The organism is Methanobacterium spitsbergense (assembly GCF_019931065.1).
GTDB lineage: Archaea > Methanobacteriota > Methanobacteria > Methanobacteriales > Methanobacteriaceae > Methanobacterium_B > Methanobacterium_B spitsbergense.
The window spans coordinates 121623-178968 of the sequence record NZ_JAIOUQ010000007.1 but is presented as its reverse complement, the minus strand read 5'-3'; the positions used below and the strand labels follow the sequence as shown (position 1 = coordinate 178968).

66 protein-coding genes are annotated in these 57346 nt (G+C 33.4%); 22 read left to right on the top strand and 44 right to left on the bottom strand.

The annotated features are described in order from the left end of the window. Positions 1 to 118: 118 nt before the first annotated feature. Entirely contained in the window at positions 119 to 529 is a 411-nt protein-coding gene (locus K8N75_RS06550; RefSeq protein WP_223791285.1) for a DUF371 domain-containing protein, read from the bottom strand. A 151-nt stretch (positions 530 to 680) separates the two neighbouring features. Between K8N75_RS06550 and K8N75_RS06545 the strand changes: the two genes are divergently transcribed. Together K8N75_RS06545 and K8N75_RS06540 are read left to right on the top strand one after the other, a co-directional pair. Continuing rightward, positions 681 to 1517, top strand: a complete 837-nt coding sequence (locus K8N75_RS06545; RefSeq protein WP_223791284.1) for an MBL fold metallo-hydrolase — start codon at positions 681 to 683, stop codon at positions 1515 to 1517. An 80-nt stretch (positions 1518 to 1597) separates the two neighbouring features. Beyond that, positions 1598 to 2056, top strand: a complete 459-nt coding sequence (locus K8N75_RS06540; protein WP_223791283.1) for a GIY-YIG nuclease family protein — start codon at positions 1598 to 1600, stop codon at positions 2054 to 2056. Between the two features lie 27 nt (positions 2057 to 2083). Here the strand turns inward: K8N75_RS06540 and cfbC are convergent, their stop codons facing one another. From cfbC to K8N75_RS06505, 7 genes are all read right to left on the bottom strand, one after another. Then, positions 2084 to 2881: a Ni-sirohydrochlorin a,c-diamide reductive cyclase ATP-dependent reductase subunit gene (gene cfbC, locus K8N75_RS06535; protein WP_223791282.1), complete on the bottom strand. Its 798-nt coding sequence runs from the start codon at positions 2879 to 2881 to the stop codon at positions 2084 to 2086. Continuing rightward, positions 2874 to 3353 carry a CBS domain-containing protein gene (locus tag K8N75_RS06530; RefSeq protein ID WP_048190010.1) on the bottom strand — a complete coding sequence of 160 codons (480 nt, stop codon included), beginning with the start codon at positions 3351 to 3353 and terminating at the stop codon, positions 2874 to 2876. Before K8N75_RS06530 ends, cfbC begins: the two co-directional genes overlap by 8 nt. A 285-nt stretch (positions 3354 to 3638) precedes the next feature. After that, positions 3639 to 4916, bottom strand: coding sequence for a U32 family peptidase (locus tag K8N75_RS06525; RefSeq protein ID WP_338038033.1), 1278 nt, complete (start codon positions 4914 to 4916; stop codon positions 3639 to 3641). 50 nt (positions 4917 to 4966) lie between these two features. Beyond that, positions 4967 to 6367, bottom strand: coding sequence for an amidophosphoribosyltransferase (gene purF, locus K8N75_RS06520; protein WP_223791281.1), 1401 nt, complete (start codon positions 6365 to 6367; stop codon positions 4967 to 4969). A 112-nt stretch (positions 6368 to 6479) separates the two neighbouring features. Continuing rightward, on the bottom strand, positions 6480 to 7370 hold the full coding sequence (locus tag K8N75_RS06515; RefSeq protein WP_223791280.1) for a toprim domain-containing protein: 891 nt from the start codon (positions 7368 to 7370) through the stop codon (positions 6480 to 6482). Beyond that, positions 7371 to 7553: a 50S ribosomal protein L37e gene (locus K8N75_RS06510; RefSeq protein ID WP_048190007.1), complete on the bottom strand. Its 183-nt coding sequence runs from the start codon at positions 7551 to 7553 to the stop codon at positions 7371 to 7373. 60 nt (positions 7554 to 7613) lie between these two features. Continuing rightward, on the bottom strand, positions 7614 to 7856 hold the full coding sequence (locus K8N75_RS06505; RefSeq protein ID WP_156095884.1) for an LSm family protein: 243 nt from the start codon (positions 7854 to 7856) through the stop codon (positions 7614 to 7616). Between the two features lie 141 nt (positions 7857 to 7997). On the opposite strand from K8N75_RS06505, the gene K8N75_RS06500 reads away from it, so the two are divergent. Next, on the top strand, positions 7998 to 8474 hold the full coding sequence (locus tag K8N75_RS06500) for a DUF1947 domain-containing protein (protein ID WP_223791279.1): 477 nt from the start codon (positions 7998 to 8000) through the stop codon (positions 8472 to 8474). 66 nt (positions 8475 to 8540) lie between these two features. Beyond that, complete coding sequence (gene arfB / locus K8N75_RS06495) at positions 8541 to 9239, top strand: 2-amino-5-formylamino-6-ribosylaminopyrimidin-4(3H)-one 5'-monophosphate deformylase (protein ID WP_223791481.1); 699 nt, start codon at positions 8541 to 8543, stop codon at positions 9237 to 9239. Positions 9240 to 9257: 18 nt separating this feature from the next. Here arfB and K8N75_RS06490 read toward each other — a convergent pair whose 3' ends face one another. The 10 genes from K8N75_RS06490 to K8N75_RS06445 form a co-directional block, all read right to left on the bottom strand. Next, positions 9258 to 11765 (bottom strand): DUF5814 domain-containing protein, encoded by a 2508-nt coding sequence (locus K8N75_RS06490; RefSeq protein WP_223791278.1) that lies wholly within the window; start codon positions 11763 to 11765, stop codon positions 9258 to 9260. 146 nt (positions 11766 to 11911) lie between these two features. Continuing rightward, a complete protein-coding gene (locus tag K8N75_RS06485; RefSeq protein WP_223791277.1) occupies positions 11912 to 13573 on the bottom strand; it encodes an AMP-binding protein in 1662 nt (553 codons plus the stop codon). 44 nt (positions 13574 to 13617) lie between these two features. Then, complete coding sequence (locus K8N75_RS06480) at positions 13618 to 14049, bottom strand: acyl-CoA thioesterase (protein ID WP_223791276.1); 432 nt, start codon at positions 14047 to 14049, stop codon at positions 13618 to 13620. A gap of 72 nt (positions 14050 to 14121) precedes the next feature. Next, the gene (locus K8N75_RS06475) at positions 14122 to 14694 is read right to left on the bottom strand and encodes a helix-turn-helix domain-containing protein (RefSeq protein ID WP_223791275.1); all 573 of its coding nucleotides are present in this window, start codon (positions 14692 to 14694) and stop codon (positions 14122 to 14124) included. 194 nt (positions 14695 to 14888) lie between these two features. Then, a complete protein-coding gene (locus K8N75_RS06470; RefSeq protein WP_223791274.1) occupies positions 14889 to 15188 on the bottom strand; it encodes a hypothetical protein in 300 nt (99 codons plus the stop codon). 264 nt (positions 15189 to 15452) lie between these two features. Next, the gene (glmS, locus tag K8N75_RS06465) at positions 15453 to 17228 is read right to left on the bottom strand and encodes a glutamine--fructose-6-phosphate transaminase (isomerizing) (RefSeq protein ID WP_223791273.1); all 1776 of its coding nucleotides are present in this window, start codon (positions 17226 to 17228) and stop codon (positions 15453 to 15455) included. A 358-nt stretch (positions 17229 to 17586) separates the two neighbouring features. Beyond that, the gene (locus K8N75_RS06460) at positions 17587 to 18840 is read right to left on the bottom strand and encodes an alpha-hydroxy-acid oxidizing protein (protein ID WP_223791272.1); all 1254 of its coding nucleotides are present in this window, start codon (positions 18838 to 18840) and stop codon (positions 17587 to 17589) included. A 30-nt stretch (positions 18841 to 18870) separates the two neighbouring features. Continuing rightward, positions 18871 to 20262 carry an aspartate ammonia-lyase gene (locus K8N75_RS06455; RefSeq protein WP_223791271.1) on the bottom strand — a complete coding sequence of 464 codons (1392 nt, stop codon included), beginning with the start codon at positions 20260 to 20262 and terminating at the stop codon, positions 18871 to 18873. A gap of 2 nt (positions 20263 to 20264) precedes the next feature. After that, the gene (locus K8N75_RS06450) at positions 20265 to 21041 is read right to left on the bottom strand and encodes a succinate dehydrogenase/fumarate reductase iron-sulfur subunit (protein ID WP_223791270.1); all 777 of its coding nucleotides are present in this window, start codon (positions 21039 to 21041) and stop codon (positions 20265 to 20267) included. After that, complete coding sequence (locus K8N75_RS06445) at positions 21041 to 22825, bottom strand: FAD-dependent oxidoreductase (protein ID WP_223791269.1); 1785 nt, start codon at positions 22823 to 22825, stop codon at positions 21041 to 21043. Before K8N75_RS06445 ends, K8N75_RS06450 begins: the two co-directional genes overlap by 1 nt. Before the next feature lie 642 nt (positions 22826 to 23467). Between K8N75_RS06445 and purC the strand changes: the two genes are divergently transcribed. From purC to K8N75_RS06405, 8 genes are all read left to right on the top strand, one after another. Then, positions 23468 to 24214, top strand: a complete 747-nt coding sequence (gene purC, locus K8N75_RS06440; protein WP_223791268.1) for a phosphoribosylaminoimidazolesuccinocarboxamide synthase — start codon at positions 23468 to 23470, stop codon at positions 24212 to 24214. Positions 24215 to 24338: 124 nt separating this feature from the next. Then, positions 24339 to 24593 (top strand): phosphoribosylformylglycinamidine synthase subunit PurS, encoded by a 255-nt coding sequence (gene purS, locus K8N75_RS06435; protein WP_223791267.1) that lies wholly within the window; start codon positions 24339 to 24341, stop codon positions 24591 to 24593. Between the two features lie 3 nt (positions 24594 to 24596). Continuing rightward, complete coding sequence (gene purQ / locus K8N75_RS06430; protein WP_223791266.1) at positions 24597 to 25247, top strand: phosphoribosylformylglycinamidine synthase subunit PurQ; 651 nt, start codon at positions 24597 to 24599, stop codon at positions 25245 to 25247. A gap of 142 nt (positions 25248 to 25389) precedes the next feature. Next, positions 25390 to 26127 (top strand): uroporphyrinogen-III C-methyltransferase, encoded by a 738-nt coding sequence (gene cobA / locus K8N75_RS06425; RefSeq protein WP_223791265.1) that lies wholly within the window; start codon positions 25390 to 25392, stop codon positions 26125 to 26127. Further along, entirely contained in the window at positions 26124 to 26912 is a 789-nt protein-coding gene (locus tag K8N75_RS06420; protein ID WP_223791264.1) for a uroporphyrinogen-III synthase, read from the top strand. Before cobA ends, K8N75_RS06420 begins: the two co-directional genes overlap by 4 nt. A gap of 50 nt (positions 26913 to 26962) precedes the next feature. Next, positions 26963 to 27238: a signal recognition particle subunit SRP19/SEC65 family protein gene (locus K8N75_RS06415; protein WP_223791263.1), complete on the top strand. Its 276-nt coding sequence runs from the start codon at positions 26963 to 26965 to the stop codon at positions 27236 to 27238. 42 nt (positions 27239 to 27280) lie between these two features. Continuing rightward, positions 27281 to 28681, top strand: a complete 1401-nt coding sequence (gene recJ / locus K8N75_RS06410; protein ID WP_223791262.1) for a single-stranded-DNA-specific exonuclease RecJ — start codon at positions 27281 to 27283, stop codon at positions 28679 to 28681. Positions 28682 to 28699: 18 nt separating this feature from the next. Next, entirely contained in the window at positions 28700 to 29500 is an 801-nt protein-coding gene (locus K8N75_RS06405; protein ID WP_223791261.1) for a DUF7839 domain-containing protein, read from the top strand. A gap of 5 nt (positions 29501 to 29505) precedes the next feature. On the opposite strand, the gene K8N75_RS06400 is transcribed toward K8N75_RS06405, so the two are convergent. Continuing rightward, positions 29506 to 30399, bottom strand: a complete 894-nt coding sequence (locus K8N75_RS06400; RefSeq protein ID WP_223791260.1) for a pantoate kinase — start codon at positions 30397 to 30399, stop codon at positions 29506 to 29508. 568 nt (positions 30400 to 30967) lie between these two features. Between K8N75_RS06400 and K8N75_RS06395 the strand changes: the two genes are divergently transcribed. Together K8N75_RS06395 and K8N75_RS06390 are read left to right on the top strand one after the other, a co-directional pair. Then, the gene (locus K8N75_RS06395) at positions 30968 to 31636 is read left to right on the top strand and encodes a histidinol phosphate phosphatase domain-containing protein (protein WP_223791480.1); all 669 of its coding nucleotides are present in this window, start codon (positions 30968 to 30970) and stop codon (positions 31634 to 31636) included. Positions 31637 to 31663: 27 nt separating this feature from the next. Then, entirely contained in the window at positions 31664 to 31831 is a 168-nt protein-coding gene (locus K8N75_RS06390) for a hypothetical protein (protein WP_223791259.1), read from the top strand. Positions 31832 to 31840: 9 nt separating this feature from the next. Here the strand turns inward: K8N75_RS06390 and K8N75_RS06385 are convergent, their stop codons facing one another. The 5 genes from K8N75_RS06385 to K8N75_RS06365 all read right to left on the bottom strand — a co-directional run bounded on the left by K8N75_RS06385 (position 31841) and on the right by K8N75_RS06365 (position 36704). Then, the gene (locus tag K8N75_RS06385) at positions 31841 to 32512 is read right to left on the bottom strand and encodes a 2,5-diamino-6-(ribosylamino)-4(3H)-pyrimidinone 5'-phosphate reductase (RefSeq protein WP_223791258.1); all 672 of its coding nucleotides are present in this window, start codon (positions 32510 to 32512) and stop codon (positions 31841 to 31843) included. Positions 32513 to 32781: 269 nt separating this feature from the next. Next, the gene (gene dapB / locus K8N75_RS06380; protein ID WP_223791257.1) at positions 32782 to 33603 is read right to left on the bottom strand and encodes a 4-hydroxy-tetrahydrodipicolinate reductase; all 822 of its coding nucleotides are present in this window, start codon (positions 33601 to 33603) and stop codon (positions 32782 to 32784) included. Between the two features lie 123 nt (positions 33604 to 33726). Next, the gene (locus K8N75_RS06375) at positions 33727 to 35199 is read right to left on the bottom strand and encodes an MDR family MFS transporter (protein WP_223791256.1); all 1473 of its coding nucleotides are present in this window, start codon (positions 35197 to 35199) and stop codon (positions 33727 to 33729) included. Positions 35200 to 35322: 123 nt separating this feature from the next. Continuing rightward, the gene (locus tag K8N75_RS06370) at positions 35323 to 36009 is read right to left on the bottom strand and encodes a DUF169 domain-containing protein (protein ID WP_223791255.1); all 687 of its coding nucleotides are present in this window, start codon (positions 36007 to 36009) and stop codon (positions 35323 to 35325) included. A gap of 41 nt (positions 36010 to 36050) precedes the next feature. Continuing rightward, a complete protein-coding gene (locus K8N75_RS06365; RefSeq protein ID WP_223791254.1) occupies positions 36051 to 36704 on the bottom strand; it encodes a TetR/AcrR family transcriptional regulator in 654 nt (217 codons plus the stop codon). 413 nt (positions 36705 to 37117) lie between these two features. On the opposite strand from K8N75_RS06365, the gene K8N75_RS06360 reads away from it, so the two are divergent. Further along, complete coding sequence (locus K8N75_RS06360; protein WP_338038034.1) at positions 37118 to 37495, top strand: carboxymuconolactone decarboxylase family protein; 378 nt, start codon at positions 37118 to 37120, stop codon at positions 37493 to 37495. A 33-nt stretch (positions 37496 to 37528) separates the two neighbouring features. On the opposite strand, the gene K8N75_RS06355 is transcribed toward K8N75_RS06360, so the two are convergent. From K8N75_RS06355 to K8N75_RS06330, 6 genes are all read right to left on the bottom strand, one after another. Continuing rightward, positions 37529 to 38287, bottom strand: coding sequence for a YchF/TatD family DNA exonuclease (locus K8N75_RS06355; RefSeq protein WP_223791252.1), 759 nt, complete (start codon positions 38285 to 38287; stop codon positions 37529 to 37531). 87 nt (positions 38288 to 38374) lie between these two features. Next, entirely contained in the window at positions 38375 to 39142 is a 768-nt protein-coding gene (gene uppS, locus K8N75_RS06350) for a polyprenyl diphosphate synthase (protein ID WP_223791251.1), read from the bottom strand. A gap of 190 nt (positions 39143 to 39332) precedes the next feature. Further along, the gene (gene mtxX, locus K8N75_RS06345) at positions 39333 to 40040 is read right to left on the bottom strand and encodes a methanogenesis marker protein Mmp4/MtxX (RefSeq protein WP_223791250.1); all 708 of its coding nucleotides are present in this window, start codon (positions 40038 to 40040) and stop codon (positions 39333 to 39335) included. A 407-nt stretch (positions 40041 to 40447) separates the two neighbouring features. Continuing rightward, positions 40448 to 40900: a hypothetical protein gene (locus K8N75_RS06340; RefSeq protein WP_223791249.1), complete on the bottom strand. Its 453-nt coding sequence runs from the start codon at positions 40898 to 40900 to the stop codon at positions 40448 to 40450. Positions 40901 to 41116: 216 nt separating this feature from the next. Continuing rightward, positions 41117 to 42382: a glutamate-1-semialdehyde 2,1-aminomutase gene (gene hemL, locus K8N75_RS06335; protein ID WP_223791248.1), complete on the bottom strand. Its 1266-nt coding sequence runs from the start codon at positions 42380 to 42382 to the stop codon at positions 41117 to 41119. Positions 42383 to 42386: 4 nt separating this feature from the next. Then, complete coding sequence (locus K8N75_RS06330; RefSeq protein ID WP_223791247.1) at positions 42387 to 43037, bottom strand: cobalt-precorrin-8 methylmutase; 651 nt, start codon at positions 43035 to 43037, stop codon at positions 42387 to 42389. Positions 43038 to 43217: 180 nt separating this feature from the next. Here K8N75_RS06330 and K8N75_RS06325 point away from each other — a divergent pair, with 180 nt between their 5' ends. After that, positions 43218 to 43883 (top strand): FtsX-like permease family protein, encoded by a 666-nt coding sequence (locus tag K8N75_RS06325; protein WP_223791246.1) that lies wholly within the window; start codon positions 43218 to 43220, stop codon positions 43881 to 43883. After that, positions 43876 to 44535 (top strand): ABC transporter ATP-binding protein, encoded by a 660-nt coding sequence (locus K8N75_RS06320; RefSeq protein WP_223791245.1) that lies wholly within the window; start codon positions 43876 to 43878, stop codon positions 44533 to 44535. The genes K8N75_RS06325 and K8N75_RS06320 overlap by 8 nt, the downstream gene beginning before the upstream one ends. 83 nt (positions 44536 to 44618) lie before the next feature. Here K8N75_RS06320 and K8N75_RS06315 read toward each other — a convergent pair whose 3' ends face one another. The 3 genes from K8N75_RS06315 to K8N75_RS06305 all read right to left on the bottom strand — a co-directional run bounded on the left by K8N75_RS06315 (position 44619) and on the right by K8N75_RS06305 (position 46870). Continuing rightward, a complete protein-coding gene (locus tag K8N75_RS06315) occupies positions 44619 to 45029 on the bottom strand; it encodes an RDD family protein (RefSeq protein WP_223791244.1) in 411 nt (136 codons plus the stop codon). A gap of 178 nt (positions 45030 to 45207) precedes the next feature. After that, on the bottom strand, positions 45208 to 46218 hold the full coding sequence (gene hypE, locus K8N75_RS06310) for a hydrogenase expression/formation protein HypE (protein WP_223791243.1): 1011 nt from the start codon (positions 46216 to 46218) through the stop codon (positions 45208 to 45210). Between the two features lie 322 nt (positions 46219 to 46540). Beyond that, positions 46541 to 46870, bottom strand: a complete 330-nt coding sequence (locus tag K8N75_RS06305) for a hypothetical protein (protein ID WP_223791242.1) — start codon at positions 46868 to 46870, stop codon at positions 46541 to 46543. 423 nt (positions 46871 to 47293) lie between these two features. On the opposite strand from K8N75_RS06305, the gene K8N75_RS06300 reads away from it, so the two are divergent. The 5 genes from K8N75_RS06300 (at position 47294) to K8N75_RS06280 (ending at position 51166) form a co-directional block, all read left to right on the top strand. Then, positions 47294 to 47674 (top strand): 30S ribosomal protein S8e, encoded by a 381-nt coding sequence (locus K8N75_RS06300; protein ID WP_223791241.1) that lies wholly within the window; start codon positions 47294 to 47296, stop codon positions 47672 to 47674. Beyond that, positions 47655 to 48314 (top strand): DNA polymerase domain-containing protein, encoded by a 660-nt coding sequence (locus K8N75_RS06295; protein WP_223791240.1) that lies wholly within the window; start codon positions 47655 to 47657, stop codon positions 48312 to 48314. The genes K8N75_RS06300 and K8N75_RS06295 overlap by 20 nt, the downstream gene beginning before the upstream one ends. Positions 48315 to 48512: 198 nt before the next feature. Beyond that, positions 48513 to 49193: a TIGR02253 family HAD-type hydrolase gene (locus K8N75_RS06290; protein WP_223791239.1), complete on the top strand. Its 681-nt coding sequence runs from the start codon at positions 48513 to 48515 to the stop codon at positions 49191 to 49193. Positions 49194 to 49285: 92 nt separating this feature from the next. Then, entirely contained in the window at positions 49286 to 50860 is a 1575-nt protein-coding gene (locus K8N75_RS06285) for an ATP-binding protein (protein ID WP_223791238.1), read from the top strand. Positions 50861 to 50983: 123 nt separating this feature from the next. After that, a complete protein-coding gene (locus tag K8N75_RS06280) occupies positions 50984 to 51166 on the top strand; it encodes a hypothetical protein (RefSeq protein ID WP_048189968.1) in 183 nt (60 codons plus the stop codon). Positions 51167 to 51308: 142 nt separating this feature from the next. Here the strand turns inward: K8N75_RS06280 and K8N75_RS06275 are convergent, their stop codons facing one another. The 11 genes from K8N75_RS06275 to rrp41 form a co-directional block, all read right to left on the bottom strand. Next, positions 51309 to 51728 (bottom strand): hypothetical protein, encoded by a 420-nt coding sequence (locus tag K8N75_RS06275; RefSeq protein WP_223791237.1) that lies wholly within the window; start codon positions 51726 to 51728, stop codon positions 51309 to 51311. A 143-nt stretch (positions 51729 to 51871) separates the two neighbouring features. Further along, positions 51872 to 52756 (bottom strand): PfkB family carbohydrate kinase, encoded by an 885-nt coding sequence (locus tag K8N75_RS06270; protein ID WP_223791236.1) that lies wholly within the window; start codon positions 52754 to 52756, stop codon positions 51872 to 51874. 91 nt (positions 52757 to 52847) lie between these two features. Continuing rightward, positions 52848 to 53528, bottom strand: a complete 681-nt coding sequence (locus K8N75_RS06265) for a HisA/HisF family protein (protein WP_223791235.1) — start codon at positions 53526 to 53528, stop codon at positions 52848 to 52850. An 81-nt stretch (positions 53529 to 53609) separates the two neighbouring features. Further along, positions 53610 to 53873, bottom strand: coding sequence for a DUF3194 domain-containing protein (locus K8N75_RS06260; RefSeq protein ID WP_223791234.1), 264 nt, complete (start codon positions 53871 to 53873; stop codon positions 53610 to 53612). Then, positions 53870 to 54235 (bottom strand): prefoldin subunit beta, encoded by a 366-nt coding sequence (locus tag K8N75_RS06255; protein ID WP_223791233.1) that lies wholly within the window; start codon positions 54233 to 54235, stop codon positions 53870 to 53872. The genes K8N75_RS06260 and K8N75_RS06255 overlap by 4 nt, the downstream gene beginning before the upstream one ends. A 78-nt stretch (positions 54236 to 54313) precedes the next feature. Further along, the gene (locus tag K8N75_RS06250) at positions 54314 to 54598 is read right to left on the bottom strand and encodes a KEOPS complex subunit Pcc1 (RefSeq protein ID WP_223791232.1); all 285 of its coding nucleotides are present in this window, start codon (positions 54596 to 54598) and stop codon (positions 54314 to 54316) included. Between the two features lies 1 nt (position 54599). Continuing rightward, the gene (locus tag K8N75_RS06245; protein ID WP_223791231.1) at positions 54600 to 55094 is read right to left on the bottom strand and encodes a Brix domain-containing protein; all 495 of its coding nucleotides are present in this window, start codon (positions 55092 to 55094) and stop codon (positions 54600 to 54602) included. A gap of 11 nt (positions 55095 to 55105) precedes the next feature. After that, the gene (locus K8N75_RS06240; RefSeq protein WP_081882563.1) at positions 55106 to 55237 is read right to left on the bottom strand and encodes an Rpo12/RPC10 RNA polymerase subunit family protein; all 132 of its coding nucleotides are present in this window, start codon (positions 55235 to 55237) and stop codon (positions 55106 to 55108) included. 1 nt (position 55238) lies between these two features. Continuing rightward, positions 55239 to 55508 (bottom strand): 50S ribosomal protein L37Ae, encoded by a 270-nt coding sequence (gene rpl37A, locus K8N75_RS06235; RefSeq protein ID WP_048189961.1) that lies wholly within the window; start codon positions 55506 to 55508, stop codon positions 55239 to 55241. Positions 55509 to 55640: 132 nt separating this feature from the next. After that, a complete protein-coding gene (gene rrp42 / locus K8N75_RS06230; protein WP_223791230.1) occupies positions 55641 to 56432 on the bottom strand; it encodes an exosome complex protein Rrp42 in 792 nt (263 codons plus the stop codon). A 1-nt stretch (position 56433) separates the two neighbouring features. After that, positions 56434 to 57150, bottom strand: a complete 717-nt coding sequence (rrp41, locus tag K8N75_RS06225; protein ID WP_223791479.1) for an exosome complex exonuclease Rrp41 — start codon at positions 57148 to 57150, stop codon at positions 56434 to 56436. Between the last annotated feature and the right edge of the window lie 196 nt (positions 57151 to 57346).

Sequence of the window (57346 nt, the reverse complement as noted above, 5' to 3'; positions counted from 1 at the left end):
CTTAAAATATTTTAATATTTTTTTGAATCTATTCAGATAACAACTATTTTAAGGCTATTTTTAACAATAAAAAATATTCTTCATGTAACTAATACAAATACAATACTTTAATAAAAAATTAAACAATAATTGTAACTTTTAAAGGTTTAGATTTCTTTAAATCATCAATTAATTCGTTATTAAGATCACATGCAGCTTTATCTGCATTTATCATAAGCGTTCTGCTACATTTAAAACTACTTTTTCTTGTAACTATGTCTGTTGGATGATCTAGGGTTAACTCAGGATGTCCATAACCTTTTATCTCATCAATAGCATTTTCGGTTTCAAGACGTAAAATTATAAGAGTATCTTCATTCTTAATTGCATCTAATATTTTTTTGGGAATATCCCCCATTGATACTTTAGATTTAACCCCTATTATACAATCAGCTGTTTTTCCTATTTCAGTATCCTTTGTTACCTCTAGTGTTGTTTTATGTTTTGATGTTACATTAGGATGTCCTGTTACAATAAATGTGTATTCCATTTTTTTAACCTTCTAAACTTAATTACTACAAATTTCTTTCAATATGTGTCTTTCATAAATATTATTAATAATAAAATATGAACTGATTAAACTTATTTTAACTATCTAAATAGATAATATATCTACACTTAATTTTCATGGAGAAACAAAAATGAAATTAATTTGTGTCAATGATAATACAGCAAAATTTTCGTCTGAATTTTATGCAGAGCACGGTCTCTCAATTCTAATTGAAAATGGAGATTCTAAAGTTCTTTTTGATACTGGAAAAACTCCAGAAGTTCTGAAACATAATATGGAACAATTAAATGGTTTTAAAAATTTGAAACACGTTGTTTTAAGTCATGGCCATGAAGATCATACAGGAGGATTGTCTCAAGTTCTAAATAACAGTTCACCAAATATTTATTTACATAAAAGAGCCATTTTACCCAAATATATCATGAGAAATGATAATATGGAGTTTATTGGAATATCTAAGATCTCTTATGCCGATACAAAGGATAAAGAAAAAAAATTACAACCTAAATTGAAATTAATTTCTAAAACAATAGAAATTGAACCAAATATTTTTATATTTGCTGAAATTTCATTTTTCAATGATTTTGAAGAGTTAGACCCTTCATTTTTTATTGAGAAGAATGATAATTTCTTACACGACAACTTTGAAGATGAACTTGTTCTTGTAATAAAAACTCAAGAAGGACTTGTGATTTTATCTGGATGTGGGCATAAGGGTATTGTAAATACAGTATCTTCTGTTGCAAAATATTTTAATGAAAATGTTTACGCTGTGATTGGTGGCACACATCTAATAACTGCTAATGAAGATCGTATTGAAAGTACAATATCTGAACTTGTAAAGTTTGATCCTAAATATTTGATATTTGGTCATTGCACTGGTTTTGATGCATTGTGCAAATTTAAAAATAGATTTAAAAATAAATTTCAAATACTTGAATCGGGTAAAGAAATTATTCTACCTTAATTTTCTATATTATCCCCTTATTTTTAACTGTTTAAAACTATTAATCTCCAAATAAAAATAAAAAAATAAAGTAGGTATAAATGACAAAAAAAATTATATTAAAAGGTACTTATTGCATTATAATCCAATTAAGAGATGATACAGTTATTGAAGTTGGTAAAAAAGGTCCTATTAATTTCAAAATGGGTTATTATGTGTATGTTGGTTCGGCTCTGAACTCACTTGAAACACGTTTAAAAAGACATTTAAGCAACAAAAAAAAACTTTTTTGGCATGTAGATTATCTCTTAAACAGCTCTAGTTCTGAGATAAAGGAGATAGTCTTTGCAGTCAATGAAAATAAATGGGAGTGTATGCTTGCTTCAAAAATATCATGTCATGGTACTGAAATCCACGGTTTCGGTTGTTCTGACTGTAAATGTGATTCACATCTTTTCAGATTTGATGAAATTGAATTATCCGTAAAAACATGCCGTGATGCATTTAAAACACTTGAACTTGACCCAAAAATGTTAGATGATTTAATAAATAAAAATTGAAATTATACTATATAAATCAGATTTTACTCATTGAAATTTCCTGAAAAATTCATCAAATACCTCAACATCGATTGGTTCCGGAATAACAAAGTCATTATTCAAATTTATTGAATTTGCAAGTTTTCTGTAAATTTCTGCTTGTTTTGAATCAGGAAATTTTTCTAAAACTGTTTTTGCATCTATTTCACTTTTCTGTACAATTTCATTTCTAGGTACTACTCCAATAACCCTGCTATTAACCCTTTCAGCGAATTCTTGTACAATTTCAAGTTCATTATCAATACCTCGACAGTTACATATAATGCCGCCAAATTTACCATTTAGTTTTTTAATACCTTTACATATGTTGTTGGCTGCATAAAGGGCCATATATTCTCCAGATGTGACAATGTAAACTTCATCTGCAAAATTCTCACGCAGTGGAACTGCAAAACCTCCACATACAACATCACCTAATACATCATAGATAATTAAATCCAGATTCTCAGAAAAAATTCCCAGACGTTCGAGCAGATTCATTGCAACAATAACTCCCCTACCTGCACAACCTACTCCTGGTTCAGGCCCTCCAGATTCAACACAACTAACATCGTTATATCCCATATAAAGTATATCCTCTGTAACTGCATTTTTTTTGATTTTTAAAGTATCTAATACCGTAGGTATTCTCTCACCCACTAGTGTACGTGTTGTATCTGCTTTAGGATCGCAACCAATTACAAGTACTTCTTTATCCTTTGAATTTGCTGCTGCAATGTTCGAGACAATGGTGGATTTTCCTATTCCTCCCTTTCCATAAATTGCAATTTTTTTAGTTTTACTCATCCCCTCTCACCATTGCCCCTATGATATCCCCCCTAGTAATTATACCTATTAATTTACCTTCATTGTCAACTACTGGAAGTCTTTTAACCTTATGAGAATCCATTAACTCTGCAGCATCCGATATTGAAGCATCTGGCCCTATCTTTATGATCTTTCTAGTCATGATCTGATCTATAACAGTTGACCCTGCTTTCTCCATGTCTTCTGCAATTTCATTCAATTCATGCTTCATTCTTATAGGTAGTTCAATTAAATCTAATGGAGCGGGAAGTATGAGATTTATTTTTGGTGAGTGGACTTCAATAAGCCTCATTATATCACCTTCACTGATAACTCCAACTACCTTGTTTTCATCATCAACAACAGGAGCTCCGCTTATTTTATTTTCTCTGAAACTCTGTGCAACATCAACTATTTTATCCAGTTCATGGAATTTTATAACATCTTTCTGCATAGCATCTTCAATATTCATTAAAATCGACTCCTTTTTATTGATATTTAACATCCAAAAAATGTCTTAATACAAAGTGATATCTTTTAATAGTAAAATTTTAGTTTAAGTTTAGTTTTACTACTACTTTTAGTTTTGTTGTTTGAAATTTTATTAACAAGAAAATATGGTTCATTTTTTAATAATTAATTTTAATCTGGAAACTCCAGAAAACTAGATTCTTGAGATTAAAAATGATTCCAAAACTTTTTTTAAATTTCTTAACCCTTTTATTTTTAAAAATCTAAAAAAACTTGGTTATACGAATTATTCATCCTTTTTAAGTCTTTTATAAACGTTATCGTTTGGACGAACTTTTTCTTCAACAAAGATAGCTACATTTTGGCCTTTAGATGCTTTAAGAATATTTTCACCGTTCACTTGCATAGAACCAACTTTCAATGTGATCGAACCTGTTGTTTTACCTTGAATTATTATTTCATCCCCAACTTCAAGATCTTCCCACAATCTGATCTCTGCTGCATTAACTTTCTGATAGTAATTAACAACCATTCCTGAATCTTTTTTGATACATGTTGCTTGGTTGGAGCTACTGGTTTCATTTGGGATCTTAAAGAAAAATCCTGTATCAAATCCTCTATTGAAAACTTTTTTAAGCTCTAATTTCCATTTATGAGTTTTTATTTGCCGTTCTTCAGAGTTCCAATTTCCAGATTCATTTATATTAATTGCATCCTTGTAAACCCTTGTTACTGTGCTAACGTAATCAGCAGGTTTGGCTCTTCCTTCTATCTTAAAAGCTTCCACTCCTGCATCAATAAGTTCGGGTATGTGATCCACCATGCATAGATCCTTAGTACTTAATATATGGGTTTTTTCATTTTTAAAATCTTCAGAAGTATGTTCGTATTCGGATTTCTGTTCTTGAAAATTGGATTCGAGCTCATTACCAATTATAAATTCTTCCCCATCTTCAGAAACTATTTTCCAGTCCTTTCTGCATGGCTGAAGACATTCTCCACAATTTGCACTTTTATTGTAGAGATGAGAACTTAAAAAACATCTACCTGAAATTGCAACGCACATTGATCCGTGCACAAAGACTTCTATATCCATTTTTGTGTTATCTGCAATTTCTTTAATCTCTTTAAGGGTCATTTCCCTTGAAAGTACAACACGCGATACACCTAGTTCTTGAAGCACATTTAATGCTTCGCTGTTTGACAGATTTGCCTGTACACTCATGTGGACATTTAAATTATTTTCTCTTGCAATATTCAAAGCACCCAGATCTGATACTATCACTGCATCTACACCTGAAGATTTAATTAATGGCATTAAATTTCTCAGTTCTATTAAATCCCTTTCTTTCATGATTGTGTTGGTACATACATAGAGTTTAACTCCAGAATCATGGCATTGTTTTACAGCATATTTCAGATCTTGAATTGAAAAGTTTGACACTGTAGCTCTCATATTGTATCCTTGGATACCTATGTAAACAGAGTCTGCCCCATTTTTAATTGCAGAATTCAATGCGGTTATGTCTCCTGCAGGTGAGAGTAGTTCAACGATTTTTATCACCAGTATTAATCAATAAAAAAAAATAATGAATTTTACGGCATAAATTTAATTTAACAGCGATTTGCCTCATACTCTGCTATATCCTCAGGCAGAGAAGTTGGATATTCTCCATTAAGACATCCTACACATAAGTTGCCATTTTCTATCCCAATACACTCAATAAGAGACTCCAAACTGAGATAACCTAATGAATCAACACCTAATATTTTTCTTATCTCTTCAACTTCTTTATCCGAAGCTATGAGCTCTTTTTTTGTTGCCATTGCTATTCCATAATAACATGGAGACATAATTGGAGGACAACCCACACGCAGATGTATTTTTTTAGCACCCGCTTCTCTTAACACTTTAACAAGAGATTTTGAGGTTGTTCCCCTAACTATACTATCATCAACGAGTACTATACTTTTACCTTCAAGTTCAGACTTTATAGGATTCATTTTAAGTCTAACAGAAGTTTCACGTTCTTCCTGGGTCGGCATGATAAATGTTCTTCCAACATAACGGTTTTTAATAAGTCCTTCACCGTAACCAAGTCCTGATTCTCGAGAGTAACCAATTGCAGCAGTTATTGCAGAGTCAGGTACAGGCATTACAACATCTGCATCAGCAGGGAACTCACGTGAAAGTGCCTTTCCAATATTTAATCTAACGTTATAAACAGATCTTCCGTCCAATATGCTGTCAGGACGTGCAAAATAAACATATTCAAACATACAGTGCGCCCTTCGAGGTTTCTGATCATCAGGCAACTTATAACTTTTTAATTCTTCACCAATATGAAGTATTTCACCAGGTTCAATATCACGAACATATTTGGCTCCTACAACATCAAAAGCAACAGTTTCTGAAGCAACCAAAGTTAAATCTTCTATCTTACCCATGGAAAGAGGTTTTATACCGCTTGGATCTCTAACAACAAACAGATCATTATTTACAAGTATTACAAGAGAATAAGAACCAATAAGAATTTTTGTAACGTTTCGTATCGCCTCAACCATTTCAGAAGTTTTAGAATACTCCTCTGTTAAGAGATGACATATTACTTCAGAATCTGTTGATGATTCAAAATCATATCCCAATTTTTCCAATTCACCTTTCAGTTTCATTGAATTGATTATATCCCCATTGTGGGCAATTGCAATTGTTCCTGAATCAAATTCAGTGAAAAACGGTTGAGAATTTTCTATTTTTGATTTACCCGTAGTTGAATATCTAACATGTCCTATACCAACATGACCATCTATTCCTTCCATGTTTCCATTGTTGAAAACATCACATACCAAGCCCATTCCACGAAATGTGGATATTTCCTCGCCATTATAAGTAGATATACCTGCTGATTCTTGTCCCCTATGCTGCAAAGCATAAAGTCCATAATATATCTGGCGTGAAACATTAACAGACGGTTTACAAGAATATACCCCTACAATACCACATTTATCCCTCAATTGAAAATCTCCCTGATATTATAAGATAATAATTTCTAAGATATCTTAATAAATCATTTATAAATATTTTTAAGCTGAAAATCAGATTTATAGACATTTCTTTAATATTTATTTATTCCTTTAGCAAGTTTGGATTAAATTTTTCATCTGTGAATTCTTCTTTAAGATCTTCGATCTTAGAATCGTAAAAAATTAGAACCGCCCTTATTATCTTTAACCATTCTTTAGCATCCTCTTTAGTAGCGGCTGCTATGTAATCTTGACCTATAATTATATTTTCAGGTTTAAATTCATTAGAAATAAAATAAATTTGTTCTTTATCATTAAGTTCCTCATCAAACGATTCTTTCCAAAGTTCACTAAGTGAAAATCTTTCAAATAGCTGTTTGGACTTTATGAACTGATATTTGTTTTTAATATCAGCATGCCTATTTTTGGCATTTCTTAAATCATCTTGAACTATGTTAAGTTTATCAGACAGCTTTTCATTTGAATCTGATAATTCTTTATTTAAGGAGCTTAGATTCTGGTTTTCAATTTCCAGATCCTTTTTTTCCTTGGTTAATTCTACTAAATTCTCCCTTGATTCTACTAATTGATCCTCAAGTTCTCTGAATTTATGTATATTGGCTATTGATGTGAGACCTGTCCTGATGATGGCGTTTTTTATTTCCTTCCTTATGATTGAAGGATCCATGTACTCCACATCATGACCAAAGGGAAATTTCATACGTTCAACATGTCCCACTTGATCTTTGAGACATTTTTTGAACTTTTCTGCTAATTCCCTTCCTGGTGCATCAACATCAGTAGCAATTAATACAATATCCGCTCCCTGAACTGCCTTTTTTGCTATTTCAGGGTTGGTTGTTGGAATTATGGATGAGATGGTGATATGGTATTCAGCACCAAGGGCTATGTTCTGCATTGCCCTGGAAACTATCTCCACATCTGAAGCACCTTCCACAATTATCCTAACATCAATGGGATTTATCGCATCCATTTATGTCAACCTTAAACCGTTAAGCTTCTTATTCTGCCAGTTGTAAGTTCTGATCTTAGCAGATCTTCCGAATCCACATGCTGCGCAGTATTTTTTACGTGCGTTGTATGAGTTTTTACCACAACGCCTGCATCTAATATGGGTTTTTTTGTTACGCTTACCAAATGATGGTGTTCCTTTCATTATCTGTATCCTCCGTGATCTTAAAAATATTTCAGTCGAGTTGTAGTAGGATTAGTTATTCTATACTGGAGATATATAAACTATATTGTCCCCTCTTATGAGGACGATTCCTAACCTTTTTGATGTCTCTCCACCTTCTAATTCTTCGGCTTCGTTCAATACTAAATTCATATGCATGTCAAAACTTTTTAAAAGTCCCCTGAACTCTCTTCCACCTTTGAGTTCTATCAATACTTGGGAGTTTAATGATTTACCCAATACATCTAAGGGTCTTGAAGTATTCAAATTCTTCTGTACAGTCACAATATCACCTTTCCTATAACTTCATTGTTGGTTCAGTTTATATTTAAATGTATCCGTTTTTAAATAATATAATATTAATATTGCTATTAATGTTTGAATTAAAGATTAAAAAAGATTACCTAGAGTAAGGTGTGTTGTAAATTGAAGATAAGGAAAAGATACCATCTTAAAAAGAAAATGCTTAAAGAAGTAAAAATAACGCTTGGGGAGTATTCAACCATATTAAAACCCAAAAGCAAAGTTGAGATCATTGAAACAGATATGGATGACATCATATTGATAGATGGAAATCCCATGATCATGATGATAGATGGAGAACCTTTCCCAACACTCAAGGGTGCTTTGGAACTTGATATCAAGTCAAGGTACGTTGTGGTAGATATGGGAGCTGTTAAATTTGTTATAAAGGGGGCAGATATTATGTCTCCCGGAATTACAGATGCAGATCCAAATATAAAAGAAGGAGACTTGGTTATTATAATAGAAGAAACACACAGAAAACCTCTTGCAACTGGTAGAAGTATTATATCTGGTCCTGAAATGGTTGAAAATACCTCTGGCAAAGCCGTGAAAAGTATACACCATATAGGAGATGAAATATGGGATTTAACAATTTAAAACCCAGATTTTCCATAATCTTTTATTGTACATGATTTAAATAAAAAAAAATTTTGAGGTGTTAAAATAGCAGAACTAAGGTACGAATCAGGAAACGTAAAATCCCCATATGTTCACAGGGTGGGGATTCTTGCAATAGGATCTCATCTTGAAAATCATGGCGCTGCCCTTCCCATCGATACAGACTCCAAAATAGCCTCTTATATTGCACTCCAGGCTTCATTAATCACAGGTGCTAAGTTCCTAGGTGTTCTATACGCTGCCACAGAATATCCATTCATTGATCATGGAAAGCATTTAGAACCAGAGGTATTGGTGGAAAAACAACTTATACCAACACTTAAATCCGCAAAAAAATGTCTTGATCTGGATTGGGTTGTTCTCGTAAATGGTCATGGCGGTAACAATCCAGTTAAAGAATTTATTGAAACTATTCAAGAAAAATCACAGCTTAAAATTGTTTTCAATAACAAGATCGTTGAAATTGAAGGTCCACATGCAGGAACTGGTGAAATTTCTATTGCAGCCCTTCTAGGATTTTTAAATGCATCAAAACTTGATGAACACTGTGAATTCGATAAATATCCTGAAGTGGGAATGGTTGGCCTAGAAGAAGCTAGAAAAATAGATAGTGGTATTGATAAAGGTGCCCGAGAGGTTGAAAATTTAGGTGTATGTGTTGATATGAATCTAGGTGAATCAATGCTTGAAACTGCAATAGTGGATGTAATCCATGATATTGAAAAAATTGTGGGAGACAAATAAAGTATTCCCCATATTAAATTAATTTTCTATCTTTTTAATCAATTGATTACATTCATTAATCAATTTAACCTTATTAAAAGAATTTGAAATTCTTCTAACCGACTCAAGAGCTCTTATTACTGAATCCAACCATGAGAATATATCACCAGCATATGCATGTATTCCATAATCCTTTAAAAGTTTTTTACTGATATCGGCAGGATCATACTTCAACATTCTATACTTCAACATCTTCGTTGACAATTCTTCCTGGAAACAGTTGCAAAAAGGCCTGTCCTTGCATCTGCAAGACATAAATTCCATTTGTAAATTGATTAACAATTCCTGAAATTTAGGTTCAAGCTTTGAAATTGCATCTCCCGAACTCAGTATATCCAGTGTTGAGTCTGCAAATAACCTTGAAGATATATTTGCTTTTAATGCCTGTGCAAGTTTTTGGCTAACACGTGAAGATAAATAAGCATTTTCAAACGGTTGTAAACCCATTGCAATATCGAGTGGCCTAGTAGGCTTTGCAGATGTTATGCTTTTTTTGATATAATCTGCATCGTTGTAATTCAAAAAGGACATTGAAACTGCACATCCATATTTAGTAGGTAGTATACTGCCCTTTTTTTCCACTGCCAATCCATATTCCAATAACAGATTACAAGTCTGATCTATATCCATTGGAATATCCTCATTTTTGTACGATATTTTGAGAGTGTTAATGTTTCTTGCAGTTCCAGAACATAGATCAGAAAGAACTTGTTCCACAACCGCATCTTCTGTGTAATGGACATTTATAGGTTCAACATCACTTTCTAATAGTGCAACTGCACGCATATCCTCTGTTTCATCATCATACTTCAATCCTATCTCAGGGATCAGATAAACTTTACCCAAGTCGTGATAAGATGGCCTACCTGCTCTACCAAGCATCTGTGAAAACTCATTAGGTGTTAACCATTTATTTCCCATGGTTAATGTTTCAAATATAACCTGAGATGCTGGAAAATCAACCCCTGCAGCAAGTGCGGCCGTTGTCACCACAGTTGACATTTCTTGCTTCAAAAAATCCTTTTCAATTCTATTTTTCTTGGCATAAGATAATCCTGCATGATATGCTGCCGCTTTAACCCCTCTTTTTACCAGATAATCTGATATTGAATGTGTTTTTCTCCGGGAATTTGTGAATATAATGGTCTGACCCTTAAACCCCTTTGCAGATATATTCTTGTATTCCTGTCTTGCAAGTTTTGACATGAGATCCTCCTTATCATGCTCAGATCTTGCGAAGATAAGGTGCCTCTCAAGCGGTACAGGACGCCTATCATATTCAACCAGTTTCATTTTGAATTCATCTGCTATTTCACGCTGATTTTTAATTGTTGCAGACAATCCTATTATTTGCAAATCTGGAAAAAGTGTCTGTAACCTTTTAATCAAACCCTTTAATCTAGGTCCCCTTTCCTCATCATCAAGCATATGTATTTCGTCAACAACAACTGTGCCAAGTTTTCCAAGTTCAGATGATTTTCCTGATCTCAAAAGGAAATCAAGACCTTCATAGGTTCCCACTACAATTTCTGCATCATTAACACGCTCATCATGTATTGAAAGTTCTTCTTTAGCATTTATCCTGCTCATTCCTACCCTTATGGATACTTTCAGGCCGAGTTTTTTGTATTTCTTCTTAAAATCCCTGTATTTCTGGTTTGCAAGTGCCACAAGAGGTGTTAGGAATATAAATTTTTCACCATTCATTGCCTTTGGTACTCCTGCAAGCTCCCCAATCAAAGTTTTTCCACTGGCTGTTGCAGATACAACCAGGAGATTTTCACCTTCAAGAAGTCCATTATCCAAGGTAAGCGCCTGAACTGGTAATAAATATTTTCCATGACCTTTTAATATTTTTTTAAGCTCTGTAGGTATTTTAAGGTCGTCCATATTCACCTTAGGAATATCTTTATTATCTCCTGTGCTGATTCTATCGTACAGTGTTAAATTAGGATTTTTTACTGGGTTAAATCTTGGATCGAACATGGTTAAAACCAATTTAAGATCACCAGTTTCATCCAAGATTCTTTTGAAATTCTTAAATGTACTCATGTCAAAAGAACGGGATTTCATTTCTCTTTTAATCTCTTCTTCGGCACATTTTCTACATATGTACTCGTTATGATAATGATATGAAGAATCTCTTCGTATTAATGTTATAAAACCTTCAAAAGTGCAGTGTCTACACATAAGAGTTCTTTTAAATGGTATATCCAGAGAATCTAACATTTCCTCGGTTTCAGGATCCTCCCCAATAATATAGACATTCTGTTTTCTTAAAATTTTAATTGCTTCGCTAGGTGGAAGTAGTGTTTCATTTTCAGAATCCTTTTTTACAATGAATTTATATGGTCTTACCTTATCTCCTGTTCTTTTGAGCTTTAGATAACCATAGAATAAAGGCTGTCTCCTGGTGTTAATAGCACCTTTGGCACTGCCAATTGGAAACATTTCCAATATCTTCTTGTTTTTCCTTAAAATTATCATCTTTTTATCTGTATCCCTATATATTCTTTAAATAAAATTAGTTTAGAACTAATATGATCAATCAAATAAAAGTCTTTAGTTAAAAAATGAAAAAAAATATTGATAAATTTAAGGATGGAATTAATCCCGATTTATTCCTTATTTATTCATAAAACATTATCTTCGGTTTCATTTCCCATTTTTATTAACTCAACTGCCTGATCCCTTAATTTAAACTTTTGAATCTTACCACTTGCAGTGAGTGGGAACTCATCTACGAAGAAAATATGTTTAGGTACCTTGTAACGTGCAATTTTGTTTACAGCATAATCTCTGATATCTTCTGCAGTTAACTGTGCCTCCTTTTCTTTTATTACAAATGCACCAATGATTTCCCCATACTTTTCATCGGGTATGCCCACTACTTGTACATCCATTACCCCATCAATTGTGTGAATGAACTCCTCTATTTCACGAGGGTATATGTTTTCCCCACCTCTGATGATCATGTCTTTGATCCGTCCAACAATAGAGTAATATCCTTCATCGTCGCAAGTGGCCAGATCTCCACTGTGAAGCCATCCATCTTCATCAATAACTTCTTTAGTTTTTTCTGGCATTTTGTAGTATCCTTTCATTACATTGTAACCTTTACAACATATTTCACCCGTCATGTTTGGTCTAAGTGTTTCACCTGTTTCAGGGTCTACAATTTTAACCTCACAGTTGGGCAGTGGTTTTCCCACTGTTTCCACACGTTTCTCCAGAGGATCATCTACACTGGTCTGAGTAAAACCAGGTGAACCTTCTGTTAGTCCGTAAACACTAGTTATCTGTGTCATATTCATATCTTTAACAACTTTCTTCATTGCTTCGATTGGACATGGTGAACCTGCCATGATCCCTGTACGCAGTGAAGAAAGGTCAAACATATCGAACATTGGGTGGCTGAATTCTGCAATAAACATGGTTGGTACTCCATACAGGGCTGTGCATTTTTCCTTTTGCACTGCGGCAAGTACCATTAACGGGTCAAAGAGTTCAATCATTACCACAGTAGCCCCATGGGTTATTATAGCCATGACTGCTAATACAATACCAAAACAATGGAATAATGGCACCGTGATACATAATCTGTCTTCTCCTTTGAATTTTTGTCTTTCACCAATATAATATCCATTGTTGAGGATATTTCTGTGGGTCAACATTACACCCTTAGGGAATCCAGTGGTACCCGAAGTGTACTGCATATTCACTGCATCGTTATTGCTCACTGTTTTTTTAACCTTTAGAAGTTCAGAATCATCTGTATGCTTACCCAAAAGCATTAATTCATTTGTGTTATACATACCTCTATGTTTTTCCTGGCCGATATAGATTACATGTTCTAAAAATGGAAATTTTTTGCTTTTAAGACTTCCTCTCTCCTGAGTTTTGAGTTCTGGAACTAATTCGTTCATAATATTAATGTAATCAACATCCTGATATCCATCTATAATTGCCAGAGCTTTCATATCCGACTGTTCAAGTACATATTCAAGTTCATGACCTTTGTATGCTGTGTTAACAGTAACAAGAACAACTCCTATCTTGGCTGTTGCAAACATAAAAGTGAGCCAGTCTGGCACGTTTTTAGCCCATATGCCTACATGATCTCCTTTAGTTATGCCTAATGACAAAAGGCCCTTGGCAAACATGTTGACACGTTCATCAAAATCCTTATATGTAAATCTAAGATCCCTATCAGGATAAATTATAAAATCTCTATCAGGATGATTTTTAACCTCTTTTTCAAACAGATCGCCAATGGTATCTTCTGTAAAAAGCATGTCTCCAACCCCCAAATCATTAATAATTATTGTAAATATCTGATTTATTTATTATCATCAAATATTTTACATGCATCTTCTATCATCAAATGTTCATTTAACTGTGACCTGATCGAATCTGGGATAGGTACACTTTTTTTCTCTATAAAATCGAAATGTACTAACACTGCTTCTCCCTTGACCCTGAGCTTTCCATTTTGCCAGGCTTCGTGTCCCATTGTAAATGAACTATTTCCTATTTTTAGGATGTATGTCCTTATCTCCACATCTTCCCCATAATACATTTCACTTAGAAAATCGAATTCTGTTCTCACCATTATGAGTTTCCAGTTCTCGTAGCTCAGATCCAAATCGGGTGTAAACATTCTGAATATTGGATTTCTGGCTTGTTCAAACCATATTGCAAGTACTGTATTATTAACATGACGAAGTCCATCAATATCACCAAATCTTGGTGTAACAACTGTCTTATACATTTAAAGCCTCTTAAATATTTTATTATTTTTATATTTCTGTTAAAGTCAGATTCATTTGATTACTGTTTATTCTTAAATAGGAGTGTATACAACAGCCAAAATTTTAGCGTCACCGCCATGTGCATGTAAATCATGTGGCACAACAGAATCGTAGTAAATACTATCCCCTTCAGAAACCAGGTAGGTCTCTTTACCATAAAGAACTTCTATTTCACCGTTCATAACAAAAATAAACTCTTCACCTTCGTGTGATGATAATTGATAATCTTCTGTTTCTGGTGGGTGTACATCAATTAAGAATGGTTCCATATGTCTGTCGGTTTTTCCAGATGCAAGTGAGTAAAAATCCAGTGTACTGTCCTTAAGATTACTATTTTTACCAGAAAATCTTGTTACATTTTCTGATTTACCTGATTTAACAACAACCGGACCTGTTTGTGGGGCGTCGTCTAAAAATGTGCCTAAACGCACATCCAAAACCTTCGCAATCTTTAATAATGGGGATAGTGATGGTATTACTGCATTACCTTCAAGTCTTTCAACCAGATCTACACTGATTTGACTTTTCTCTGCAAGTTCTTCGATTGAAATATTTTTACTCTCTCTTAACTGACGTATTTTTTCTCCTACTTGATTATCTGGCATTAAATCACCTTTTTAACATCCACGTTTATAATGTATTATAATTATAAATACTTAAATTATGTTTCAAATCTTTTTATTTGTATATTCTTAATATCTTTTTTTATTTTAAACATTCTTAGATATTTATAAAACTGAGTTTTGAAAATATCATAGAAAAAAAAGAGTTGTATCCAGTCTAGTGTTAATATAATAGATTAATTACCGGAATTTGTTGATAAAGTACTATTATTTGTATTATTTATAGGAGTTACAGGAGTTTCATTGGTTATATTGTATACAATCCTCTTTGTAACATAAACAGGTTCAAATGAAGGATCTCCAATAGCTGTGATCTGCTCTTGTCCGCCCAAACTGGTCAAACTCAAATTTGATATGGTTAAACCATCAAATAAGTTAGTTCCCACATTTGCCACATTCGCAGCTGAAGCAGTTCCAAATGCAATTAGTGCTATCATCAACACTATAAACAAAGTTCCTGATTTCTTTGGATTCATTTTAATCTACCATAAAATTTAATTTAAATACTATTTTTTAATATTTTTGATTTTAATTAACAAATTTTGGTTAAAATTATTTTTGGACAACCTAAGTAATCCGTGACTGATCTTCATATTGGTTATATTATTCAAAACATTTATATCCTTACTAATCTGTATGCAACTAGGCAGAATATGAAATAATACTGAAAAAACTTATTTCCCAATCCAATAAATGAAAAGAATATAAAAAAATATATTTAAAGTAATTAGATCCAAGTTTTACTCTACTGTTACACATTTAGCAAGGTTTTTTGGTTTATCTGGATCTATTCCCCTTTCAACACTGATATAGTAGGATAGGAGTTGCAATGGCACTACATAGGGTATTGGAGATAACATTTCACTTATATCTCCATCAAATCCCATGATGTCATGTGATTCAGATTTTAATACCTCATCCTTTGAAGAACCAACAGCAATTACCTTGGCACCTCTTGCTTTTACTTCTTCTATATTGCTTAGAGTTTTATCGTGGCTTTCACCAGGAGGTACAACTGCTAAAACAGGCACATTATCATCTATAAGTGCTAATGGCCCATGTTTAAGCTCACCTGCAGCATAACCTTCACCATGTATATATGTTATTTCTTTAAGTTTTAATGCACCTTCCAGTGCAGTAGGATAGGAAAATCCCCTTCCAATGAAAAAGAAATCATTTGCATCTTTATATTTCTTAGCTATCTCAATAATATGGTCTTCATTTTCAAGTGCCTGTTTCATATGGTCTGGAACCTTTTGAAGCTCTGCTAAAAGTTTATCATTACCACTCATAGCACTAACAAGCATATAAATTGAAACTAATTGACATACATATGTTTTAGTGGCAGCAACACCTATTTCTGGTCCGGCTCTAGTATAAATAACATGATCAGCTTCTCTTGTAGCTGTGCTCCCAAGAACATTGACTATTGCAAGGGTTTCTGATTTTTTATTTGCTATTTTCAGAGCTTTCAATGTGTCTGCAGTTTCTCCAGATTGGGTTATTAATATCACCAGTGTATCTTTGTCAAGGGCTCCTTCTGAGAATAAAAATTCCGATGATAACAAAACATCTGTAGGAATTCCCAATAATGTTTCAAATAAATATTTTCCAACAAGGGATGCGTGGAATGATGTTCCACAAGCAACAAAACATATTCTTTTGAATTTAGAAAACTTACCAACAACTTTCTCAATCTCTGAAAATTCCATAAGCGTATTTTTAACAACATCCGGCTGTTCGTGTATTTCTTTCAGCATGAAATGTTTGAATCCCCCTTTTTCTGCCATGTCAGAAGACCAATCAATTATATTTACTTTATTATCAAGGATATTTCCATCCATATCCTTTATTACAACACCATCAGGGCGCAATATAACCATTTCGTTATCATTTAGGTAAATAACATTTTTAGTGTGTTCCAATATTGCAGGAACATCTGATGCTATAAAGGATTCTTTTTCTCCCACACCCACTATTAACGGACTTTCTTTTCTAACGCCTATTATTTTGTTTGGTTCATCAGCAGAAATTACTGCAATTGCATAAGATCCTTTAATATCCTTTGTTGCTAATCTAGTTGCAACTTCCAAACCATTTCCCATTTCCATGTACTTTTCTATTAAATGTGATAAAACTTCAGTATCTGTTTCTGAAGCGAATATATGGCCTTCATCTTCAAGATTAGCCTTCAATTCTTTATAATTTTCAATTATCCCATTATGAACTACCGCTATCCTTTTTTTACAATCTGTTTGTGGATGGGCATTTATTCCTGTGGGAAGTCCATGAGTTGCCCACCTAACATGAGCTATTCCCATATTACCCGGAATATCTGTTAAATCCAACCTTTTCTGGACATCATCTATTTTACCTTCGCCTTTTTTGATATATATATCTCCAGAAAGCGTTGCTAGCCCAACAGAATCATATCCTCTGTATTCTAACCTTCGAACGCACTCTAAAAGTACTGGCGCTGCTTCGTCATTAATTATACATGCTACAATTCCGCACATGATTTCACCGATAGTTCTTTCCAAAAAATTTATTGATCAATTTTAATAATTAAATATTATATTCCATCTGAAATTATTTAGTATATGATAAAATTTAAACGTAAATTTGAATTCTCTTTTTTTATAATAATAGTATTTACTACTATGAACCTTCAACATCTATATAAAATTATCATATCCAATTTATGCCTAAAAGGAATCTTTAAAAAATTTCAGTTAATAATATCAGAAAGAATTGTAAATGCAATATTTTGATAAGTTTTTCTAAATAAAGATATTTTAAATAATTGAACAATTCCTGTTATTATTTTAAATTAAATCATACATGATGTATGAAATTTTATTTGTATTATGGTAATTAATGAGATCTTGTTATAATACTCATATTTGCATCTTTAAGGTCATTACATCCAGTTAATATCATTGCCCGTCGAAGATCATCTTTAACATATTTATAATACATTTTCACAGCTACCTCTCCTCCTGCTAGCGATAACCTTGCTATAGGCCTACCTATCAGTGCAACATCAGCACCTAATGCCAGAACTTTGAGAACATCATATCCCGTTCTAACAGCCCCATCAGCCAGTATTGGGATCTTTCCAGAAATTTCATTTGCAATCTCTGGAAGCACTTCCGCCATTCCCTGGCCACCATCGAGTACTCTACCTCCATGATTGGATACATAACATGCACCAGCACCCGAATCTAGAACTTTGACTGCATCTTCCTTACTCATTATCCCCTTGAATATTACAGGTTTTTCAGTTGAATCAACCAGTTCTATGAGATCATTTTCACTTTTTCTGTAAACAGGTTTTTTGGAACTATTCCATATTGTGGAACCTGCACCTTCAAGATCAACACCTACAGCAATTACATTCAGTTTTTCAGCTAAATGCATTAGCTGGATGAGTCGTTCCTGTGATTGTGGTTTGAATATTGGTATGCCCCATCCTTTATTTTCACCAACAATATTAACTCCCAGGTCATCAGGACTGTGTGGTGTATTTCCAACCAAACCTATTGAACCTGAAGACATCGCACCCTTTAAAAGACCCCTGTAAAATGCATCTTCGGGTACAACATCATTCATACTACTTTTAACTCCAGAAAGACTGGCACTCATAACAGGTAGAGTTATTTTCTTCCCAAATATTGGAACTGACATTTCTGGTTCATGATGTGCTTTGATAACACACATTTTAAGTTTGTAATCCTGAAGAGTATTGTAATTTGCTTCAAAAGTCTTTCCTTGGCCAGCACCTCCAAAACCTATGGGTGCTCCAAATTTCTGTCCAGTACATATTCTATCGGGCTGTCCATCACATACTGAGAATTCACCACAGATACCTATAAGCATTTTACGGGCTATGGAACGGTAATAATTCAGATCTTTTGATTCATGTTGTGTTTCGTTGTATGCGGTCATTTTAAGCGAAAAAATATCATCTCGCACTTCTTGCAAGTATTCTTTGGGCATTCCACATACAGGACACAGCCATGAATCAGGGAATTCATCCAAACTAGTACCTGGTTCAAGATTTGTTTCAGGATCTCCCTTATCCTCATCATATGCATAAATGTTACAATAAGTGCAGATATATTTCATTTTTAACTAACCTCTATCTTAATTGAGTGTTCATTCTTTGGTGTATAAATTTTTTGAGATGGTTTTTAAATCTAAAAGTTCGTCTGCTTCCTCTTCTGAAAGAATTCCTCTAATCACCACAATGTCTCTGATAGATTTTTTACTGCCCATAGCTTGCTTAACAAGTTCTGCTGCCTTAATATATCCAATCTTTGGCGAAAGAACAGTTGCAAAACTTGGATTCATTTCAGCAATAGTTTTTAATCTATCGTTATTAGCAGTAATTCCTTCAACGCACTTTGTCTGGAATATAGGTAGATAATTATTTAGAAATGAAATTGAATCCAAAATATTGGAAGTCATTATAGGAGTCATTACGTTCAATTCAAACTGTCCTGCCTGTGCAGCTAAAGATACTGTCGTATCATTTCCTATAATCTGAAATGAAATCATATTGAGACATTCTGCCATTACTGGGTTGAACTTTCCAGGCATTATAGACGATCCGGGTTGAACTGGAGGTAAATTTATCTCAGCAAATCCTGAAGTTGGTCCTGATCCCATTAACCGCAGATCATTCGATATTCTAATTAAATCGTGTGCAAGTTCTCTTAGAGCTCCAGATAAATTCGAAATCTGCGATCTACTTTGTAAAGCTTCTAGACTGTCTTTGGCAGGGATCAGATCGAGTGATGTTAGTTCAGCAAGTTTCTTAACCACATTATCCCTATAAAAAACAGGTGTGTTAACCCCAGTTCCTGTAGCAGTACCTCCTATTGCTACTTCAAGCAGATTATTCCTCTTTTCATGTATTTCCTTTGCTGCACGAATAATTGCATTGCCATAGGCTATGAATTCATCACCTAATGTTACAGGCATAGCATCCATAAGATGAGTGCGTCCTGATTTAGGAGTATCTGAAAGTTGTTTACCTTTCGATTTAAATGAACCACCCAAATTGATGAGGGTCTTGTAAAGTTTGTCAGATTCTTTTATAATTGCAATATGAGACGCTGTGGGAAATGTATCGTTACTCGATTGGGATGCATTTACATGATCGTTGGGGCTTAAATAATCATATTCACCTTTATTTCTGTTTAAAATTTCTAATGCCCTGTTGGCAAGTACTTCGTTTATATTCATATTGAATGAAGTGCCAGCTCCTGATTGGTAAAGATCAACAGGAAATTGATCTGCTAATTTACCATGAAGTACATCATCTGCAGCTTTTAAAATCGCCTCTCCCCTTTCATTATCAAGGGAACCTAGTTTCATGTTGGTGATAACAGCTGCTTTTTTAACTGTTACATACGCATAAATCAATTCGGTTCTTTCAGTCCTGCCACTTACTGGAAAATTTTCCACTGCACGTAAAGTCTGAATACCATAATAAACCCCTGATGGGATCTCTTTTTCACCCAATGAATCCTTTTCCAATCGCATATTTATGGTTCCTCCTCTTTCTTCTCATTTATATCATTTAATTGTTCTCGAGCCTTGGCAATTGCAATAAGAGGAGGAACCCCTTTGGGGCATACTCTGCGACAATTTCCATAAAATTCACATGCCCACCATCCCTCCGGAATATTGGCAAGTTCAAGTCTGTCTGTTCCTTTTTTTTCCCTTGGATCAATGTGGAATCTGTATAGTTTCGCAAGTGCAGCAGGCCCCCAATAATCTGGATTCTTTCCATCTATTGGACATGAACCAAAACATGCACCACATAATATACAGTTGGTGTATAACTCTAATTCAGGTATTGCTGATGGATCCATTAATCTTTCTTTTTCAGGTGTTTTGTCGGCTGGTTTAAACACGGGTTCCACAAATTTATAGTAATTAAAAAATGATGTTGTATCAACTATTAGATCCCTGATTACAGGAAAATTAGGAAGCGGTTCAACTAAAATTTCTTCTTCAGGATTCCATTTTACAGTTTCTTCAATAGCAGGGAATTCTGATAATGGAATTTTGAGTTCACCCTGGATTAATGATGCTACTTGTGTTCTGCATGCAAGCCTTGGCACTTTATTTATGAGCATTGCACATGTTCCACATACAGCACCCCTGCATGAATAGTGAAATGCAATAGAATCATCAAATTCCTGTTGAAATTGGAATAAAGCCCCTAATACAGTTATACTAGGATCTGATTTTAGTTTGAATGTATCATAGCGAGGTTCTTTCATTCCTTCATGGTATCTGTAAACCTTTAGTTTCATTAGTAAACACGCTCCTTTGGTTCAAACATTCCAAGAATGACGGGTTTATATGTAATATCGACTTCTTCACCATTTAAAATTGAAACTGTGTGTTTAAGAAAGTTTACATCATCACGTTCAGGATGATCTATCCTAGTATGAGAACCTCGACTTTCCTTTCGCTCAATGGCACTGAGTGCGATAATTTCTGCTAATTTAAGCATACCTTCAACTTCTAAAAACTGTATGAGTGACTGATTAAAAGGTTTCTCCTTATTAATTGGAGAAAGCTTGGAAAATTGTTCCTGTAAATTTTTAATCTCAACAAGTCCCTCATCCATTCCATCAGAATCACGAAATATTCCGAATTTATTAAACATAATGTCGGTAATGGCATTTTTTACCCGAAAAAAGTTTCCATTATCCTTACGATCCATTATATCGCCTATTTTATCTTCAATATCAATTATGGCCAACTTTATAGGTTCGATGTCTTGTTCTAAATGGATCGGATTATCTTCAATAATTTTATCAGCAACCAATCTTCCATATACTACAGTTTCAAGCAGTGAATTACCTCCTAACCTGTTAGCACCATGTACACTAATACATGCACATTCGCCTGCAGCATACAATCCCAGTAATATTGTAGCTCCATTAATATCAACGTCTATTCCGCCCATTGAGTAGTGCTGGCCTGGTTGAACTGGAACTGGATCATCGATTGGATCAACTCCTGCAAAATCCATAGCTATCTGTCGTATCCCTGGTAACCGTTCCATAATACGATCCGCACCTAAATGAGTTAAATCTAAATTAACATAACCTCCATCAAATCCCCTTCCTTCTCTAATTTCAGTTTCAATTGATCTTGCCACAACATCACGAGGTGCCAGATCCAATGAGTTGGGTGCATAATGTTCCATGAACCGCTCCCCATTACTGTTTAAAAGAATTCCTCCCTCACCACGTGCCCCTTCACTCATTAAAATATTAGTACCGTAAAGGGTTGTAGGGTGGAACTGTACAAATTCCATATCTTTCAAAGGCACACATGCATTTAGTGCAAGTGCATGACCATCTCCTGTATTTATTAGGGCATTGGTTGATCTGCTGAATATTCTTCCAAATCCTCCTGTAGCCATAAGAACTGCTTTTGAAACAAATCCATGTACATTTCCTGTCTTAATATCAATGGCCGTGCATCCATTACATCTCCCCCTATCCTGCACCAGTGATGTTACAAAAAATTCCTCATATACGGGGATATCCCTATCAAATAACTGTTCATATAATGTGTTAAGAGCATTATGACCAGTACGATCGGCAGCATAACAAGTTCTAGGAAATCCTGCCCCTCCAAATGGACGTTGAGCTATTTTTCCGTTTTCCAGTCTAGACCACACCGTTCCCATGTGTTCAAGTTCTATCACTGTTGAAGTTGCCTCACGACACATTAGTTCAACTGCATCCTGATCTGCTAAATAATCTGATCCCTTGACAGTATCATAGGCATGCATTTCCCAACTATCATTTTTACCGTCTTCTCCCGGAACATTTCCAAGAGAAGCATTCATTCCTCCTTGAGCAGCAACAGAGTGGGATCTCAAAGGATGGACCTTTGAAATAATAGCCCCATTGAGCCCGGCATCTGCTATTTGGATAGCTGCCCTGAGCCCAGTTAATCCACCACCAATTATTATTACTTCATGACTATGAATGGTTGCTTGTGGGATTGAACCGCTCTTTTCCTTTGCATCATCATGGTTTAAAGATTTAGTTACAATAACGTTAACCCCTCCCAAATAATTAGATCTAAATTTATAGACAATAAAAGGACAAATTTATTACTCCTTATTACTTTTTGATGGATATACAATTCTATTTTACTAAATCATGACTTATTAGTATCATATTATATTTTTAATATAATGAAAATTGTTTTTTTAAATGGAACTCCATGTTTAAACTCTATATTCGTTTAATTTATAATTTGGAGAATTAATAATTTTTGAATTTGTTATTTATTCCTCAAGGTTAACTTCACAAAATCAGATATATGAAAGTGAACTTTATTTAACAATCAATAGCACATTGTAGTCGTATTAAATATCCGATATGTATTTAATTAAGTTATTTAAGTGTAATTAAATGTTTTTATAAATTATTAATCAAATATATCTATTTAAAAATTAAAATAGTGAAAAATAAGATTTTATATCCAATTTATGATGGTATTCATAAGTTAAAACTCCAATTATCAAATATATGTTTTTCCTACGAAGTTTTTATATAATCCTACAGACTTATCTCTAATTAAAAAGTGAGTGTTTTTCAATTAGAAGTGTCTAGTAATAATTAGTAAAAACAGAAAGCAAAATTATTATAAACATTCTGTTCATTGGATAGTTTTTATAAAAAATATTAAAGAATTAATGGAGTTTAAAATGAATTCAAAAATTGGAGATCTCATATACGCTGGTAAAGCAAAAGACGTGTACGAAACAGACAATCCAACACAAGTTATAGTTAAATTCAGAGATGATATAACTGCCGGAGACGGGATTAAAAGTGAAAGCCTTGTTAAAAAGGGTTTTTATAATTCTGTGATCTCTTCAAAGTTTTTTGAAGTTTTAGAAAAATCTGGAATTAAAACACAGTACATAGAACTGATTAAACCAGGTTATATGTTATGCAAAAAATTAGATATGATACCTCTAGAGGTTATAACTCGAAATATAGCAGCAGGAAGCCTTATAAAAAAATTTCCATTCACCGATAAACAGGAATTAAATCCACCTGTAATACAGATGGACTATAAAAACGATGAATATCATGACCCCATGTTAAACGATTCCATAACTATTGCCTTAGGTCTTGCAACACAACAAGAACTTGATGGTATAAGAGATATTACCCTTAAAATCAACGCTATATTAAAGGATTTCCTCTTGGAGAGAGATATCCTATTCCCTGATTTTAAGATTGAATATGGTTTTGATTCCCAGGGGAATATAGTACTGGGAGATGAGATTAGTCCAGATACATGCAGATTTTGGGACTCAAAAACATGGGAAGTTCTTGATAAGGATTTGTTTAGAAAGGGTGAATCAGGTGTTATGGATGCCTACATGAAAGTCGCATCTATGATACTCAGCAATGAAGATAAGGAAAAATGGAATATCAATCTTTAAACAAACAAATTTTAAGAGTATGATTCTAAAAAAAAATATTTTTAGATATTTAATTAGGGATCAGATATCTTAATAGACGAATTTAAATTTATTAGTTAATTCCAAAAAAAGAAATGGTGATGCAATGAAATATGATGCAGAGGTTAAAATTAGTCTGAAAAATGGTATGTTAAATCCCGAAGCAGCAACTATACAGAGAGCGCTGGCCTTACTTGATTATAATGTAGAAAATACAGCTACAGTTGACATGATTAAGTTTACAATTGAAGGATCAGATCAGGAACTTGTTAAAAAAGAAGTGGATGAAATGTGCCAGAGACTACTCTGCAATCCTGTGATCCACGATTATACCATTAAAATATCTCCAAAAGAGGAATAAAAGATGAAAGTTGGGATAATAAGATTTCCTGGGTCAAACTGTGATAGGGATGTTTTCCATGCACTTGAACTTGCAGGGGCCAAACCAGAATATATCTGGTGGAGCAAAAGAGATCTTTCAGACTTTGAAGGCATAGTGATACCTGGAGGATTTTCTTATGGAGATTATCTCCGTGCAGGAGCCATAGCAGCAATCACCCCTGTGATAAATGGCATTAAAGACTGTGTTAAAGAGGAAAAACCTGTTCTTGGAATATGTAACGGTGCCCAAATACTTGCAGAGGTTGGACTGGTGCCCGGTGTTTTTACTGAAAACCAGAATGCCAAATTCATTTGCAAATGGACAGAACTCAAGGTTAACAGTACCAGAACACCGTTTACAAGTATGTACAAGAAGAATGAAGTAATAAATATGCCAATAGCCCATGCTGAAGGTCGTTACTATACCGAAAATCTTAAAAAACTACATGAAAATGATCAGATAATACTTTCATTTGAATCCGAAAATCCAAACGGGTCAATGGAAGCCATTACAGGAGTATGTGATGAAGAGGGATTGGTGTGTGCAGTCATGCCCCATCCTGAAAGAGCTTCAGAAACTATTTTAGGATCTGATGACGGTTTAAAATTCTTTAGTGGAATGATTAAATATTGAAGCCATCCCATTTTATGAAACTATAGCATATTGATTGTAATATAAGAAGGTATATGATTTTTTTTAAGGTTATTATGCCCTTAAAATTAATTTAATTATTTATTGATTCAAATAATCAAACTTAAAAATCCAAGGTGAAAACATGGTAGTATATTTGGTTGGTGCTGGACCTGGAGATCCAGACCTTATAACTCTTAAAGCCGTTAAGGCCCTAAAAAAAGCTAACGTGGTAATTTACGACAGACTTGCAAATAATGAAATTTTAAAGTATGCAGAAAATGCTGATCTCATTTATGTAGGTAAAAAAGCAGGAGAACATTACAAAAAACAAGACGAAATAAACCAAATACTCATTGATCAAGGTAAAAAACACCAAAATGTTGTTAGATTAAAGGGTGGAGACCCATTTGTATTTGGTAGGGGTGGAGAAGAAATGCTGGCTTTGTTAGAAGAAGGGATATGTGTAGAATTCATTCCAGGAGTCACTTCTGCCATTGGTGTACCCACATCTTCAGGACTTCCAGTTACACACAGAGGTATTGCAACTTCATTAACAATAGTTACAGGACATGAAGACCCTACAAAGCCTAACAAACAGGTTAAATGGGATTTTAAAGCAGATACTATAATTATTCTTATGGGTATTGGACTACTGGAAGAAAACACCAAGGAAATAATGAAGTACAAAGATCCAAAAACTCCTGTCTGCGTTATTGAAAATGGTACATCTCCAGATCAGAGAATTATAACAGGAACACTCGAAGATATCACTCAGAATCATATAAACACTCCTGCATTGGTAATTGTAGGTAAGGTAGTGGATGTTTTTAAGGAATCTTTACTTAAAAAGGCTAAACTCGAAAAGGTTGAAGGTAAATGAAGGGTAATGAATTTGAGGGAAAAGTAATAGGTATAACACGTCCTGCTGAAAGGATTGCTGAAGCCGTGAACATTGTTGAAGCACATGGTGGAAAGGCATTTATTGCACCTACTTTGGAACTCCAAGTTTCAAATTCCCAGTCTCTAAAAAACTTGTGCAAAATGGCAGGAAAGCTTGACTGGTTAATATTCACTTCCCCAACAGCAATTATATCATTATTCAAACATTGTAATGATCTTAAAGAGAGACTTAGTCCTGACTGTAAGATAGCTGTAATAGGTCCCAGAACTGGGAAATTCCTGGAAGAAAAGGGCTTAAAAGTAGATATGGTGCCAGAGGATTATACTGCAGAAGGGCTTCTGGAGGTTTATCAAGGATTAGAACTCAATAATAAACTTATAGGACTCCCCAGAACATTATCTGCAAGGGATTCACTTCCAGCGGGACTGGAAAAAATGGGTGCGCATGTTTTCATTGCCGAAGCCTACAAATCCGAACTTCCAGAAAATAAAGATAACGTTGAAAATTTAATAAAAAACATAATCAACGGAAAAATTGATGCGGTAACATTTACAAGTACTTTAACCGTGCAAAATTTGCTAGAAATTGCTAAGGAAGAGGATAAGGAGAGATTACTCGAAAAGTTTAGGAATGGGAATGTTGCTGTAGCTGCAATAGGTCCTGTTACAGCCAGACCCCTGAAAGAACAGGGTATTCCTGTTTTGATTCCTGAGGAATATACTGTTAAAGCTATGCTAGAAAAGTTAATGAATTATATGAATTAATAAAATGATGAAAACTAATATTGTATAATATATTTCAGGTGAGTTTTATTATGAAAGCAATAATTTGGCCAGTTTACATTGATTCAAAGAAAACTAAACATGAAGGAAGAAAAATTTCAATAGAACATGCTGTAAGTTCTCCTAAGATTCGAGAAATTTCAAAGGCAGCTGAAAAGCTTGATTTAAATCCTGAAGTAGATAAAAATAAATCATATTCTAGATCCTGGTGGGAAATCTCAGGAAGAGTTACAGTGGATAAGACAATGCCCAAAAAGGAAATCCTGATCAAAATTAGTAATATGATTAAGGGAACCCGATCAAAATAACTATAATAAAAATTATTTTTAATACCCTAGAACGGAGTTAACATGCTTGAATCTGATAATTCAATGAACTTATCCTTTAATAAAGCACATGAATTGATTAAGAAATCCGAAGACATTAAAATATATACCCATATAGACTGTGATGGTGTTACAGCAGGTGCTATATTATCTTCAATGCTTGATAGGCTTGATAAGGATCATGAAATAGAATTTATAAGTCTTGATAAGATAGACGATCTTAAAGCAGAAAATGAACTTACAATATTTTCTGATCTCGGATCTGGACAAGATCTGACCGAATTTTGTACCTCCGCATCAAAAACTCTGATCCTTGACCATCACCCACCAATCAGGAAGATGGGACAATCAATGAATGGAGAACTAGTAGAATTAAATCCACATTTCCATAATATTGATGGATCCTATGAAATTTCGGGTGGAGGAATGAGCTATCTCCTTGCAAGAACATTTGGATTTCAAGATCTAAGCTGGATGGGTGTTTTAAGTGCTGTTGGAGATATGCAAAACAGTTTTAATGGAAAAATGGTTGGTATAAACCATGGTATACTCAATGAAAGCATTAAACATCAATTGGTTGAATCAAAAAACGATCTTGCAATCTATGGAAGACAAACCCGACCAATATTTGTTGCATTATCCTATTTTGGAGATGTGAATCTACCAATAACCAATAATAAAACAGAATGCCTTCTTCTTTTAAATAAACTTGATATTCCAACTAAAAATGGTAGAAAACACAGATCATTATGTGATTTGAGTGTTGAAGAAAAGGGCAGGTTATTTTCCGAGCTGGTCCGTATGTTGAGTTTGGAAGTTCCTTCCAAATATGTTAAATACGTACCAAAATTAATATCTGGAGATTCATATGAGTTTTTAGAAGAAGAAAAATATTCCCCACTTAGGGATGCTAGTGAATTCTCAACTGCTGTTAATGCATGTGGAAGACATAACCACCATAAAGTTGCATTAAACGTATTAAAAGGAGACAGAGGTGCGGGACTTGATGAAATGGAACATCTTGCTCTCGGACACCGTCGTTACCTTGCTCAAAAAATGAATTGGATAAGGGGAGACGACAGAATAATCCCCCTCAACAATATACAGTACTTTGAAGGAAGTGAAATAAAGAGTGAAGTAATCGGAACCATAGCAGGCATGATATTAAGTTATGGTGATTGGAGGAAACCAATTATAGGTTTTACACCAATTGGAGAAGACAAGGAAGGAATAAAAGTTTCATTACGATGTTCAAGATTACTTGCATACAATGGTATACACTTTGGAAATTTAATTAGAAAGGTTGCAAAGAAAGTTGGTGGAACAGGAGGAGGACATTCTGTTGCCTGTGGAGCGTATATACCTGAGGGCAGTACCGATAAATTTTTGAACCTCCTTGATGAAAGTTTGAAAGGATTGATCTAAATAAGTGGGGAGTAAACCATGAAGGTTTTCAAGAAAAAAGGCGAACTCACAAGATTCCAAATACTTGCAGAGATAGCAAGAGAACAACCCCATCTAAGACAGAAGGATATAGCTAAAAAGCTTGATATTACTGTGCAGGCTGTTTCAGAAAATATAAAAAGTCTTGTTGATGATGGCTTCGTTGAAACAGGTATGGGTAATGCCAGATATAAGATAACCAAACGAGGCATTGAAAAGGTTAAAAATGAGGCTGTAAACCTTAGTAAATATGCAGATAATGTACTGGATACCATGAATACTTATAAATCAGTATGGCCTGCATTAGCCAGGGAAAATATGAAAACTGGTGAAACAGTATGGTTAGAAATGGATAAAGGCACATTATATGCTGGAAAAGAAAAAAAATCTGCCCATGCTGAAGTTTTAAATTCAGCTTCTAAGGGGGATGATGTTGCCCTTATTAAACTTGGAGGTACAATTAAACTCCAACCCGGACATGTGGTTATAATACAGGTCCCAACCATTAACGAAGGAGGGTCCAGGGCATGCAACATGGGAGAAATCGAAGAAATTTATGCACGTGGATTTGATAGGATTGGAATCATGGGCACAGTTTCAAGAGCTGTGACAAACAAAATTGGAATCCAAACTGATTTTGAATTCGCAACTCCATATGCAACTGTTGCAGCTGCAAAAAGGGGACTTAATGTGTTGGTATTTGCTGTTGGAAAAATGAGTAAGAGTTTGACAAAAAAATTAGAACATGAAGGATTGAGATATAAGATAGAAAATGTTTCACTGGAAGAATTTCAAAAATAATGGATTCAAAGGAATCTACATCCATAAGAATCAATTTTAGAAATTATAACGTTATCAAGAGTTGTATCTGGTGTTTCAGATAGTGCAAATGCAGTATTTCCAAGCATTGCCATTGATGCACCCATACTTTCTTCTTGGAGAATATTTATAATGTCGGATACTTCAGTACTAAGAAGTCCTGTTTCCATTGCAAATTTATTTGATAGTTTAAGGAAAAATTCGGGAACAGGATTTTTTAATAACATGCTTAACATGTTTCTGCCTGTGTTGTTGATTCTTTTTTTGTGGATTGGATCACCGATTATTTCTGATGTTTCAATACCTCCTAAACTCTTGCATATTACATATAAATCCTTTTTCAATATCATTTTGTCTGTTACGCCAAATCCTGGAGCTCCTTCTTTTATTCTTAAGGTGATACCCCCATTTACCTCAGCAATCACATCCCCCAATCCGCTTTCCATTTCAATTTCTGCAAGATGAGCTATGCTTGTGGCTTTATTATAGGTTATATCTAGTTCAAGAATCTTTGCTATTGAAAGGGCAGTTCCAAGTGCACATGCTGCTGAGGTTCCAAATCCTGCACCTATGGGTACTTCTAATACATGATCAATACTGATTGACTTGTCCTCAACGAGTTTACTAATATTAAATTCCCTTTCCATAATCTCAATTGTTTTAAAGGTTATGGTAGTATTTCTAACATCTTCCTCCCCATTAATGGTTACACTAGTCTTTAAACTATCTGAGGAATTCTTATCAAATATTTTAAGATTGGTAATTACACCCTTATCCATTGCTACACCAGCACCACAGGATCCTCTCTTTAATGGGTTTTGATTATCAATTATTTCAAAAAATCCAGTTATATGAGATGGTGCGAAAATAGAACATTTCATTTTTATCACTACAATATAGTTATGAATTGGATACCTTTATTCTTTTTTATAGGGATATTACTTGTTCCAGGAAAACCCAAGTCTCCAACAAGACACATAGTTTTATTAAAGTAATTAAGGTAATTTTGAAACTGAAAATATACTTTACCATTGGTTTGAAAAGTAATTAACAGTTTAATATTATCTAAGCATCAATAATTCTCATAAGCTTTTTTATTCAAACTACAAACTGTTCTTAAATTCAGATAATATCCTCTATTTCTAATTAATTTTAAATATTTCAATTGAAAAGAAAGAAAATGTTGGTGTTGAAATCCAATGGAAGCACATATTTCAAATGATCACATTATTACTGACCTTAACTTTTTAAACAATAAAATAATGTTTTATATGAAATTCATGTATTTTACAAATAAGTTTAGAATTGTTAGATATAATTTTATGAAAGAATAATCAAAAGTTTAGTATATCATGAAGATCCTATTCAAACATGAGAAAAATGTGCTAACCTTTTCGACTGAAAAGAATAACCCATAAATAATCAAATAGAAGTAATGGAGGATTCCATATTAAAAAAAGAATAGATCTCCACACACACAGTATATTCAGCGATGGTGAACTTTTACCATCAGAAATAGCACGACGTGCTCAGGTATTAAATCACAGTGCTGTTGCAATAACAGACCATGTTGATGCATCGAATATTGAGTGTGTTGGTAAAGTAATAAATGCAGTTATAGACATAAGGGACAACTGGGACATAGAAATCATTCCAGGAGCCGAAATAACCCATGCACCAGCCGAAATTATTGATAAACTTGCCCATCAAGCAAGGAAGTTTGGTGCAGAAATTGTTGTTGTACATGGTGAAACAATTGTTGAACCTGTGATAGAAGGAACTAACTGGAGTGCAGTTAACTGTCCCGAAGTAGATATCCTCGCACATCCCGGCCTTATAACAGTTGAAGAAGTAGAAATTGCCAAGGAAAATGGTATTGCTCTGGAAATAAGTTCCAGAAGAGGACATTGTCTTGGAAATGGACATGTTGCAAAACTGGCAAATGATGTAGGGGCAGATCTGGTTATTAACACAGATACACATATGCCTGGAGATCTTATATCCTATGAAATGGCTTATAAAGTAGGTTTAGGTACAGGACTACAGGATAAAGAGATAAAAAAAGCTTTAAAAGATAATCCTGAGAGGATTCTCAGAAAAAAAGGTTTGTTAAAATAGATCATTAGAAATACATGAGGTGGATTTATGAACAGAAGTATGAACAATACAATACTCGGAGTATGTTACATAATCGTTGCACTTTTAATAGTTGTCGTAAAATATGCAATACCACAGTTCTTTGATATTTTAATCTGGTTAGTTGCAATTGGTTTAGCAGCAACTGGAGTTTATATGATAATGAAAAAACCTTAGCAAATTAATTTATTGGGAGATAACTTGATATTCTAAAATTAGGTCTTCTTCCAAATTGTAACTTTTTTTTAATTTGAGTTTTACAGCATCCTTCATGTATTGGACTCCATCACCATCTGCAAGTGTTTTAGCTTCCTTTCCCCCTGCTATCATTGGAGCTATGCAAACACGCACTTCAGATACAAGATCTCCAATTATCATTGAGTAATTTAGAGTTGATCCTCCCTCTAACATAAGTGTTTTAACTCCTTTTAAAGCAAGTTTTTCCATTAGTAAATCAAGATCAACATGATTTTTGCCGCAAACAATTACTTCTGCTTTTTCACCCAACTTTTCAATTTTTTCAGAATCAGCAATCTCTGAAACTGCAATTATTGTTGGAGCATCCGAATTTAAAACCCTTGAAAAGAGTGGTGTTCTAGCCTTGCTGTCAATAACAACTCTCAATGGATAATCTTCTGGACTTGCCTGAAATTTATGAACTGTGAGTTTTGGATCATCGGCTAACACAGTATTTATCCCTACCATTATAGCATCGACTTCTTTACGAAGTTCATGAACCCGCAATAGATCCATTTTACCCGATATCTCAGAACTGCCTGTTTTAGTTGCTATTTTCCCATCAAGGGTCATTGCACAGTTCAGAATTACATATGGTTTTTTAATGTTTTCTGTTGTCATTTTTATCCACAACACAGTATTTTTGAATTTGTAAGTATATTGTTTATTATCTTTATTTACTACTGCGGTAAATTTAATGATATTACATTTAGGTTTGTTGAAAATTTGATTTTAATCATAATTTGCTAAACTCTTTAAATTAGATCAAAATCATATTGCCCTATTTAAAAATAGATAAGATAAATTATCAGACTCTAAGCTGATTTTTTTACTCATAATTTAACTTATTTAATATAAATTATTAAATTTAAAAAAAAGGTATCTTCATTTTATTTTATACCTAAAACATCCCCCATGTCACTTATTTTTCCTTCAGAAGCTCCAACAACATATCTTATTGATTTAATTACTCCTGTTACAAATACTTGTCTGCTATGTGCTCTGTGGACAATTTCAATTCGCTCTCCTTCGCCGACAAAAAGTACGGTATGATCTCCAACGATATCCCCTCCACGAACTGCATGCATTCCTATTTCTCCAGAAGTTCGTGCACCTACAATTCCCTGCCTACCATAGACATAAGTTTCATCTTTATTTTTTCTAAGTGCCTCAGCTATAATTTCATAAGTTTTAACAGCAGTTCCTGAAGGGGCATCCACTTTATTTTTATGATGAGCTTCTATTATTTCAATATCATAATCATTAAGAATCTTTGCAAGGTCTTCAATGATCTTAAAGAACGCATTCACACCTACTGCCATGTTTGGAGCAATAACTGCTTTTATCTTATTTCCTTCGATAGATCTTTCTATTTCATCCATTTGTTCTTCTGAAAATCCAGTTGTACCTACAACTACATTAACATCACAATCTGCAGAAGTTTTGATTGTATCCACAGCTGCATTTGCTTTAGTAAAATCAACTAGAACATCTGGTTTCTTTTCTTTTAAAACTTCAGCAAGTTTCTGGGCACCTTTTACTTGAACATCAATCTTTCCTACACCTATTACTTCACCAATATCCTTTCCTTCAAAAGGAGTATTTGGTGTCCCTATAGCTGCAACTACTTTCATATCTTCCTGTTTAAGTATGGATTTAATAATTTTGGAAGCCATTCTTCCACCTGCGCCTGTTACAGCTACTCTAATCATTTTATCAATCTCCATTTATAATTTTAAATAAATCCTGATTTACAATTATTTAATTCAGTTATCAATACTAATAGAATTATATTTTAATAATGACTATGAGGAATAAAATTAAATAAAAAGAAGTTATTTCGCTTTTTCTAGCTGTCCTTCACTAACTTCTTCTTGAGTCATAAGCATATTCTCCCCTAAAGGTATTTCTTTAAGGAAGAATGCAACAACCAGCCCTACAAATGATAATAAAATAGCTACAATGAAAATATTCTGGATAGATAGTACCAAAGCTTGAGTTTTACTCAATGTAACTGCGTTTGAACTTCCTAAAGTGAAATTCATTATGTATCCAAATATTGGAACGGATACTATAGTGCCTACATTTCTGAAAAACCGCATAGAAGCTGTTACAATACCTATTTCTCGAAGGGCAAATGCGTTCTGCACTGCTACATTGAATATGTTATAAGCCATTCCCGAACCTATACCAAGGACAGTTGAATATGCTAATAACAGATAATATGGTGTATTCACATTCATTGTAGCAAGAAGTATAACCCCTATTCCTGTTATAACAAATTCAACAATGACAAGATTTTTATATTTTCCTGTCTTTGATATGATTTGTCCAGTGATTATTGAGGTTATTGTAAGACTTAGAAACATAGGAATCATTATAAGTCCAGAATTTGTAGCACTCATACCTAAAACACCTTGTGCAAATAATGGGACATAAATTATCCCACTAAACATCAATGCACTTGCTATAAAACTTTCTAATGATGATACATTAAATATTGAATTTTTAAAAAGATTTAAAGGCAAAATAGGTTCTACTGCTTTTTTCTCAGCCAATACAAACAATGCAAACATGAATATTGAAAATACAATGAGTACAGCCATCTCATCTAGCGGATATTTATTAATATCTCCTGCAAGTGTTATTGCAAAGAAAATTGTGCTTAAAGCTAATGTAAAGGTGATAATCCCAGAATAATCTATGATCTTTTTAACATCTGGCAATTTAAAGTTTGGAAGCGAATAAAGAATCATGGTTACAGCAGCGATCCCAACTGGAACATTTATAAAAAACACCCATCTCCAACCGAAGGAATCTGTAATTACACCACCAATAATTGGCCCCAAAACGTCTGCAAGACCAAAAACTGATGCGAGTATCCCCATATATTTGGCCCGTTCTCTGGGGCTGAAAATTTCTCCAACCACTATAAATGGTAGGGATATTAAAATTCCCCCACCAATTCCCTGAAGTCCTCTAAATAGGATCAATTGAAACATATTGGTTGCAAAACCACACATGACGGAAGTTATAACAAATGTGATGATCCCTGCAATCAAAATATGTTTCCTACCGTAAATATCCGATAATTTACCAAAAAGGATTATTGCGATGGTTGAAGACAACATATAAGATGTAAATGGCCATACATAATATTCCATGCCGTGTAGACTATTAATAACCTTAGGCATAGCTATTGCCATGATTGAATAATCAAATGCAGCTACAAGAAGCCCAACCATCAATCCCGCCATAATCATGTTTATCTGATCTTTAGTTAGGTCATATTGGCTTTTATAATTCATAATTTTCACTCTTGTGGCCTATTTCTATAGATAATACGTTTAATATTATTAGCGATTCATTTAAGGGTTTAAATTTATTTTTATTGCATGATTTACAAAAAAAATATAATAATTATTGAAAAATCATTCTTCCTTAAAGAACATTTTAGTTCGCATCTCTCCTAAATTAGAAACAACACGGGACAAGTCACTTCCAGGAATACTAATCATAATATCTTCTTGATCGAGACCCATATTTTTCCTTGCAGCAACGTCGCCGAATCCATAAGTGACTTTTCCAGCCATATAAGGAGTTGCAGCCATTGAACTGCATATAGGAACTGCGTCAGCACCTAGTCCATGTTCTCCAGAATCATAAGCATTTGCATGTAGTATTTCCATTCCCTGTTTCGCATTGCAGATCATAAATATCACATCTGGTTCAAATTCTGCCCTATTCAAGGGAGCGAAAACAACTGCATTAAAAATTCCAGGATTTATGTATGTTTCATCTTTTCTTGAACGTTGCACTGCAGGAATATCCTTATATAATCCTTTTGGAACCATAAATGCACCGCTTTGTACATTTGCAGAGTATTCACGTATGTCCTTAAGTCCAGAATATCTTGCACCACCCATACATCCCTCTTCCTCAGCAGTTGCATAGAACATTTCGCCTTTCATGGCTTTCATAAGTTTTGTGCAAAAACTTGATTTTTCTTCTTCCTTTTCAACATTTTTTGGCTCTTTTACAGACCATTTTATGGCCACTGGTTCATTTTCCAATTTTAGAAATTCATTCAATTTTTCCCCAAATTCATTATAATCCATATTTAACACCTTTATTATTGCATTTTTTGCTCTATTCTTACTTATTTAATATTTTCTGACAACATATGAAGGAATAGATCTCCTGTATCATTGGTAAATTTTTGTTCATTAATTCCCTTGCTTTCCAATATTTCTTTACTCCAACTCCCCATATTCACCATACCATTGATGATTACCGATAGGAGGACAGTTGCTTCCACAGGATCCACATCTGATCTGATTTCACCATCATTTTTACCTGTTTGTATTGAATCTATTCCTATGAACATTAATTCTTTAAATAATCCCCTTACTTCTTGAAATTCTTCACTACTGTTCAGTTTATTCATATCAAATTGTTTTTTATTATTTGTAGGAGAATACAACATCCTTAAACAATTAGGATATTTCTTAGAAAACTCCCGGGTTGCACTAATGTATAATATTAACTTTTCTAAACCAGTTTTTCCTTTTTTTACTTCCTCTTTAACCATTTCAACCCAAATTTGGATACCACGTAATTCTATGGCAAAGTACAATGCTTCTTTATTTTTAAAATAAAGATAAAGTGTACTTTTACCAAGACCTATATTTTCTGCTATTTCATCCATTGAGACCTCATCAAAGTCTCTATCAACAAACAATTTTCTAGCTGCATTAATAATATCATTTCGACGTTGTTCTCTTTCTCTTTCTTTCCATTTTCCAAGTGACATATTTTTCACCTATCAATAATGAATTTAGATCTTATTTATGACTAAGAATTTTGTATATGACTCTGAGTCAGATATATGAATAGTAGTTATATAGATTATATAAAGTTTTTGGTCCAAAATAAAATTTTTTAATTAGGTTAGAAAAATTTCTTAAAAATCAAAAATGATTTACATATTTAATGAAAGTTTATTTTTAGTTAAATAGAAATAAGAAAAGGAAAACCAAAGAATATAAAAAATCAGTTATGAAATGATATCAGAATAATTGAAACACCAAAAAAAAAATGGAGATTTAAGTGTAAAGGCTTGTAAATAAATTTTCTTGGATTTAACACCAATGATTAAATTTTATAATATTTGAAATTGAATCAAGTATATAAAAATTAAATGTATTAATAGGAGGTTTGAATTTGGTGGACAGATACAGTACGGGTTTAAAGAATCTTGAAAAAATACATCCCGAGGCAAGCAAAGCCCTTATGGAAAACTTAAAGGATATAGCACCTGATCTTGGACGTTTTGTTGTTGAATTTCCATATGGGGATGTTTATGAACGCCCGGGTCTTGACTTGAAATCCAGAGAGATCGCAACTATTGCAGCCCTCACAGCAATAGGTGATACAAAACCAGAACTCAAAGATCATATAAAAGGTGCTCTGAATGTTGGATGCAATAGACAAGAAGTTATTGAAGTAATTATTCAAATGGCAGTTTATGCAGGATTTCCTCGGGCAATAAATGGGATAAACATTGCAAAAGAAGTATTTAATGAAATAGATGGAAAAAAATGAATATTTATTTATTAATATTCCTAAAATATTCAATTAAATATTAAATATTTTTTTAGCACTTTTTTCTGTTATTTTATCAACTTTAGCAGGAGTTAAATCTTTTTTTTCCGCTATTATTTTAATAGCTTCCTCAACAAATGCAGGTTCATTCCTAATTCCCTTAAATGGTGATAGATAGGGGCTGTCTGTTTCTGTTAATAAATTTGAAATAGGGATTTCCTTTGCAAGTTTTTTATGGTGATCTGAAAAACATATTATGGTAGAAAGAGACAGGAAGTATCCTTCTTCAACAATAAGCTCAGCTGTTTCCATATCTCCTCCATAACAGTGAAAAACAACGTCTTTAAGTGATGATGTCTTTTTCACCATCGCAAGAGCTTTCTTCTCAGCAGCCCTTGCATGGATTATTAGTGGAAGTTCATATTCCTCTGCCATTTCAATAAAAATTCCAAATATTTTTTCTTGTTTTTTTCTATGGTTAACATCGGTTACTTCATGATAATCCATGCCCGTTTCGCCTATTCCAACTGCAAGATCTATATTATCCTCTATCTCGTTTAATGCCTGTTTAATTATTGATGAATCTGCTTTTGAAGTTTTTGAAGGGTGAAATCCCAGGGTTGAATATAAAAATCCACAGTAATCTTCTTGAAGCTTTAATGTTCTTTGATTACCCCCCAAACTAGCTCCAGAGTTTATTATTGCAGTAAGTTTATTTTTTGCTCGTTCCATTACTTCATTTCTGTTCTTATTGTATTCCTTAAAATCAACATGACAGTGGGTATCAATCATAAATATTCACCAGTTAGTATTGAAAAAAGTTTAATTTAGGATATTTTTATTTTTTTGGATTAATCAAAATTTATGATTATATCTATACTAAATTCCAAAACGTCTTTCTCTCTGTTGATAGGATCTTAATGCCCTTAAAAAATCTACTTTTCGTAGTTCTGGCCATAAACTATCACAGAAATAAAGTTCAGAGTACGATGACTGCCATAACAAGAACCCACTTAATCTTTCTTCTCCACTAGTTCTTATAATCAGGTTTGGATCTTCAAGACCTGCTGTGTATAAATTTTCATTGACTATTCTCTCGTCTATATCTTCTATAGACACTTTACCATCTTCTACTTCCTTAACAATCTGTTTTATAGCGTCCACTATTTCTAAACGGCCATCATATCCTATTGCTATATTAACGAGCCTTTTATCGTAGGAAGCTGTTGATTCTTCTGCTATTTCAATTGCCTTTCTCACATCTTCAGGAAGAAGTTCTCTTTTGCCAACAGCCTTTATTCTAACCTTATTTTTGTGGATCTTTTCGTTCTGTGCTATTCCCTCGAAATTTTCTTTGAATAGATTCATGAGGCCCCTGACTTCATTTTCAGGCCTATTAAAGTTCTCAATTGAGAAAGCATACACAGTAACTATTTCTATTTCAAGATCAACACACCAGTCCAGGAATTTTTCAAGAGTGCCTATTCCTCTTTTGTGACCTTCTATAGTGTCAATATTCCCTTGGATCTTTGAAAATCTTCTATTACCATCCATTATTATTGCAACATGTTTTGGAAGGTTTTCACGTGTGAGATTTCTGGATATATACCATTCATAAGCTTTATAAACAGGTTTTAAAACTGACATTTTCAACTCCTTTTGTTTCATTTATATCCTCTGAAAATATTATGCTCATCAAATTAAATTGGATATTTATTATTTAGATTTTATATTGTACTGAATAGTATAAATGTAATTTTAGTTTTTTTATAGATATGGTAAGAAATAATTTATAGTTAATGAAACCCTATTGTTATTGTTTAATTCAATTAAACAGTCAAATTTGTTTCTTTAAATTTGCAAGATAATATGCAAATTTCAAGGCATTTTTGTATCCTTCCACATCTTGTGAGCGTGATGTATCTACATATATTTCTTTCATTCCCAATGTTACTGCCCCATGGCTTTTTCCATTACCTAAAAGGACTAGGGTTCTGAATATTAAATTTCCACATATTCCATCTGGTGCAATAATTAAATTTGCACCTTCTTTAATTGCATCCTCAATGATTATGAAGTAATGTTTAGCATCAATAGATTCTTTATTGATCAATGAAGTTAAAAGTTCTCCATCTTCCAATGAATCATCTATTTTCGTGCTTCTACCGTAATCTTGGGGCCGTCCACCAGATAATATTCCTAATTTTGGTTTTATACCAATTGATGTTAAGAATTGGGATCCTTCCCAGGCAATGAGTAATTTTTGTTTTAAATCATCACCTTCATCTATACCAACTGGTGCTAAAAGGAATTTCTGACCTTTTAAATCTATATAAGAAGCTCTAGCTATTTTCGGATATTTTTCCCTCAATTTGATCATTATTTTCGAGGCACTCAGTGATCCCCTAATTGCTGCGTCTGCATGACCATTAAAAAGTAGTTTAACAAGTTCCTCCTCGGATTCTGTTTGTAAAACTTCAAAATTCACATTCTCAATTGCTTCAATAACCTTTTTATTTTTCCCAACACCTGCAACAATCTTCATCCTATCATTTGATCCCAGTTTTAATATATTATCATTAACTATTTTTTGAACTATTAATCAATTTATCTATACTAACTAGAATTTTATATTAATGAAATTATGAATTCCTATGTATTTTCAAGATTAAAGATATATTCCATGGATTTTGATTGAATATTCAGATAATTTGATATTATATTATTACAACCAATTTTACCAGAATTCATAACATAATCCCTAAAATAAGGAGTATAATAGTAGAAAATTTCAATTATGATTAGTTACTGATTAATTATATAGCTTTAATTTCATTAAACTTAATAACAATTATTTTTTGTTAATATTAACCTGTTGTAGAAATAATCAATTCTCTTTGATTGAAACTATAATATACTCTAAAAATAAAAAAACATTTGGTTGGTCTTTCTTTATGAATCATGATGTACATGTGGGTAGTAGACTGTAATTCCACTGAATCCTATTCCATTTAATTTTTTCAGATATTCATCTTTGGATGTTCGATAACTCAATTCATTATTATTACATGCATCATAGATATGTCCATCCCATTCAACAACTTCATGAGAGTATTTTCCAGATTTATGTTCAATAACCACCACATATACATTCTTTGCACCTATCTGTATGAGATAGTCCGCAAACATTTCAGATTTATTTTTACAGTTCATGGATTTTTGATTGTAAGGAATATCTTTTATTTCCTGGAATTTTGATTGTAATGCTTTTTCATCAATATTACTCTTTACATTCCTTGTGTTATTCAGATTACCCATTGATGTTGCTGTAACTATATCATCATCCAGCACAACAGCTATATTGATTTCAAAAATTCCTATCAATAGAATAAGAAAGAAGATCAAAATTTTACTTTTTTTATCAAGAAAACACGATTTAGTTCAAAAATTTGAATAAATTTGAAATTATTAATCATTTAATTGATTTACAGTTAAAAGTTTTACTATATAAATTTTTATTAGCAATATTATTTTCATATTTTGAAATCAGTCTTTAATTTAAAAAAAAATAGAAAAAATAGAGTTAAACTAAAAAAATAGGTATTCTAGAAGAAAATTTCTTCAGAGATTTTTAATTGTTTTCATTCCTTTATCAATGATTTCCAGAGTGTTTTGGATATCATCATCACTATGCATCAGTGACAGGAAACAACATTCAAACTGGGCAGGAGGTACAAAAACACCATTATTAAGAAGTGTTTGGAAGTAATGTGTGAATTTATCAATTTGCGCAGTTTTTGCATCTTCATAGTTCCAGACTTCCTTTTCAGTAAGATAAACCTGAAACATGGAACTTAAACCAGCAACTTGATAGTTCAGATCATTTTCAACCAAAACATCCCTTATTCCATCCCTTAACTTCTCTCCTTTTAAATTCATTTCGGAATAGAAACTATGGTTAAGCTGTTTTAAAGTTGTTAAGCCAGCAGTAACAGAAATAGGGTTACCATTAAATGTTCCTGCTTGATAAACATTTCCAGAAGGAGCTATCATTTCCATCAACTCCTTTTTACCTGCAAGTGCACCTATTGGAAATCCCCCACCAAGTATCTTACCAAATGTAACAAGATCTGGTGTTACTCCAAAGTACTCCTGGGCACCTCCTTCTGCAATTCGGAAACCTGTAATAACCTCGTCAAAAATTAAGATAATATCATTTTCAGATGTTAACTTCCTTAAAAATTCAAGATAGCCTTTTTTTGGCGGTATAAATCCAATATTTCCCATGATAGGTTCAATGATTATGGCTGCAATTGAATCACCTTGATCTTTTACAAGGTCCAAAAGTACATCTTCATCATTGAATGGTACTAATATGGTATTTTTAGTTGTTTCTTCTGGAACTCCTGGAGAATCAGGTAATCCCATTGCTCCTGAGCCTGATTTTACAAGAACATAATCATGTGCCCCATGATACGATCCCTCAAATTTCACTATCTTATTTCTAGTGGTAGCTGCCCTAGCAAGTCGAATTGCACTCATTGTAGCTTCTGTTCCAGAATTCACAAATCTTACCATATCAGCACAGGGAACCTTTTTAACAACCATTTTTGCAAGTTCAATTTCTTTTTCTGTTGGTACACCATATGCAGAACCATTTTTAAGCTGTAGTATGACTTCAGCCATCACCTCAGGATTTGCATGTCCTAGCACCATTGGTCCATATGCAAGGCAATAATCTATATAGGTTTTTCCATCTACATCTATGATTTTAGATCCCTTTGCCCTCTCTGCAAAGAATGGATAAGGTTTGTAGGCCCTCACAGGAGAGTCAACACCACCTGGTAAAAATTTTTTAGATTCATTAAAAAGTTCCTCAGATTTCATTTTTTCACTCCTTTTTAAGATTAATAAGAGAATTAACAGCTGCAACAGCAACTGGTGTTCCTCCCTTAGGACCCTCTGTTACTAAATAAGGAATTTCTGTTTGTTCTAGGGCCTTTTTTGATTCAGCAGCACCTACAAATCCTACAGGAACACCAATAACCGAACTGACATTAATTTTTCCTTTATTAAATAAATTTAATATTTCTAATAATGCAGTTGGGGCATTTCCAACTACAGCTATCCCCTCAAAATCATTTTCTGCAGCAACTCTTATTGCAGCAGCTGCACGTGTTATGTTATATTCCTTTGCAATTGTGACAGTCCTTTCATCTTTAATGTAACAATTGACTTCACCGGGATATTTGTTTATCCCTGTTTTAACCATGTTAATATCGGTTAAAATATCCTTTTTATTTTCGATGGAATTCCTACTAGCTCTAACAAAGTCTTTGCTCATCTTGGTAATATCTGCATACTCCGGATCTGCTGTTGAGTGTACAATACGTTCAACGATTGATCTCTCTTCATTGGACAATTCCTTGGTTTTATCAGCTATAAGGGATCTAACTATTTCCCTGCTTTTTTCAGCAATTTCATAGCCCTGTTTTGTTGATGCTCCCATGAACATGGTTGATTTTGGATCTCTTTTACTCATGATACCTACTCAAATAATTAATCTTACTACTGGGTTATTATATTAATTCATGGAATTATTCATCTATATGAATTTCAGTAATGAAATCACATAATTTGAATAATTTATTTGATTGGAATACTTTAAGAATTTTTTTTATTTTGAATAATTTTAATAAAACATGATATGATATTATGGTACATGGATATCTACAAACTATCCTTAAAAAATCTTCGTAGAAACAAGTTAAGGAATAGCTTCGCTATTTTAAGAATTACTTTAGGAGTTGTTATTCTATTGTTTTTGGTAAGTTCTGGGTTAGGTTTAAACACCTTTCTAAAACAAGCCAATTCATTTACTAATGGAAATGGTTCTCAATCAATTGTTACTTCTATTACTGATCAAGTAAATTCAATGTTGGGAACCAATTTAACCCATTCTGTACTGGTAACTAAAATACAGGTGTTAATCAATAACCTTGTTTATATTTTAGATGGTATTGCAAGCCTTGTATTTCTAGTTGGAATTTTAGACATTATAAACACAATGGGTTTTAATTTAAATGAAAGAAAAAGAGAAATCGGAATATTAAAAACTCTTGGTTTTTCAAAAACGCAACTTATTATAAGTTTATCACTTGAAGCTGGTCTTTTAGGATTGTTAGGATCAGTTGCAGGTGTTATAATTGGATCATTAGGATTGACAATGCTAGCAAACATTATTGGAATTCCAATATCAATATTAATCCCGTTATGGCTAATTATAGTAGTTATCACAATTACCACCATATTAAGTATGATTTTAGGCTTATTCCCTGCATGGTTTGCATCTGAGAGGCATGTTGTGGAGGCATTGAATAATGAATGAAAATAATATTGTAATGCTCGAAGATGTGTGGAAGATTTATAAAAATGGGGAACATGTTATCCACTCGTTAGCCAATATAAACTATTCAGTTGAAGAGGGTTCTTTCAGTATAATATATGGACCATCTGGTTCGGGTAAATCAACTTTGATAAGAGTAATTGGACTACTAGAAAAACCCACCATGGGAAAAGTATGGATAAAAGGCAAAAACAGTGGGAAACTTGCTCAAAAAAAGAGAAATATTGTGATTAGGGATGAGATTGGATTTTTATTCCAAGGTTCAAACCTGATACCCACATTAAACGCCCTTGAAAATATAACCCTGCCTATGCTTAATTCAGACAAAAACCTTGCCAAGAAACTACTGGAGAAAGTAGGCTTCAGTGACCACAAGAAACTTCCAAAGGAAATGTCCATTGAAGAAGGGCGAAGAGTTAGTTTAGCCCGTGCTATGGTAAATAATCATTCCATAATACTTGCAGATGAACCTACAGGAGATCTTCACACTGCAGACAGCGAAAAATTTATAAAAATTCTTCAAGAACTAAACAGAACAGAAGATTTGACAGTAGTAGTAACAACCAATAACCGAAATATCTCAAAATTGGGAGGTAATCTTATTGAGATTGCCGACGGAACATTTGTCCAATAAATATTTATTTTAAAAAAAGAATTGAAAAATATTTTAGGTTTATTGGTTTATTTTATGTATTAATTTATAGGAATAATAATTTTTTAACCCTGTTCCTCAACATTCACAACACATGTTCCTGAAACTTTGTCAAGAATTCTGTCATTTGAATCTACAAATATAAATCCAAGTATCACATCTACAATGAGTGGAACCCATAGTATTTTAGATAGGTTTCTGATAAAAGCTGTTTTATAATTCATATCCCCATCTTTAGCCTTTACTTTTAATTTGAATAATCTTTTACCCAGGGTCGTACTGGTTTTACCCTCCATGTATGTGAAATAGACTATTATTAAAATTGCCCCTATAAAAATCCAATAATTTAGAACAGAGAAAATCCCAAGTCCCGCCATTAACAGGAATATTAAAGAACTTATTATCCATAATAAAAGTGTTACTATAACTATATCTACCAATAAAGCTGCAAAACGTCGACCCCAAAAGTTCTCCATATTTATCACTCGTTAAAATCTGTAATTCCCTTTTTATGTAATCATATATATTCAATAATTTTGATATTTATTTGAGTTAGATTACTTTAATTCTCATTTCATGCTCTTTATTTATAAATATTGTTGCAATACAACAATCTCCAATCAAATTTCTATTTTTCTTAAATTTATAAATTTCTTAGCATACCCTAGGTACTGGATCAGCAATTGGAGCTTCAAGTATTCTTTTACCGCCTAGAAGAGTTTCAATAATTACATGAGCATGGTCTGTAACTTCGCCTATGATCTGGGCATCCTTACCATATTTGGTGTTTTTAATTGCAGCTAATATTTCATCTGCCTTATCTGCTTCAACTCCCATGATAACTTTACCCTCGTTTGCTACTTCGTATGGGTCGATTCCTAACATTTCAGAAGCAGCTACAACAGCATCCTTTAAAGGAATCTTTTCCTCTTCTATCAGCATTCCCACACCCGATTTTGAAGCAAGTTCATTGAGTGCATTGGCAATTCCGCCCCTTGTAGGATCTTTCATGGCATTTACTCCACCGACTTTAAGAGCAGCCTCAACCATGTCCCAAACAGGTGCTACATCGGATTTAAGGTCTGTTTCAAAACCAAATCCTTCTCTGTAGGACATGAGAGATATTCCATGATCTCCAACACTTCCTGTGAGAATTATTTTATCCCCCATTTTAAGGCCAGAATCCCTTTTAACTTCTCCTTTTTTAACAATGCCTATCCCTGTGGTGGATATAATTATCTTATCAAGTTTATCATGTTCCATTACCTTAGTATCACCAGTTATTATGGCCACACCCGTTTCTCTACAAACTTTGTCCATTGACTTGATAATCTTTTCAAAATCTTCACCAGAAAATCCCTCGCTTATAACCATTGCATTTGCAATTGCAAGAGGTTTTGCACCCATAACAGAAACATCATTAACAGTACCTGCTATGGATATGGTTCCAATATCTCCTCCAGGGAAGAATATTGGATCAACTGTGTGGCTGTCTGTGCTTATAACAATTTCATAATCATCAAATGGTATTGTAGCTCCATCATCGAGATCTTCAAGTCCAACTCCACCGTTAACTCTTTTATTTTTAAGATTTCCAAGTATGATTTCTGATATGAGACCCTGCATGACCCCGCCACCAGCTCCATGTGACATGCCTATTTTCATAAGATTCACCATTCTCCTCTTTTTTTAAATGTGTTATAGTTAAGATACTGTATATTACCACAACCTAATCTGAAAATATTCCTAAACTAAACCTAATTTCTTATTTAAGATTATCTAAACGTGTAATTTCATATTCCTCAAGCGAATTGAATTAGATAATTGTGCTTACAATTAAATAATAAATTTCAATTTACTTGAATATGAAAAGTTCTTATTGTGGTATTAGATCATCCCATATAAAAACTATGATACTATATTCCCAACCCCGTTAAAAAAAAATGTATTATCTTAATTTAATAAATAATTATAACCCCTATATTCATCAAACTTGTCTTTTAAAAACCTGAAATAATTTAAAAGGCTTTTTTGGAGGCGTACTTGGTTTTTCACCCATGTATATTATTTTAACCTCATAACCTATTGGTATGTCCTTGAATTTATTGTCCAATACAGTTGACCCAAATACCTCTTTTTCTCCATTTCCTGTATCTAAAGTATATTTGGTGCTGTGATAAATCCCCACATCATCTTCCCTTCTTATATACTTACCACTAATTTCTTCACCTATGGCTTCGGGTCTCCAAATTTCATCTTCTGGATCTTTAACCTCTTGCCATCCATTTTTCTTGTTATTTTCTATTTTTTTAGCCATTTTAATCTTCCAATTCTTTTAAATATAAAAATAAATATTCTGAATATTTAACTTATTTTTTATTATTAAATGTCAATCCTATTTTGAATTCTTTTATTTTATAAAATAATATTTATTTATTAGATAAGAATGTTTAATAAGTTTTTTAAACTATTTTTTTTTGCACCCTTTTAAACAACATATTTTTAAGTCTTCATCAATAAACCATGAATCAATAGAAAATTCAAGAAATATTTTAATTTAAATTGTTCATGGTGTCGAAATTAATAATATTAATATAGTGTGATCTACAAATGAAGTCTTTCCTAGAAAGATTTTTTAGGTAAATCCATATTTAAGAATATTTTAAGTTTCAAAATCATATTTAATTGAAATTTTCATGAATATGTAATACATTACATTTTAAGCTTTAGAGGTGAAATAATGGCAATTTGGCAAGGAAAATCATTAAGAAAACCGAGTGGTGCACGTGCAAAGACCAACAGAAATAAAAGAAACATGGAATTTGGAAGAGACCCAGCAGACACCAAAATAGGTGACCGTAAAATCAAGATAATCAGAACAAAGGGTGGTAACGAGAAAGTCAGATTAGCAAATGACAAAAATATCAACGTTGTTGACCCGAAAACAAACAAAGTACAAGTTGCAGAAATCATGACAGTTGTTGAGAATACAGCAAACACTCACTTTGTAAGGCGTAACATTATAACTAAAGGAGCCGTTGTAGATACGAACCTAGGTAAAGTTAAAGTTACTTCAAGGCCAGGTCAGCACGGTATGATAAATGGTGTGCTTGTTGAATGAAGAAATTTTAGAAAAAGTTGATGAGTTCCTTGGGGATGTTAATAAAAAACTCCCTGAAGGAATGGAACTCGAATATGAAGGTTTCTATGAGAGGGGTTTCTTTGTTACCAAAAAAAGATATGCCCTCATAGAAAATAAAAATATTGTGGTTAAGGGGTTAGAGTTAGTCAGACGTGACTGGGCTCCAGTTGCCAAAAAGACTCAGGAAAAAGTTTTAAGAGCCATTCTTGAAGATGCTTCCCCACAAAAGGCCACAAAAATTATTAGAGCTGTGGTTGAAGAGATAAAAGAGGGTAAAATTCCGCTTGAAGATCTTGTTATACACACACAGCTCACCAAAAATCCCGAAGAATATGTTCAAATGGCTCCCCATGTTTTAGCAGCTAAAAAATCCATTGCAAATGGAAGAAATGTTTCTAGGGGTGCAATAATACGTTACGTAATTGTAAGGGGAAAAGAACCCATTAGTAAACGAGCAATTCCATTGGAAGATGTTGATGTTATTAACTACGATTCAAATTACTATATAGAAAACCAGGTTCTTCCTGCAGTTTCTAGGATTATTGAGGCAATTGGTTACTCAAAAGAGGATATAATGCACAAAGAAAAACAAAGCAGTTTGGATGCATTTTTTAGTTGAATATAATTATAGTAAAATTTCATTACAATATTTATAACTAAGAGGGATAATTTTGTTAAAATTATTTTTTTACGAGAATCCTTTAAATAATCGGGGAAAATCATTGGATTGTAATCAAAATTCATATTATTCTTTATCCTATTTTCATTATTTATTTAATTCTATACTCAATTTTTTCTTAATATACGGGTGCCAAAAATGATTAAAGCTGTTTTTTTTGATATAGATGATACACTTTATGACACATCAGGATTTGCAAAACTAGCTAGAAAAGCCGCATTAAATGCAATGATAGATGCAGGACTACCATTATCAAATGATGACGCTTACATTCTATTAAGGGAAATCATTAAAGAAAAAGGTTCAAACTATGATAAACATCTAAATGTTCTTACAAAAAGGGTTTTTGGGGAAGAAAACCCCTTATTAATTGCTATTGGAATGATCACTTATCATAACGTCAAATTTGCTCTTTTAAGGCTTTTCCCCGACACAATGTCCACACTTATTCATTTAAAGGCACAAGGATACCGTCTTGGAGTTATATCAAATGGTTTAACTATTAAACAATATGAAAAACTTGTTAGACTTGGTTTGCATCATTTCTTTGATTCCGTGGTAACCTCCCAAGAAGCAGGGGTTGAAAAACCAGATATTGCCATATTTGAACTTGCAATGGATAGAATGGGCTGTAAAGCTGAAAATTCAGTAATGATAGGTAATAGTTTTAGTGATGATATACAAGGTGCTATAAACACCGGCATGTCCGCAGTATATTTAACTCAAGAATTAAAAGAATCAGAAAAAAAGTATATTAAGAAATCCAGTATTAAAATGGACATAATATCCGATATTGGCAAAATTAAGGATATAATGTAATAATTTATACCTAGATGATAATTGGATAGTATTATAAATTGTAATGATAAATTTAGGTAATATAAATTGGGGTAAATTTAGGTGGGGTTTGAATGAACTATTATCATGATTCTAAAATGGAAACCATATTTGAAATCCTTAAACAGCCAAAAACTATTGAAGATATTCAACTATCAGAACCATTTGTTAATGACTTGATTTTAAAGATTATAACAAGTTACGGAACTGTGAAAACCAGTACCATAAATGATATCACATGTATTCACTGGGATATATTGGAAAGATGTCTAAGCAATCTTGAAAAAGAAGGTTTATGCGCTCCTGTCAGTGGTAGTTTTTTATTTTCAAGTGTTCAGTATAGTATATCAAAAAAGGGTCGTGAGAAAACCAGGGGAATTTCTGAGGAAAATCCTTATATTGGTGTTGCACCTGTAAGCTACGAAGATTATTACCAAATAATGGATGCTCAACTAAAGGGAAGATACCCAATTGAAATACCGCCAGATGTTGTGAAAACAACATTTAAAGATGTTATTGGTGTTGACTACGCTAAAGAATCCCTTATTGAATCTTGTATCATAGGAAAGGGAATATTCATATATGGACCTCCTGGAACCGGTAAAACATTTCTCACAGGTAAAATGTCTGATCTACTACCTCCAGTTGTGATTCCAAAGTTCGTTGAATTTGGTGGAAAAGTTATACAAATTTATGATCCTGATTTTCATAGTATGTGCCCAGAACAACCGGAAGACCCAAGATGGGTTAAAATTCATGCCCCATTTGTTTTAACTGGAGCCGAACTAGGTTTAAACAAACTCGAGACCAATTATAATGTTAACAAGGGAGTTTATGAAACATCCCCAACAATAAAGGCAAATGGTGGCATACTTCTAATAGATGATCTTGGTAGACAGAGAGACGACCATGAACTCATTTTAAATAGGCTTATAGTTCCTATGGAAAATAAAAAGGACGTTGTTTATGTAAGAGGTATTCCTGTAATTGTACACTGTAACTTCATACCTGCTTTCTCAACCAACTTGGATATTAGTATAATGGATGAAGCACATCTAAGAAGGGCGCCTTTACATATCTTCCTTAAAAATCCAGATATTATCGAAGTTGCTGAGGTTTTTAAAATGAACCTTGATTATCTGGAAGAAAAATACAATGAAAATATTTTTGAACGATTCATGAATGTTTATTCGAGCATCAATGATGGTGGAGAAGGATTAAAACCCACATTTGCGCATGCAAGGGATGTAGCACAGATATGTCAGGCAGTGCGAATTAACAGAAGAAAAGATATAATTGACATAGATGTATTGGAAGGTTCTCTTGAAAGACATATTTTGATAGTGCTTCAAAGAATGAATATTGACATTGCACAGATTACTAGAAAAACACGTTCATTCCGTATTAAAACTTCCCAAGTTCAGGAAACCCTAGATGCATTGACAGAATTTGGTACAATTAAAATTACTCATGAATCAGATGCCATAATTCTAGATTTGGATGATAATATAACACCAGTACAACTTGTTGGATTCCTACATCAAAGGAATATTAATGTGGATAGAATCGATTTAATTGCTGAATCTGATAAAGAACTCCGAAGTTCAGTGCTGGAAATCCATGAAAATCTACAATTACAAAATAAATAATTTAGTAGTAAAATGGATAGAGTATAATTATTCAAAGATTAAGTTTAAGTGAACAAAGAATAATATCAATGTTACATTATTCCTAAAAATATTATATAAATAAAATATTTAAGAAGTGATCAAATGGCAAACTCATCTGTATTATTATTTTCACATATAATTCCCCCTATTATGGCAGTAATAAGTGTACTGCTCCTTTGTATGGGTATAATGGACAGGAAAACCCCATACACCATAGCAGGGATAGTTATATTCTTTGCAGGAGGACTACTTCCATTCTTAATACTCCCATTCCTTCTGGGGTAATAAATTATTTTAAGTTAATTAGTAATTATATTAGTAAAGAAAAATACTTAATTTTGGATTATATAAACATCACCAGATGTTTTCTATTTGATAATCTAAAAAATTTATGAATATGTAGTATTTTAAAATTTATAGAATATTCTCATTCTGCTGTATGTTTTTCTATCAATAAATTATAACCATCAACATTTATTTCATAATCTTCTTCAAAAATCAGAGTTGCCCTTTGTACAGCCCCTGTATCTTCATTGAAAGTATCAAAGTGCACTTCACCATAGTCTAACAATCTCTTTCCTATTATGGATTCTATGCCCATTGGATTATTGAAACTGTCACATACACCAAACTCCATGTTGTTAGCAATGATACTTACTTTATATGTATTTTCTATGTCTATCTGATCAGTATCTTCAAAGGTTAAAATAATTTGTTCTGAAGGCCCTGTTTCATCTATTGCAGGTTTATGAAAGATTTTTTCACATTTTACTAGTTTCTCTCCACGGGACTTCCATAAATCTCTATGAAAATTATCATCTATCCTTTCCTCAATTTCTTCAATCATATTTATTCGCTCCATAGATTCTGGTATTTAATATTTACATTCTATTATTATACTTATATTAAAATTTATAATTAATTCTAGTATGCATTTCCTTTTCAAAACAAAATCTAGGTCTGTATTAAATATTTATTTTAGGTTCTATTTCAGAATTTTCCGAGTCGTTCATTGACCATTGTAATGTTTCCTTGAAATGCACCGATTTTTTCCAGTTTCATTGTAGAAACCATTGAAGCAAATATTCCACATGTTTCAGGGTCTGATGTTTCCATTCTTTTTCTTGCATAGGCCGCCATGTATGTATCACCTAGACCTGTTGGATCCATTGTTTGCATAGGGGTAAAAGCAGGGATTTTATAGGTATGCTCAGAAATGGATGAGTAAATTACAGCACCTCTATCTCCGCAAGTGATTATTACCTCTTGGGGGCCGAAAGTTGAAAGTTCGTTACCTATTTTATCCAATTTATGACTTCCCACCATAACTTTTGCTTCAACTTCGTCTATGAAAATCATTTGAACAAATCTCAAAAATTTCTCAAAATTGTTCCATGGCTTTAAAATAACTCGATGATCTTTCAACTGTCTCAAATATCCTTGTGCACCCATGTAAATGGGCACATTATAATGGAATATGTGTTCTATTGTTTCAATAGGGATATCTGAAGGAGAAAGTGGGCATAAAAGAACAGCATCGTAGGATTCAATATCATCTGGAAGATTTTCCGGTTTAACCGGATTTTCTGGCACAGTTGCCCTCTGTATCCTGTGATTAGGATTATGATTAGGATATATATTCTCAAATTTCATTGTCTTATCAAAAAACAGGGGGATTATATCCACATTTTGAGGAAATGCATTTAAAAGTTCTTCATCCTCTCGTGAAAGTGTGATAACTGCAGTTACATCCACATCAAGATTTGAAAGTACTGATGCTTGATAGTATACTGCACCTCCTGTGGAGTGATATACCAAACCATCTCTTGAAATTGTGTCCCTTGTTAAAGGACCTATTATAATAAATTTTGGCATGATATACACTTTGGATTTTTATCTTATAATTATATTAGTAATTTCTTTATTCAATAAGCATTGAATAAATCAGAACACTGTAAAATGAGTATTAGTAATGATTGATGATCCCTTTGTGAAGTGCTGTTCCAACCAGGAAGTTTTCAATTCCTAAAACATTTAATTCTTTAACATCTTCGGCTGTAATACCTCCACCTAGAATTAATTCGGAGTCAATAACATTGAAACTATCAATGAGTGCATGATCAAAGCCCTTAACAGTACCAACTCTAGAAATATCCAAAAGAATGACCTCCAAAGGCTTAATCTTTTGTATTTTCTTTAGTACCTCATTAAAGTTTGCTTTTATATATTTACCAAGAATATGTCCATTTTTAACATCCACACTCATTATAAGGTCTTGCTTTAAACTTTGGGAAAATATTACATCAAGATCATCAAGACTTTTAATGGTTTCTGTTGCTATGATAACTTTATTCACAGTGTCAAGGATTTTTTCAATCCCTTTAAAACTGTTTACTCCTGAATCTAACATAACAGGAAGAATATTATTTATTTCCCCTGCAATTTGTAAGTTGGAGCCGGACCCATTTATTGCATCTAAATCTGCAATATAAATGCGTTTGTATCCCTCATCTTTTAGTGCTTGTGTAATAGCAACAGGATCTGATGAATCATGGAAAACTGTTTTCAATGGTTTGTATGTTTCCCTCATTCCTGATTTTCCAGATACTGCTTCACCCTTTTTCAAGTCGAGTACAGGAATTATCATGGCAACTATTCCAAATTATAGAGTTTTTTAGAATGATTTGAGAAAATTTATTAAATAAATTAGAAAAAATCTTGTAAAAATTTAATTCTTTGCAATATAACTGTCTATTTCAGCAATAGCATAATCTACAGCATCGTCTGCAATTCCATCATCTGGTTTGGATAAAGGATCGAATTGAATGTCAACATTAATATCAACATCCAACCCCTCGTGATAGTCAAGTTCGACCTTTATATCAAGATCTAAAACTTCTTTTTTTGGAATCTTTGAATAGATGAAATTTTCTGCAGATTTAACTGCAAGTTCGGAAATTTCATCAAGTTCTTGATCTGAAAGTTTCCTCAATTACCTAACCCCGGGGACATTCCTGATCCCTGCATTGCTTCTTGTATAGTTGTCTGCATTTCCTGGAGTTTAGCCATTATACGTTCTTCCTGGCGTTTAACTGATTTTTCTCGAAGTTTAAGAGTTTCAATTTTATCTTCAAGTTCTACGGTTACTTCTTCTTGATTTACTTTAATAAGAAGATTTCCTGCAGTTTTATAGACGTCTGTGTCTCCTTCTACCTTTTTAAGTTCTTCTAAAGCTTTTTCAGTTTCTTTTATCTGCATGTCAACGCTCTGTTTCTGCATTGTAATTGCCTGAGCTTGTTGTTGTGCCTGTTGGAATTGTTGTATTTGATGTTGGATGTTTTTAGGAAGTTCCATTTTATCACCTCATTAAACCTTAAAAAAGGTTCATATAAATTTTTTATTCAAATTTAATATGTAATAATACTTTATTAATCATAAATACTCATTTTTAAGATTTATCACTTCATATGACAATTTTATCCATCTTAAATATGAATTCAAAGATGCTCTAAAAGATGCTGTATCCTGAGCATCGATAGTTATCCTTAATGTATTTTCATGAATATCAATACTAACAGTTGTTCTGTCAGATGGAGATCCATTTATTTCGGGTTTGATTGATTTTAAGATAATTTCTGCTTCTTTGGTGGTATTAAATTCGATTTCAAGTTCTGTTTCAATACCTGTGAGAATGTCAGCTTCATTGGAATATTCCAATTTATGTCCTCCATTCCTTAACAAAAATCTTTGGACCTGTTTCCATACCGTTACTACCAATAAATTCGATAATAGCCTTGTTTTTCTCGTCGCCCGTCCTTATAAAAAGGATATTTTTTATTTCTGAATCTTCTTTGAATGGGGGTATATCCAATATATTTCCAAGTTGGTTGAGTTCAGGGATCTCAGAACGTAATTTCAATTCTTCAGATTGGACCCTGCCCTTGGAGCTTGCATTGGAATTTGGAATTCCAACTGTAACATCCATTGAAAAGATTACTTCACCTGTTTCATTCTGGAAATCTATCCTACTGGGATTCCCCTTCATTTCTGATACTACTGCAATTGTATTATTTCCTAGTTCAGAAGATTTTATTAGAACGTCACGGATGCTCATCTTTCCCCGGTTTATGTAACTTGAATTTAAAACCCTTACAAGACCTTTGCAGAAGGATCTTGTTCGCTGAGAGGGCTTCCTAGACGTTGTAATCAACATAGTTACCAGGATTATTTAGCTTTGATGCTACGCCTTACAGGTGGTATTTCCTTAAAAAGAATCCTGTATCTGCAGCTTGGACATTTAGATTCTGTATAACCCTTGATATCGACTAAAGTACCGCATTTTCCACATTTGTACAATTTATAAACCTCCAACTATCCTCTTTATGTTCCTTGCAGCTGTTTTACCCATAGGGGTTGTTGGAAGATATGCTCCGCCTGTAAATACATTTCCACATTTTCTGCATTTCCATATTCCTGCTGAAACTCTGCGTACTGCAGGCCTGTCACATTGAGGACATACATGATCCCTCTTCATGTTTTCTTCTATTGATTTAACTGTCCTTTTGGCTTTTCTACCGTACCTTGCACCGAATCTTCCGGTTATACCCACTTTCTTTGTTCTTGCCATGTTATTCACCTAGATTATTTTAATATTTTTGAATTTGTTTATGAGAAATTTATTCATAAAAAAAAATTAATGAAAATTTCAATTATGAATGTTCAGATCAATAAATTTGCACATCACTAGTTATAAATGCATCTATGGAAGGTGTGTTCTAAGTTCTGCTGTTTTAATCTTTGCAATGGAAACTGCTTTTAAAATTTCTTCCTTGTTCAAAGATTCAGCTCCACCTTTCTGCATAGCACATATACTGCCATCTTCAGTCATACCTATTGATAAGCGTGCGCCCATTATCTCCTCTTCCGCGAGTGAAGGGTCAATAAGAATTTCTCCACCAATCTTGGCAAATGTGCACATTAAGGCTTTTTCATTGATTGGTAATGGTATCATGTTATCGTAGTCAAGAACAATTTCATCACCCTCAAGTTTGGCTGTGGGGATTTTAGTGTTCATAAGTGCTGCAACACTTCCCAATACTGCTGCATCCATTAGATTACCATCGTAGTCCAGCACATGGAGATCCAGGAATATCATCCAAACTTTTTCCCCTTCAACTACACATAGTTTTTCAAGATCAACAACCTTTCCTTCTCTTATGCATCTGTCAGTAACCCTTGAAAGCTCAACTGAATTTTCATCTGGTGGTCCTGATTCGAAGTTAGGTGCTGCCATTGGTAAAAGTTCAGTGTTAGTCATTAGAACTCCGACATTGGGTGTATCACTGAAAGGTGATCCTAACTGTGGTTTTGCACCGATCATTATCTGAGTATTTCCAATTTTAACCCTTGCAGATCCTTCTGCCTTCTCAATTACTCCAGGTTCTACTGATATATCCCTGTATTCATCAAAGGCTCTTCCATCTGTTCTCTCTCCATTCTTTACGAGATTGGTAACGCTTTCTTTTATGATTTCTGGAACTATATGAACCATATTACTCACCATACCTGTTTTTTATGGCTTTTTTCTGTTCTTCACTTATCTTCATGCAGCCACCTATTGCAAGGTCAAGGGCCTTTTCAAATTCATCCCCTGTGAGGTGTCCATCCATCTGAAGAAGTGTAATTTCACCGGTTCTTGGCATCAATGCAATTGGAAGATCTGCTTCTCCCTCTTTATCTTCAACTTCAGATAAGTCGATAACAACATTGCCATCTGATTTTCCTGCTGCACAAGCAACAACCATATCCCTCATAGGAATGCCTGCATCTGCAAGTGCAACTGAAGCTGCTGTTATGCCTGCACATCTTGTTCCGCCTTCGGCTTCAAGAACTTCTATATAAACATCTATTGTTGAACGTGGAAATTTTTCAAGGAAAACTGCTGGAGTAAGTGCTTCTGATGTTATTTTAGATATCTCCACTGATCTCCTGTCAGGTCCGGGCCTTTTTCTGTCATCTACTGAAAATGGTGCCATATTGTATTTACATCTTAAAACAGCCCGGTTAGGTTGCATTAAACGTCTTACAAAAAGTTCTCTTGGGCCATAAACCGCAGCAAGTACTTTATTACCCCCAATTTCAAGGTAAGCTGATCCATCAGCCCTTTCAAGTACTCCTGCTTCTATTTTTAAATTTCTCAATTCATCAAAAGCCCTATTATTGGCTCTTGCACTGGTTTCTGTACCGGTGTTTAGATTAGTATTGGTTATAATGATAATCACCCCTTATTTTTGGATTAATTCCATTTATTCCTCTTTACATTCTTCTTCTTCATCCGGTTCTTCAGATTCTACGGATTCGGGTTCAAATTCTTTTGATTTGTCTTCCCCTGATTCTTCTGATTCCTCAGTTTCTGATTCCTCAGTTTCTGATTCCTCAGTTTCTGATTCCTCAGTTTCTGATTCC

Excerpts from the sequence above, each read along its gene's own strand:
- K8N75_RS06550 (WP_223791285.1), bottom strand. The coding sequence starts at position 529 with ATGGAATACACATTTATTGTAACAGGACATCCTAATGTAACATCAAAA.
- K8N75_RS06545 (WP_223791284.1), top strand. The coding sequence starts at position 681 with ATGAAATTAATTTGTGTCAATGATAATACAGCAAAATTTTCGTCTGAA.
- K8N75_RS06540 (WP_223791283.1), top strand. The coding sequence starts at position 1,598 with ATGACAAAAAAAATTATATTAAAAGGTACTTATTGCATTATAATCCAA.
- cfbC (WP_223791282.1), bottom strand. The coding sequence starts at position 2,881 with ATGAGTAAAACTAAAAAAATTGCAATTTATGGAAAGGGAGGAATAGGA.
- K8N75_RS06530 (WP_048190010.1), bottom strand. The coding sequence starts at position 3,353 with ATGAATATTGAAGATGCTATGCAGAAAGATGTTATAAAATTCCATGAA.
- K8N75_RS06515 (WP_223791280.1), bottom strand. The coding sequence starts at position 7,370 with ATGGATGCGATAAATCCCATTGATGTTAGGATAATTGTGGAAGGTGCT.
- K8N75_RS06510 (WP_048190007.1), bottom strand. The coding sequence starts at position 7,553 with ATGAAAGGAACACCATCATTTGGTAAGCGTAACAAAAAAACCCATATT.
- K8N75_RS06490 (WP_223791278.1), bottom strand. The coding sequence starts at position 11,765 with ATGATAATTTTAAGGAAAAACAAGAAGATATTGGAAATGTTTCCAATT.
- K8N75_RS06485 (WP_223791277.1), bottom strand. The coding sequence starts at position 13,573 with ATGCTTTTTACAGAAGATACCATTGGCGATCTGTTTGAAAAAGAGGTT.
- K8N75_RS06480 (WP_223791276.1), bottom strand. The coding sequence starts at position 14,049 with ATGTATAAGACAGTTGTTACACCAAGATTTGGTGATATTGATGGACTT.
- K8N75_RS06475 (WP_223791275.1), bottom strand. The coding sequence starts at position 14,694 with ATGCCAGATAATCAAGTAGGAGAAAAAATACGTCAGTTAAGAGAGAGT.
- K8N75_RS06470 (WP_223791274.1), bottom strand. The coding sequence starts at position 15,188 with ATGAATCCAAAGAAATCAGGAACTTTGTTTATAGTGTTGATGATAGCA.
- glmS (WP_223791273.1), bottom strand. The coding sequence starts at position 17,228 with ATGTGCGGAATTGTAGCATGTATAATTAATGACGAAGCAGCGCCAGTA.
- K8N75_RS06460 (WP_223791272.1), bottom strand. The coding sequence starts at position 18,840 with ATGAAATATATCTGCACTTATTGTAACATTTATGCATATGATGAGGAT.
- K8N75_RS06455 (WP_223791271.1), bottom strand. The coding sequence starts at position 20,262 with ATGCGATTGGAAAAGGATTCATTGGGTGAAAAAGAGATCCCATCAGGG.
- K8N75_RS06450 (WP_223791270.1), bottom strand. The coding sequence starts at position 21,041 with ATGAAACTAAAGGTTTACAGATACCATGAAGGAATGAAAGAACCTCGC.
- purC (WP_223791268.1), top strand. The coding sequence starts at position 23,468 with ATGAATTCAAAAATTGGAGATCTCATATACGCTGGTAAAGCAAAAGAC.
- purS (WP_223791267.1), top strand. The coding sequence starts at position 24,339 with ATGAAATATGATGCAGAGGTTAAAATTAGTCTGAAAAATGGTATGTTA.
- purQ (WP_223791266.1), top strand. The coding sequence starts at position 24,597 with ATGAAAGTTGGGATAATAAGATTTCCTGGGTCAAACTGTGATAGGGAT.
- cobA (WP_223791265.1), top strand. The coding sequence starts at position 25,390 with ATGGTAGTATATTTGGTTGGTGCTGGACCTGGAGATCCAGACCTTATA.
- K8N75_RS06420 (WP_223791264.1), top strand. The coding sequence starts at position 26,124 with ATGAAGGGTAATGAATTTGAGGGAAAAGTAATAGGTATAACACGTCCT.
- K8N75_RS06415 (WP_223791263.1), top strand. The coding sequence starts at position 26,963 with ATGAAAGCAATAATTTGGCCAGTTTACATTGATTCAAAGAAAACTAAA.
- recJ (WP_223791262.1), top strand. The coding sequence starts at position 27,281 with ATGCTTGAATCTGATAATTCAATGAACTTATCCTTTAATAAAGCACAT.
- K8N75_RS06405 (WP_223791261.1), top strand. The coding sequence starts at position 28,700 with ATGAAGGTTTTCAAGAAAAAAGGCGAACTCACAAGATTCCAAATACTT.
- K8N75_RS06400 (WP_223791260.1), bottom strand. The coding sequence starts at position 30,399 with ATGAAATGTTCTATTTTCGCACCATCTCATATAACTGGATTTTTTGAA.
- K8N75_RS06390 (WP_223791259.1), top strand. The coding sequence starts at position 31,664 with ATGAACAGAAGTATGAACAATACAATACTCGGAGTATGTTACATAATC.
- K8N75_RS06385 (WP_223791258.1), bottom strand. The coding sequence starts at position 32,512 with ATGACAACAGAAAACATTAAAAAACCATATGTAATTCTGAACTGTGCA.
- dapB (WP_223791257.1), bottom strand. The coding sequence starts at position 33,603 with ATGATTAGAGTAGCTGTAACAGGCGCAGGTGGAAGAATGGCTTCCAAA.
- K8N75_RS06375 (WP_223791256.1), bottom strand. The coding sequence starts at position 35,199 with ATGAATTATAAAAGCCAATATGACCTAACTAAAGATCAGATAAACATG.
- K8N75_RS06370 (WP_223791255.1), bottom strand. The coding sequence starts at position 36,009 with ATGGATTATAATGAATTTGGGGAAAAATTGAATGAATTTCTAAAATTG.
- K8N75_RS06365 (WP_223791254.1), bottom strand. The coding sequence starts at position 36,704 with ATGTCACTTGGAAAATGGAAAGAAAGAGAAAGAGAACAACGTCGAAAT.
- K8N75_RS06355 (WP_223791252.1), bottom strand. The coding sequence starts at position 38,287 with ATGATTGATACCCACTGTCATGTTGATTTTAAGGAATACAATAAGAAC.
- uppS (WP_223791251.1), bottom strand. The coding sequence starts at position 39,142 with ATGTCAGTTTTAAAACCTGTTTATAAAGCTTATGAATGGTATATATCC.
- mtxX (WP_223791250.1), bottom strand. The coding sequence starts at position 40,040 with ATGAAGATTGTTGCAGGTGTTGGGAAAAATAAAAAGGTTATTGAAGCA.
- hemL (WP_223791248.1), bottom strand. The coding sequence starts at position 42,382 with ATGAAATCTGAGGAACTTTTTAATGAATCTAAAAAATTTTTACCAGGT.
- K8N75_RS06330 (WP_223791247.1), bottom strand. The coding sequence starts at position 43,037 with ATGAGTAAAAGAGATCCAAAATCAACCATGTTCATGGGAGCATCAACA.
- K8N75_RS06325 (WP_223791246.1), top strand. The coding sequence starts at position 43,218 with ATGGATATCTACAAACTATCCTTAAAAAATCTTCGTAGAAACAAGTTA.
- K8N75_RS06320 (WP_223791245.1), top strand. The coding sequence starts at position 43,876 with ATGAATGAAAATAATATTGTAATGCTCGAAGATGTGTGGAAGATTTAT.
- K8N75_RS06315 (WP_223791244.1), bottom strand. The coding sequence starts at position 45,029 with ATGGAGAACTTTTGGGGTCGACGTTTTGCAGCTTTATTGGTAGATATA.
- hypE (WP_223791243.1), bottom strand. The coding sequence starts at position 46,218 with ATGAAAATAGGCATGTCACATGGAGCTGGTGGCGGGGTCATGCAGGGT.
- K8N75_RS06305 (WP_223791242.1), bottom strand. The coding sequence starts at position 46,870 with ATGGCTAAAAAAATAGAAAATAACAAGAAAAATGGATGGCAAGAGGTT.
- K8N75_RS06300 (WP_223791241.1), top strand. The coding sequence starts at position 47,294 with ATGGCAATTTGGCAAGGAAAATCATTAAGAAAACCGAGTGGTGCACGT.
- K8N75_RS06295 (WP_223791240.1), top strand. The coding sequence starts at position 47,655 with ATGGTGTGCTTGTTGAATGAAGAAATTTTAGAAAAAGTTGATGAGTTC.
- K8N75_RS06290 (WP_223791239.1), top strand. The coding sequence starts at position 48,513 with ATGATTAAAGCTGTTTTTTTTGATATAGATGATACACTTTATGACACA.
- K8N75_RS06285 (WP_223791238.1), top strand. The coding sequence starts at position 49,286 with ATGAACTATTATCATGATTCTAAAATGGAAACCATATTTGAAATCCTT.
- K8N75_RS06280 (WP_048189968.1), top strand. The coding sequence starts at position 50,984 with ATGGCAAACTCATCTGTATTATTATTTTCACATATAATTCCCCCTATT.
- K8N75_RS06275 (WP_223791237.1), bottom strand. The coding sequence starts at position 51,728 with ATGATTGAAGAAATTGAGGAAAGGATAGATGATAATTTTCATAGAGAT.
- K8N75_RS06270 (WP_223791236.1), bottom strand. The coding sequence starts at position 52,756 with ATGCCAAAATTTATTATAATAGGTCCTTTAACAAGGGACACAATTTCA.
- K8N75_RS06265 (WP_223791235.1), bottom strand. The coding sequence starts at position 53,528 with ATGATAATTCCTGTACTCGACTTGAAAAAGGGTGAAGCAGTATCTGGA.
- K8N75_RS06255 (WP_223791233.1), bottom strand. The coding sequence starts at position 54,235 with ATGGAACTTCCTAAAAACATCCAACATCAAATACAACAATTCCAACAG.
- K8N75_RS06245 (WP_223791231.1), bottom strand. The coding sequence starts at position 55,094 with ATGTTGATTACAACGTCTAGGAAGCCCTCTCAGCGAACAAGATCCTTC.
- rpl37A (WP_048189961.1), bottom strand. The coding sequence starts at position 55,508 with ATGGCAAGAACAAAGAAAGTGGGTATAACCGGAAGATTCGGTGCAAGG.
- rrp42 (WP_223791230.1), bottom strand. The coding sequence starts at position 56,432 with ATGGTTCATATAGTTCCAGAAATCATAAAAGAAAGCGTTACCAATCTC.